51 protein-coding genes, 1 pseudogene and 1 riboswitch (1 of these 53 only partly in view) are annotated in these 56,685 nt (G+C 64.0%); of the genes and pseudogenes, 36 read left to right on the top strand and 16 right to left on the bottom strand.

Annotation, left to right across the window (positions count from 1 at the left end):
• The 9 genes from BTH42_RS26735 to BTH42_RS26695 all read left to right on the top strand — a co-directional run.
• A protein-coding gene (locus BTH42_RS26735; RefSeq protein WP_256702299.1) for an alpha/beta fold hydrolase crosses the window boundary here: on the top strand, positions 1-96 show its 3' end. Its footprint begins 861 nt before the window's first position; the window shows 96 of its 957 coding nt (coding positions 862-957); its start codon lies beyond the left edge, outside the window; its stop codon occupies positions 94-96.
• On the top strand, positions 93-1,607 hold the full coding sequence (locus tag BTH42_RS26730) for an amino acid adenylation domain-containing protein (protein ID WP_075304178.1): 1,515 nt from the start codon (positions 93-95) through the stop codon (positions 1,605-1,607). Before BTH42_RS26735 ends, BTH42_RS26730 begins: the two co-directional genes overlap by 4 nt.
• 15 nt (positions 1,608-1,622) lie before the next feature.
• Positions 1,623-1,868: an acyl carrier protein gene (locus tag BTH42_RS26725; protein WP_075304177.1), complete on the top strand. Its 246-nt coding sequence runs from the start codon at positions 1,623-1,625 to the stop codon at positions 1,866-1,868.
• Positions 1,869-1,946: 78 nt separating this feature from the next.
• Positions 1,947-2,873 carry a chlorinating enzyme gene (locus tag BTH42_RS26720; RefSeq protein WP_075304176.1) on the top strand — a complete coding sequence of 309 codons (927 nt, stop codon included), beginning with the start codon at positions 1,947-1,949 and terminating at the stop codon, positions 2,871-2,873.
• 18 nt (positions 2,874-2,891) lie between these two features.
• A complete protein-coding gene (locus BTH42_RS26715) occupies positions 2,892-3,212 on the top strand; it encodes an acyl carrier protein (RefSeq protein ID WP_256702298.1) in 321 nt (106 codons plus the stop codon).
• A complete protein-coding gene (locus tag BTH42_RS26710; RefSeq protein ID WP_256702297.1) occupies positions 3,155-4,081 on the top strand; it encodes a hypothetical protein in 927 nt (308 codons plus the stop codon). Before BTH42_RS26715 ends, BTH42_RS26710 begins: the two co-directional genes overlap by 58 nt.
• Complete coding sequence (locus BTH42_RS26705) at positions 4,063-5,130, top strand: succinylglutamate desuccinylase/aspartoacylase family protein (RefSeq protein ID WP_256702296.1); 1,068 nt, start codon at positions 4,063-4,065, stop codon at positions 5,128-5,130. Before BTH42_RS26710 ends, BTH42_RS26705 begins: the two co-directional genes overlap by 19 nt.
• 23 nt (positions 5,131-5,153) lie before the next feature.
• Positions 5,154-5,975 (top strand): hypothetical protein, encoded by an 822-nt coding sequence (locus tag BTH42_RS26700; protein ID WP_075304173.1) that lies wholly within the window; start codon positions 5,154-5,156, stop codon positions 5,973-5,975.
• Between the two features lie 131 nt (positions 5,976-6,106).
• Positions 6,107-7,309 carry a PLP-dependent aminotransferase family protein gene (locus tag BTH42_RS26695; protein WP_075304172.1) on the top strand — a complete coding sequence of 401 codons (1,203 nt, stop codon included), beginning with the start codon at positions 6,107-6,109 and terminating at the stop codon, positions 7,307-7,309.
• Between the two features lie 71 nt (positions 7,310-7,380).
• On the opposite strand, the gene BTH42_RS26690 is transcribed toward BTH42_RS26695, so the two are convergent.
• Both BTH42_RS26690 and BTH42_RS26685 read right to left on the bottom strand, forming a co-directional pair.
• Positions 7,381-8,625, bottom strand: a complete 1,245-nt coding sequence (locus BTH42_RS26690) for a cation:proton antiporter (protein WP_075304171.1) — start codon at positions 8,623-8,625, stop codon at positions 7,381-7,383.
• A 211-nt stretch (positions 8,626-8,836) separates the two neighbouring features.
• Positions 8,837-9,742 (bottom strand): LysR family transcriptional regulator, encoded by a 906-nt coding sequence (locus tag BTH42_RS26685; protein WP_075304170.1) that lies wholly within the window; start codon positions 9,740-9,742, stop codon positions 8,837-8,839.
• Positions 9,743-9,899: 157 nt separating this feature from the next.
• Between BTH42_RS26685 and BTH42_RS26680 the strand changes: the two genes are divergently transcribed.
• Both BTH42_RS26680 and BTH42_RS26675 read left to right on the top strand, forming a co-directional pair.
• Positions 9,900-10,499 carry a LysE family translocator gene (locus tag BTH42_RS26680; RefSeq protein ID WP_075304169.1) on the top strand — a complete coding sequence of 200 codons (600 nt, stop codon included), beginning with the start codon at positions 9,900-9,902 and terminating at the stop codon, positions 10,497-10,499.
• Positions 10,500-11,073: 574 nt separating this feature from the next.
• Positions 11,074-11,766, top strand: a complete 693-nt coding sequence (locus BTH42_RS26675) for an autoinducer binding domain-containing protein (RefSeq protein ID WP_075304168.1) — start codon at positions 11,074-11,076, stop codon at positions 11,764-11,766.
• A gap of 223 nt (positions 11,767-11,989) precedes the next feature.
• On the opposite strand, the gene BTH42_RS26670 is transcribed toward BTH42_RS26675, so the two are convergent.
• Positions 11,990-12,823 (bottom strand): oxidoreductase, encoded by an 834-nt coding sequence (locus BTH42_RS26670; protein WP_075304167.1) that lies wholly within the window; start codon positions 12,821-12,823, stop codon positions 11,990-11,992.
• Between the two features lie 154 nt (positions 12,824-12,977).
• Here BTH42_RS26670 and BTH42_RS26665 point away from each other — a divergent pair, with 154 nt between their 5' ends.
• Positions 12,978-13,889 (top strand): AraC family transcriptional regulator, encoded by a 912-nt coding sequence (locus BTH42_RS26665; RefSeq protein ID WP_178392244.1) that lies wholly within the window; start codon positions 12,978-12,980, stop codon positions 13,887-13,889.
• Positions 13,890-13,930: 41 nt separating this feature from the next.
• Here the strand turns inward: BTH42_RS26665 and BTH42_RS26660 are convergent, their stop codons facing one another.
• Both BTH42_RS26660 and BTH42_RS26655 read right to left on the bottom strand, forming a co-directional pair.
• A complete protein-coding gene (locus BTH42_RS26660; protein WP_083654936.1) occupies positions 13,931-15,235 on the bottom strand; it encodes a diaminopropionate ammonia-lyase in 1,305 nt (434 codons plus the stop codon).
• A 142-nt stretch (positions 15,236-15,377) separates the two neighbouring features.
• Positions 15,378-16,538, bottom strand: a complete 1,161-nt coding sequence (locus BTH42_RS26655; protein WP_075304165.1) for a M20 aminoacylase family protein — start codon at positions 16,536-16,538, stop codon at positions 15,378-15,380.
• A gap of 151 nt (positions 16,539-16,689) precedes the next feature.
• On the opposite strand from BTH42_RS26655, the gene BTH42_RS26650 reads away from it, so the two are divergent.
• Positions 16,690-17,175, top strand: a complete 486-nt coding sequence (locus tag BTH42_RS26650; RefSeq protein WP_075304164.1) for an Lrp/AsnC family transcriptional regulator — start codon at positions 16,690-16,692, stop codon at positions 17,173-17,175.
• 278 nt (positions 17,176-17,453) lie between these two features.
• The gene (locus BTH42_RS26645; RefSeq protein WP_075304163.1) at positions 17,454-18,590 is read left to right on the top strand and encodes a branched-chain amino acid ABC transporter substrate-binding protein; all 1,137 of its coding nucleotides are present in this window, start codon (positions 17,454-17,456) and stop codon (positions 18,588-18,590) included.
• 162 nt (positions 18,591-18,752) lie between these two features.
• Here the strand turns inward: BTH42_RS26645 and BTH42_RS26640 are convergent, their stop codons facing one another.
• On the bottom strand, positions 18,753-19,796 hold the full coding sequence (locus BTH42_RS26640; protein ID WP_075304162.1) for a methyltransferase: 1,044 nt from the start codon (positions 19,794-19,796) through the stop codon (positions 18,753-18,755).
• Between the two features lie 205 nt (positions 19,797-20,001).
• Between BTH42_RS26640 and BTH42_RS26635 the strand changes: the two genes are divergently transcribed.
• Positions 20,002-22,476 (top strand): filamentous hemagglutinin N-terminal domain-containing protein, encoded by a 2,475-nt coding sequence (locus tag BTH42_RS26635; RefSeq protein ID WP_372237289.1) that lies wholly within the window; start codon positions 20,002-20,004, stop codon positions 22,474-22,476.
• Between the two features lie 128 nt (positions 22,477-22,604).
• Here the strand turns inward: BTH42_RS26635 and BTH42_RS26630 are convergent, their stop codons facing one another.
• The gene (locus BTH42_RS26630) at positions 22,605-23,549 is read right to left on the bottom strand and encodes a LysR family transcriptional regulator (protein WP_075304161.1); all 945 of its coding nucleotides are present in this window, start codon (positions 23,547-23,549) and stop codon (positions 22,605-22,607) included.
• Between the two features lie 74 nt (positions 23,550-23,623).
• On the opposite strand from BTH42_RS26630, the gene BTH42_RS26625 reads away from it, so the two are divergent.
• The 6 genes and pseudogenes from BTH42_RS26625 to BTH42_RS36485 form a co-directional block, all read left to right on the top strand.
• Positions 23,624-24,034 carry a cupin domain-containing protein gene (locus tag BTH42_RS26625; protein WP_075304160.1) on the top strand — a complete coding sequence of 137 codons (411 nt, stop codon included), beginning with the start codon at positions 23,624-23,626 and terminating at the stop codon, positions 24,032-24,034.
• 51 nt (positions 24,035-24,085) lie between these two features.
• Positions 24,086-24,784 (top strand): carboxymuconolactone decarboxylase family protein, encoded by a 699-nt coding sequence (locus BTH42_RS26620; RefSeq protein WP_075304159.1) that lies wholly within the window; start codon positions 24,086-24,088, stop codon positions 24,782-24,784.
• Positions 24,785-24,866: 82 nt separating this feature from the next.
• Entirely contained in the window at positions 24,867-25,094 is a 228-nt protein-coding gene (locus BTH42_RS26615) for a tautomerase family protein (RefSeq protein ID WP_075304222.1), read from the top strand.
• 11 nt (positions 25,095-25,105) lie between these two features.
• Complete coding sequence (locus BTH42_RS26610; RefSeq protein WP_143752217.1) at positions 25,106-26,302, top strand: MFS transporter; 1,197 nt, start codon at positions 25,106-25,108, stop codon at positions 26,300-26,302.
• Positions 26,303-26,378: 76 nt separating this feature from the next.
• Positions 26,379-27,209 carry an MgtC/SapB family protein gene (locus BTH42_RS26605; protein WP_256702291.1) on the top strand — a complete coding sequence of 277 codons (831 nt, stop codon included), beginning with the start codon at positions 26,379-26,381 and terminating at the stop codon, positions 27,207-27,209.
• A 161-nt stretch (positions 27,210-27,370) separates the two neighbouring features.
• Positions 27,371-27,568: pseudogene (locus BTH42_RS36485) on the top strand (hypothetical protein); the annotation flags it as partial.
• Between the two features lie 126 nt (positions 27,569-27,694).
• Here the strand turns inward: BTH42_RS36485 and BTH42_RS26595 are convergent.
• On the bottom strand, positions 27,695-28,630 hold the full coding sequence (locus tag BTH42_RS26595; RefSeq protein WP_075304158.1) for a LysR family transcriptional regulator: 936 nt from the start codon (positions 28,628-28,630) through the stop codon (positions 27,695-27,697).
• Positions 28,631-28,817: 187 nt separating this feature from the next.
• Here BTH42_RS26595 and BTH42_RS26590 point away from each other — a divergent pair, with 187 nt between their 5' ends.
• On the top strand, positions 28,818-30,035 hold the full coding sequence (locus tag BTH42_RS26590) for an FAD-dependent monooxygenase (protein WP_075304157.1): 1,218 nt from the start codon (positions 28,818-28,820) through the stop codon (positions 30,033-30,035).
• Between the two features lie 91 nt (positions 30,036-30,126).
• On the opposite strand, the gene BTH42_RS26585 is transcribed toward BTH42_RS26590, so the two are convergent.
• From BTH42_RS26585 to BTH42_RS26570, 3 genes are all read right to left on the bottom strand, one after another.
• On the bottom strand, positions 30,127-31,440 hold the full coding sequence (locus BTH42_RS26585) for an MFS transporter (protein ID WP_083654930.1): 1,314 nt from the start codon (positions 31,438-31,440) through the stop codon (positions 30,127-30,129).
• 139 nt (positions 31,441-31,579) lie between these two features.
• Positions 31,580-33,013 (bottom strand): carboxylesterase family protein, encoded by a 1,434-nt coding sequence (locus tag BTH42_RS26575; RefSeq protein WP_075304154.1) that lies wholly within the window; start codon positions 33,011-33,013, stop codon positions 31,580-31,582.
• 74 nt (positions 33,014-33,087) lie between these two features.
• A complete protein-coding gene (locus BTH42_RS26570) occupies positions 33,088-34,191 on the bottom strand; it encodes a porin (protein WP_075304153.1) in 1,104 nt (367 codons plus the stop codon).
• A gap of 187 nt (positions 34,192-34,378) precedes the next feature.
• On the opposite strand from BTH42_RS26570, the gene BTH42_RS26565 reads away from it, so the two are divergent.
• The 3 genes from BTH42_RS26565 to BTH42_RS26555 all read left to right on the top strand — a co-directional run bounded on the left by BTH42_RS26565 (position 34,379) and on the right by BTH42_RS26555 (position 36,850).
• Positions 34,379-35,320 (top strand): LysR family transcriptional regulator, encoded by a 942-nt coding sequence (locus BTH42_RS26565; protein WP_075304152.1) that lies wholly within the window; start codon positions 34,379-34,381, stop codon positions 35,318-35,320.
• A gap of 111 nt (positions 35,321-35,431) precedes the next feature.
• Positions 35,432-36,058, top strand: coding sequence for a uracil-DNA glycosylase family protein (locus BTH42_RS26560; protein ID WP_075304219.1), 627 nt, complete (start codon positions 35,432-35,434; stop codon positions 36,056-36,058).
• A 57-nt stretch (positions 36,059-36,115) separates the two neighbouring features.
• Positions 36,116-36,284: riboswitch (FMN riboswitch) on the top strand.
• Between the two features lie 71 nt (positions 36,285-36,355).
• Positions 36,356-36,850, top strand: coding sequence for a 6,7-dimethyl-8-ribityllumazine synthase (locus tag BTH42_RS26555; protein ID WP_075304218.1), 495 nt, complete (start codon positions 36,356-36,358; stop codon positions 36,848-36,850).
• 46 nt (positions 36,851-36,896) lie between these two features.
• Here the strand turns inward: BTH42_RS26555 and BTH42_RS26550 are convergent, their stop codons facing one another.
• From BTH42_RS26550 to BTH42_RS26540, 3 genes are read right to left on the bottom strand one after another with little or no spacing between them, the layout of a single operon-like run.
• The gene (locus BTH42_RS26550; RefSeq protein WP_075304151.1) at positions 36,897-37,742 is read right to left on the bottom strand and encodes a dioxygenase; all 846 of its coding nucleotides are present in this window, start codon (positions 37,740-37,742) and stop codon (positions 36,897-36,899) included.
• 30 nt (positions 37,743-37,772) lie between these two features.
• Entirely contained in the window at positions 37,773-38,831 is a 1,059-nt protein-coding gene (locus BTH42_RS26545) for a maleylacetate reductase (protein ID WP_075304150.1), read from the bottom strand.
• Between the two features lie 49 nt (positions 38,832-38,880).
• Entirely contained in the window at positions 38,881-40,491 is a 1,611-nt protein-coding gene (locus BTH42_RS26540; RefSeq protein ID WP_075304149.1) for a bifunctional 3-(3-hydroxy-phenyl)propionate/3-hydroxycinnamic acid hydroxylase, read from the bottom strand.
• Between the two features lie 286 nt (positions 40,492-40,777).
• Between BTH42_RS26540 and BTH42_RS26535 the strand changes: the two genes are divergently transcribed.
• Positions 40,778-41,422: a TetR/AcrR family transcriptional regulator gene (locus BTH42_RS26535; protein WP_075304148.1), complete on the top strand. Its 645-nt coding sequence runs from the start codon at positions 40,778-40,780 to the stop codon at positions 41,420-41,422.
• 70 nt (positions 41,423-41,492) lie between these two features.
• Here BTH42_RS26535 and BTH42_RS26530 read toward each other — a convergent pair whose 3' ends face one another.
• Positions 41,493-43,730: a TonB-dependent siderophore receptor gene (locus BTH42_RS26530; RefSeq protein ID WP_256702290.1), complete on the bottom strand. Its 2,238-nt coding sequence runs from the start codon at positions 43,728-43,730 to the stop codon at positions 41,493-41,495.
• Positions 43,731-43,894: 164 nt separating this feature from the next.
• Between BTH42_RS26530 and BTH42_RS35020 the strand changes: the two genes are divergently transcribed.
• From BTH42_RS35020 to BTH42_RS26500, 7 genes are all read left to right on the top strand, one after another.
• Positions 43,895-44,179 (top strand): hypothetical protein, encoded by a 285-nt coding sequence (locus BTH42_RS35020; RefSeq protein WP_143752216.1) that lies wholly within the window; start codon positions 43,895-43,897, stop codon positions 44,177-44,179.
• Positions 44,180-44,293: 114 nt separating this feature from the next.
• The gene (locus tag BTH42_RS26525; RefSeq protein WP_075304147.1) at positions 44,294-45,667 is read left to right on the top strand and encodes a lysine N(6)-hydroxylase/L-ornithine N(5)-oxygenase family protein; all 1,374 of its coding nucleotides are present in this window, start codon (positions 44,294-44,296) and stop codon (positions 45,665-45,667) included.
• A complete protein-coding gene (locus BTH42_RS26520; RefSeq protein ID WP_075304146.1) occupies positions 45,664-46,977 on the top strand; it encodes an MFS transporter in 1,314 nt (437 codons plus the stop codon). Before BTH42_RS26525 ends, BTH42_RS26520 begins: the two co-directional genes overlap by 4 nt.
• Positions 46,967-47,605 (top strand): GNAT family N-acetyltransferase, encoded by a 639-nt coding sequence (locus BTH42_RS26515; RefSeq protein ID WP_083654928.1) that lies wholly within the window; start codon positions 46,967-46,969, stop codon positions 47,603-47,605. The genes BTH42_RS26520 and BTH42_RS26515 overlap by 11 nt, the downstream gene beginning before the upstream one ends.
• Positions 47,602-49,497, top strand: coding sequence for an IucA/IucC family siderophore biosynthesis protein (locus BTH42_RS26510; protein ID WP_372237288.1), 1,896 nt, complete (start codon positions 47,602-47,604; stop codon positions 49,495-49,497). Before BTH42_RS26515 ends, BTH42_RS26510 begins: the two co-directional genes overlap by 4 nt.
• Before the next feature lie 2 nt (positions 49,498-49,499).
• Complete coding sequence (locus BTH42_RS26505) at positions 49,500-50,309, top strand: siderophore ferric iron reductase (protein WP_075304145.1); 810 nt, start codon at positions 49,500-49,502, stop codon at positions 50,307-50,309.
• 47 nt (positions 50,310-50,356) lie between these two features.
• Positions 50,357-51,628, top strand: a complete 1,272-nt coding sequence (locus BTH42_RS26500) for an aromatic ring-hydroxylating dioxygenase subunit alpha (RefSeq protein ID WP_083654927.1) — start codon at positions 50,357-50,359, stop codon at positions 51,626-51,628.
• A gap of 37 nt (positions 51,629-51,665) precedes the next feature.
• Here the strand turns inward: BTH42_RS26500 and BTH42_RS26495 are convergent, their stop codons facing one another.
• Positions 51,666-52,373, bottom strand: a complete 708-nt coding sequence (locus tag BTH42_RS26495) for a GntR family transcriptional regulator (RefSeq protein WP_075304144.1) — start codon at positions 52,371-52,373, stop codon at positions 51,666-51,668.
• 203 nt (positions 52,374-52,576) lie between these two features.
• Here BTH42_RS26495 and BTH42_RS26490 point away from each other — a divergent pair, with 203 nt between their 5' ends.
• The 3 genes from BTH42_RS26490 to BTH42_RS26480 all read left to right on the top strand — a co-directional run bounded on the left by BTH42_RS26490 (position 52,577) and on the right by BTH42_RS26480 (position 56,581).
• Positions 52,577-53,851, top strand: coding sequence for a glucarate dehydratase family protein (locus tag BTH42_RS26490; protein ID WP_075304143.1), 1,275 nt, complete (start codon positions 52,577-52,579; stop codon positions 53,849-53,851).
• Between the two features lie 37 nt (positions 53,852-53,888).
• A complete protein-coding gene (locus BTH42_RS26485) occupies positions 53,889-55,226 on the top strand; it encodes an MFS transporter (RefSeq protein WP_075304142.1) in 1,338 nt (445 codons plus the stop codon).
• Between the two features lie 65 nt (positions 55,227-55,291).
• Complete coding sequence (locus tag BTH42_RS26480; protein ID WP_075304141.1) at positions 55,292-56,581, top strand: MFS transporter; 1,290 nt, start codon at positions 55,292-55,294, stop codon at positions 56,579-56,581.
• The last annotated feature ends 104 nt before the right edge of the window (positions 56,582-56,685 follow it).

Raw genomic sequence — 56,685 nt, 5'->3', positions numbered from 1 at the left:
GACCACTATGAGCTGTGTCGCGCTCCGCCGGCCATGACGGACACGCTGCTGCAATTCTTCGGAACGCAAGCCAACCGATCGGAACCTGTCCAATGAACCTCTCGACCATCGACGGCCGTTTCGCCGAGCGGGTGCGCCGTACGCCGGAGCGCATCGCACTGGCAGGAACGCAGCACGCGGCGCCCCTCACCTACCGCGAACTCGACCGGTGCGCGAACCGCCTTGCCGCGGTGCTTGCGCGGCAAGGCGTCACGCAGGGCGCATCCGTGCTGCTGATGCTGCCGCGCTGCGCGAACGCCGTGATCGCGATGCTGGCGATCGTCAAGCTCGGTGCGGTCTTCGTCCCGCTCGATCCGAACTATCCGGAGACAGTCAAGCACGCATACGCACGCGACAGCGCGGCGCGGCACGCGATCGCCGCCGCCGGCGACGACACGCTGCGCGATCTGGAACTGTCGGTCCTGCATATCGCCGATCTCCCGGCCGACGGACCGGGCGACGGACCGGGCGATGAGCCGCCGCCTGTCGCTTCGCACGGCGGCGACGCACCGGCCTACGTGATGTTTACGTCCGGAAGCACCGGCAAGCCGAAAGGGGTCGTCGTTCCGCATCGCGGCGTCGTGCGGCTCGTAGACCGACCGAACTACATCGCGATCCAGCCGGACGACACGTTCCTGCTGCTGTCCCCAATCACCTTCGATGCGTCGACGTTCGAGATCTGGGGCGCACTGCTCAATGGCGCGCGTCTCGTGGTGTACGACAGCGCGATCTTCGATCCGAACCTCGTTTCACTGCTGATTCGCGACGAGCGCGTCAGCGTGATGTGGCTGACCGCTGCGCTGTTTCATCTGGTCGTACGCCGCTATCCGACCATGCTGACCGGCCTGCGTGTCCTGCTCGCGGGCGGCGACGTCCTGCAGGCGGACGCGGTCAACGCCGTTCTCGATGCCTTCCCCGGCATCACCGTCGTCAACGGATACGGCCCGACCGAAAACACGACGTTCACCTGTTGCCACGTGATGACCCGCGACAACCGGCCCGACGGCACCGTCCCGATCGGCAGGCCCGTGACCGGCACGTCGGTGCTCGTCGCCCGCGGCGATGGCGATCTCGCGGCCGTTCCCGACGGGCAGGAAGGAGAACTCTACGCCGGCGGCGACGGCGTCGCACTCGGCTATCTGAACCGACCCGACGCGACACGCGCGTCTTTCGTACCGGATCCGTTGGGGGCCGGCCTGCTCTACCGCACCGGCGACATCGTCCGGCGCCGTACGGACGGCACGCTCGAATTCATCGGTCGGCGAGACCGGCTTACGAAGATCCGAGGCTACCGCGTCAGCCTCGACGAGGTGCAGCAACTCGTCTCGCGCTTGCCGTGTGTCGAGGAATGCGTCGTCCAGGTCCGCGAAGACCGGAACGGCGAAAAGTCGCTGGTCGCCACGGTCCAGACCAACGAGCAGCGCGACAACATGTCGGCGTTCATACGCAGTGAACTGCGCAAGCTGGTGCCCGGCTTCATGATTCCCGACGCCATCGCCGTGTGTGCCGAACTTCCGGTCAACGCGAACGGCAAGGTCGATCGGTTCCGACTCGCAAGTCCCATCTGAAAATCTGGAGAACATATGACTGAAAAGATTGCCATCCCCGACATGATCGCCTTGACCTGCCGGGACACGCTTGGCTTCGCCGACCTGCGCGGCGACGAGGATTTCTTCAACCGTGGCGCCAGCTCGTTGACGATCGTCGAACTGCAGATCCAGATCGAAACCCGGCTGCAGGTACGGGTGCCGACCAGCAAGCTGATGGCCGCGCCCACGGTTGACGGCTGGGCCGGCATCTACGAAGCAGCGGCCGCCGAACTCGCGTAAGCGCGTCCGTCACTTCCCGAACACCGCTTTGTCCATTCGAAGCGGACGCATTTCATCGATTCGACCAGGAGCACTTCCATGCAAAACTTTCGACTGACGCCCGAGCAGATCGCCACCTTTCGCGCGCAAGGCTACATCGGCCCATTCACCCTCTATTCGCCGGAGGAAGCGCGGGAGCGTTACAAAACCATTCGTGCCCAGCTGTTCGATCGCGAACACGCGGTCTACGACCTGCCGGCAACGAGCCCGATCGCCAATTACGATCGCCACCTCGACGTCAATCTACTCAGTGAACATATCGGCCGGCAGGAAATCGTCCAGCGACTCAACTCGATTCTCGGCCCCGACGTAATCTGCTGGCGCTCGGAGATGTTCCCGAAATATCCCGGCGACGAAGGGACCGACTGGCACCAGGCCGACACGTTCGCGCATGCGTCGGGGCAGCCGCAAATCGTGTGGCCGGGCGACCAGCGGTTCGGTGGCGCGATCACGGTATGGACGGCCCTGACCGACGCGAACGAGGAAAACGGCTGCCTGCGGTTCGTGCCGGGCACGCACGAAGAGATGTTTTATGACGAATCGAAGAAGATGCAATTCGATCCGTCCAACATCAACGTTCTCGAGAAGGACGGCATCAAGCGCGGCTTCTTCGGCTACGACTATCGCAGCCTGCAGAAGGATCCTGACTGGAAGCCCGACGAGAGCAAGGCCGTGTCAATCGTGATGAAGCCTGGCCAGTTCGTGATCTTCTGGTCGACGCTGATGCACTCGTCGTTCCCGAACTCCACGGTCGACCAGACCCGGCTCGGATACGCAAGCCGCTACGTGCCGGCCGCGGTCAAGGTGTACCCGGGGACCGATACCGTCGACGAATACGGCAGCAAGATCTCGCTCGACAAGTTCGGCGTCGTGCTCGTATCCGGCGAGGATCGATTCGGGCACAACCGCAGGGTCGAGCGCAACGCACGCGGCGTCAGCTTCGCGCAGCAACCGTCCTACGCCTGACCACCCCCATCCGCGACCATGAAACCGGCGAACGGCGCGGCGCGCCGTTCGTCATTCGACCGGTTCAAGCCCATGATCCAACCTATCGAGATCCCTCATGTCCGGCGCGTCGACCAGGTCGTTGCGTCCGTTGTGGCGAGCGTCCTTGGCCGCGACGCCGTGACGCCTGACGACGATTTCTTCATGATCGGCGGCTCGTCGATTTCCGCCGCGCTGGTGAGCACCCAGCTCGAACAGCAGCTCGGCCACGACGTGCCGGTGCGCCTGCTGTTCGAATACCCGTGTCTTCGCGTCTTCAGCGAAAAACTGCTCGAATCCGTGAGCGTCGCCGCACGGTAGTCCCGGGATCGCCATCCGGAACCGTCTTCTCTTCGGAGGAATTCGCTTTGAACAAGCACTATCGCGCCGAAATCTACGATTTCGAAAAGCAGGTCGAGCGCGCCGATCTCTCGCTAGCCGACGCCGCTTTGCTCATTCGCGATCGCAAGGCCGCAGCCGTCCTTGTCGATCTGGTCGACCCGAACGAGCTCGACCGATGGTGGGACGATCCCGCCTTCCCGCCCGTCACGCAGCACCAGAGCTTCGCCGGCGCCGGCAAGTCGGGGTTGGCGATCGGACCGACACAGCGTCTGGTCAAGGGGCAGTTGATCCCAGGCCTGATCGACTACTTCTCGTATGCAGGCCGCACCAACGCGGCGCTGCGCGATACGGAATTCGTCAAACTGTGCGTCCGCGAGCTGGGCGCGGGGGCGGTTCAGGTCGGTGACTGGGGCGAACTCCCGCTCGTGTCCAAACGGGAATACCAGCCGGTGACCAACGGGCTCTACAGCGTGCCGCCGCATTGCGATGCGATCCACTTCGGCCGCGAACCGCTGAACTGGCCAATCCAGGACGGTTACGACGAAGGCTACGACCAGATCTCGCTCTTCCTGTCCGTGCAGGACGCGGAAAACAGCGCCGGCCTCGTCATGTGGGACTACCGGCCCGAGACGCGCACCGAACTCGACGAACTGATGAGCGAATTCGCGCAAACCCGGCGCATCGACCGGCTGGATCACGTGCGCAGCGTCACCATCAACGGACGACCCGGACAGCTCAACATACTCAACACGCGCGTCATGCACGCGGTCGAGCAATGCACGACCGTGCGCCGAACGCTCGGATCGTTCCTCGTCTGGCACGACAGTCAATGGCGGATGTTTCACTGATGGCGACCATCGCGCCAACCGCAGGCGTCGATGCCGCGCGCAGCCGGCTCGACGCCGAGATCGCGACGTTCGAACGGTTCGCGGCGTCGAGCAGGATCGGTCGCGCGCGCGTCGAGCGTGTCGAGCGTTTCGGCTTCGTGATCCATCCGCCGCACGCGAGCGCAACGCAAGGGGAGCGGTTCGACCTGCTGTTCATCGCGCTGACGCACGGCAACGAATATGCGGGACTGCCCGTGCTCAATGCGCTTTGCCGCTACGTGGACGCCGGCGTGCTGGCGCCGCCGTCGTCGATCGGCTTCCTGCTCGGCAACGTCGACGCAGCGCGGCAAGGCACGCGTTTTGTCGAACGGGACCTGAACCGCACGTTCGGCCGCGCCGGACGCGACACGGCTGACGATCGGCGCGCTCGCGAGATGGAGCCGATGATGATGCGCGCCCGCTTCTGCGTCGATCTTCATCAGACGATCGAGCCGTCGGAAGCGCCGTTCTTTGTCTTCAACTACGAGCCGGCGAGCCTTCAACTGGCGCACGCGATCGCACCGGACACGCCGGTTGTGACGCATTGGGGCAGACCGTTTTCCGCCGCGTCCGCGGGCGGCTGCACATCGGACGAATTCATCCAGCGGGCCGACGGCGTCGCGCTGAGCATCGAGCTCGGCCAGAAGGGCTTCGGCCTCTATCAGATCGCCGCCGGCGTACGTGTTTGCCTCGATGCGATCACCACTGTCAGCGAATTCGTGCACGGCGCTTCGCTGCCGCCGGTCGATGCGTGCACGAATCCGATCTATACGTGGGCGCACATCGTTCCCTATCCGGACGGCGCGGTCAGGCTCGATGCAGGCTTGCGCAATTTCCAGCCGATACGCGCGGGCGAGCGCCTCGGCACGCGAGACGGCGCGCCGCTCGTCGCCGGCACGAGCGGCCTGTTGCTGTTTCCGAAGTACCGGCGATCCGAATCCGAGCCGAAGCCCGCGGAGCTTTACCGTGTATTGAGGCAACCGGCATTGTCCGAATTGGGCAAAGGCGACTGCCTTATCCCGCAATCCTAATCATCCGCACATGTGGAGGGATCATGCAGACTACCTACTCAGCTCAACTCATGCGTTTCGGTACGCCTCCGCGCGCCGAGAGCATGACCGTCGTCTCGGCGGTTCACGCACTCGATGCGGATGAGGCCGACGCGATCGTCATGAACATCGTGCCCGACGGCGAGCGCGACGCCTGGTGGGACGACGAAGGCTTCTCGAGCTCGCCGTTTACGAAGAACGCGCACCACGCGGGTATCGTCGCCACCTCGGTCACGCTCGGCCAGCTCCAGCGCGAACAGGGGGACAACCTCGTTTCGAAGGCGGCCGAGTACTTCGGAATCGCGTGTCGCGTGAACGACGGTCTGCGCACGACCCGATTCGTGCGCCTGTTTTCCGATGCGCTGGACGCGAAGCCGCTGACGATCGGGCACGACTACGAAGTCGAGTTCCTGCTCGCGACGCGACGCGTGTACGAACCATTCGAAGCACCGTTCAACTTCGCGCCGCACTGCGATGACGTGAGCTACGGGCGCGACGTCGCGAACTGGCCGCTGAAGCGATCGTTTGCGCGGCAGCTCGGGGGCTTCCTGACCATTCAGGGCGCCGACAACGACGCAGGCATGGTGATGTGGAACAACCGACCGGAGTCCCGCGCCGCACTGGACCGGATGAACGGCGAATATCGTGAAACGGGTGCCATCGCAGCGCTTGAAAAGGCCGCGAAGATCGTGCTGAAGCCACAACCCGGTCAATTGACGCTGTTCCAGAGCAAGAACCTGCATGCGATCGAACGGTGTACGTCGACGCGACGCACGATGGGCCTGTTCCTCGTCCACCAGGAAGACGGCTGGCGCATGTTCGATTGATCGACGGCAATCGTGCTGCGCGCGCGATTCGCCGCGACGCGTTTCCCCTGCGCTGGCTGGTTCGACGAACCTGCCGGCCTTTTTAACTTCCGGCGGCCGAACTCGCCGACGTTTTCGAAAACAGGCACCCCATGAACGACATCGTGCTGGCCATGCGCGCGCGCGGCATCAAGTCCTCCGCAGTGCGTGAGCTGCTGGAGTTCAGCAAGAATCCGGACGTGATCTCGCTGGCCGGCGGCATCCCCGCTTCCGATCTGTTCGACATGGACGGCATCGACGACACACTCGGCGCCATCATGGGCAACGAGCACCGCGACCTCTTCCAGTACGGTCTCACCGAAGGCGAACCCGGCTTGCGGCAACGGATCAGCGAGTGGGCCGCCGCGCTCGGCCTACCGGCTTCGCCGGAATCGATGCTGATCACATCCGGGTCGCAGCAAGGTCTCGATCTTGTTGCACGCGTGCTGTTCGACCAGGGCGATCGCGTACTCGTCGAACGGCCGACCTATGTCGCCGCACTCCAGGTATTCCAGTTCATCGGCGCGCAGATCGACGGCATCCGCGGCGGCCCGGACGGGCTCGATCTCGAGCAGCTCGAGCGCGAACTGAAGCGCGGCGGCGTCAAGGCGATCTATCTGACGCCGAATTTCGCGAATCCGACCGGCTACACCATGCCGCTGCCGCAGCGTGTCCGGCTCGTCGAACTCGCGCAGCGTCATGGTTGCGCGATCATCGAGGACGATCCCTACGGCCAGTTGCGCTTCAGCGGCGAGGCAATTCCGAGCCTGCTGTCGATCGCATCGCAGCAACCGGGCGGCAATCACAACGTGTGCTACCTGTCCACTTTCTCGAAGGTCTTCTCGCCGGGCGTGCGGGTCGGCTGGATCGTGCCACCCCCTGCGCTTCGTCCGCCGATGGCCGTCGCCAAGCAGGCTTTCGACCTGCACACGTCGACGCTTACGCAGGACATCGTCGCGCGATATCTCGCGTCGGGCCGCATGGCGTCCCGCATCGACGTGCTGCGAGCCGCCTATCGCACGCGACGCGATGCGCTGACGGCGGCATTGCGCGACTCATTCGGCGACGAGCTGTCGTTCAACGAACCTGAAGGCGGGATGTTCCTGTGGTGCCGCTTCGCGCGGCAGATCCCGGCGGAACAGGTGCTCGAAGCGGCCATCCGCGAAAAGGTCGTGTTCGTGCCCGGCAAGGCCTTCTATGCATCCGATCCGGAGTGCGACACGTTGCGCGTGTCCTACTCGATGCTAGGAGAACAGAGCGCCGAGGAGGCGGCTCGCCGTCTGAAGCGTGCGTGGGACGCCGTCGCACGCGGTTGACGCAAGTGATGCAATCGACGTTGCCGTGACACGGCGTACATCGGGGATGCGCCACCGTGCGCGCGGGCCCGTCACTTACTGACGACGGGCATCGCCGGCACCGGGCGCGAATGCGCGCGCAGCGTGAGCCGAACGAGCGGCGCGGTCAGCGCCGTCGTCACCAACGCGAAGATGACGAGGATCGTATAGACGCGGGTCGGAAGAATCTGCATCTGCAGGCCGATCGACAGCACGATCAGTTCCATCAATCCGCGCGTATTCATCAACGAGCCGACCAGCATCGCGTCGCGCGGCGCAAGCCCCGTCACGCGCGCACCGACGTAGCTGCCGCCGAACTTGCCCGCGAACCCGCCGGCGAGAAACACGCCGAACCACAGCCATGAAGACGCGTCGCCGATCATCCCGATCGACGCGTGCAACCCCGCGTACGCGAAGAACACCGGCATCAACACGAGCTTCACGAAACCCTCCACGTTCTCGCGCCACTCCACCTCCAACCCCGGCACGCGACGCAGGAACAGCGCTGCCGACAGCGCGCCGAACGCGCTATGGAAACCGATCAGCGACGTCGCGACCGCCGATGCGAGCACGAAGCAGAACAGCACCGCCAGTCTGTCGCGCGTCGCGTGCGCCGTTTGCGTCAGCCGCACGAGCAGCGGGCGGACAACCAGACGCGCCAGCACCGCGCTAAGCGCCAGATACACGATCAGGCTGCCGAGCATGCGCGCGAAGGCCCAGCCCGGCCCGCTCGACAGCGACGCGATAGTCGCCAGCAACATCCAGCCGAGCGCGTCCGTCAGCATCGCGGCAGACAGGGCATTTCGCGCGCCGGTCATCGCGCCGAGTCTCAGATCGTCGACAATCCGAGCCATGACGGGTACGGCCGACACCGCGAGCGCGACGCCGCAGAAGAGCATATACGGCAGCCACGGCGCATCGCTCGCGAGCGTATCCTTCGACACGATCGCGATGACCATGCCGATCGCGGCCGGCACGCACAAGCCACCGATCGCGACCGCGACAGGGACGCGCCACCGGCCGTCGCGCATCGTGACGCCGAACTCCATGTGCAGCCCGAGCTGAAACATCAACAGCACCAGGCCGATCTCGCCGACCTGCGCCATCCCCGACGGTGCGCTCGCGCCGAACAGTACGTCGTAGAAATCCGGCGCGACTGCGCCGAACAGCGACGGGCCGAGCAGGAGTCCGGCCGTAATTTCGCCGACGACCGCGCACTGGCCAAGCCGCTCGGCAAGACGGCCGCAGACGTTGCAGAACGCGATCACGAGCACGAGTTGCAGCAGCCAGATAGTCATGGAATGCCTTGGGAAAAATCGAGCGGCGCAAATGGGAAGCAGCAGAAAGCCGAACTGAGGTCGAACGCGGTCGCGACGCATACGGCACGCACGCGTCGCGATGCCGTCGAGCGGATCTCGGCATCGATCCTATAGCGCGGTCACGCGCAACGATACTGGAAGGACCTACAGGAGAACGGCGCCCGGAGCGGACCGCATCGGAAGCACGCGATCAGGCCGCGCGATCGGTCGTACCGGACAACATGCCGGCGCCGACTGACGGCGCGTCGCGAAAACCGTTGCGAATGAAATTCGCCATTTCGTCGACAAGCGGCGTCGTTCCGGATGGAGGCAGATGCAAGGTCACGGCGAAATCCGGCAACGTGGGCAACCCCTGCATCGATCGCAGCATCTGCAGATCGGCGGGAACCGTCGACGCGAGCCATGCGGTCACCGCCATGTCCATCCGGACGGTCGCTTTTGTCGCCTCGATGTCGCCGTTCTCGAACACCGTTCGCCACGCGATCTCGTGCTGCGTCAACGCGTCGAACAATGCCGGGCGGAACACGCACGCGTTGCTGACAATCGACACCGCCAGCGGCCGCTTCAGATAAGCGGTGCCGCCGACCGCGCCGACCCACGCGAGCGGCTCGACGCGCAGGCACTCCCCGCCGGGCTCGCTCGCCAGCTGCTCGATCACCGCGATGTCAACTCGTCCATCGAGCAGCGCGGCCGACAGGTCGACCGACGCAAGGTTGACAAGCACGATCTCGACGTGCGGGTAGCGCTGGGTAAACGCCTTGAAAATGCCGGCGAGATAGGCGCCGACCAGATCGGACGGCGCGCCGACGCGCAGGACGCCGGCAAACATCGGCCTGCTCATGTCGGTCCAGATGCGGTCGTTGAGCCGCACCAGTTGCTCGGCCCGTTCGAGCAAGCGTTCTCCCGCGGCAGTGAGTTTCAGGCGCCCCTGCGAGCGGTCGAACAGCCGCTGGCCAAAGCATTCCTCGAGCCGTTTGATCTGCTGGCTGATCGCGCCCTGGGTCAAATGCAGCGCCTGCGCCGCGGCCGTCATGGTCGAACGACGCGAAACGGTGACGAATGTGCGCAACAGGCTCGTATCGAGATTACGGGGCATGGGGAGAATTGGGTATTAGCAACGCTAATAGGGCCATTATAAACATTCCATACCCTAGCCTGCGAAAGACTTTTAGAGTTTGTCCAGTAGCCGATCCAATTCGTGCCCAGACGGATTCCCAAGCCGCCCCACGCTTTTCATACGAGGTTGTCCAGCCATGTCCGAGACCCTGTTGTCCCTGATCGTGTTCGTCATCGTCGCCACCATCACGCCGGGTGGCGCGACCACGCTGGCGACGGCGTCGGGTACGCAGTTCGGGTTCCGGCGCAGCGTGCCGTTGCTCGGCGGGATCGCGCTCGGCCTCGCGTCGCTCGCCGCCATCACGGCGGCCGGGCTGGCCGGGCTGCTGCACGCGGTGCCGGCGCTGCAACTGATCATGAAAGTGCTGGGCTCTGCCTACCTGCTGTGGCTCGCGTGGAAAATCGCGTCGAGCGGCGCGCCGAAGAGTCATGCGAATGCATCGCAAACGCCGACCAGCTTCATCGGCGGCGCGCTGCTGCTGTGGCTCAATCCGAAAGGATGGACGATGGCGCTCGGCGCGGCCGCGTCGTTCGCGGCGCTGACGCCCGACCCGGTGCACCTCGCTGTGATACTGGGCAGCGCATTCGGCATCGCGGCGATCTTTTCCCTCGTGCTCTGGTGCACGGCCGGCGTGCTGCTCGGCCGCACGCTGCGGACCGACCAGCATTGGCGCATTGCAAACGCGGCGCTGGGGTTCCTGCTCGCGCTGTCGATCGTTCCGATATGGATCGACTAGGCGCGCAGTGATGGCGTATCGCATGAAACCGGTGGCGTGCGTGCGTCAGACCAGAGGCACCTAGCCGACAAGCAGACCTCGCGGCTCGTCCTACGCCCCCGTCGACAACGCGCGACGGCACAACGATCGAGCGCACCGGTGGAGACTCGGCCCTTGGCGAAGCGGACGCCGAGGTCGCCGTCGTACGCGGGCAACGGGACCGCGACTGCATCACGCACCTGCGGGAAATTCGCGCCTGGCGCCGGCGAAGGCATTCGCAACGCACTCGGGCGCCACGCCACGATCAACGAGCCTTTCAAAAACAATAAACACAACGGCATCCGGCCGGAACCGAGTACATCACGTCGCCGGAAACAATCGACGTACTTCACGCCTTTTCCCGTGATTGATTCAGCCGTTCGATATCGACACGCCGCGCCCTCCGAAATCAACGTTTTGCGCGCGGGCTAGAGCCTCTCTGATTCATGCGCGGCGAACATGTCGCCAACGCACGCGAGCTGGTCGTCATCGATCGCGTGCGTTTGACACTACACGCTATTTGGAGACTGCTGTGGATCCATGGAGAGAAGACGTCATGACGACGTTGTCGCGCGCGCAAAGCTTTGATGAGATATTCGACATCGTTGCGGCCCAGGCCCGCGCGCTTGATTTTGACATGTGCGCGTATGGCGCACGCGATCCGTTGCCGGTGACCCGGCCCACGTTCATTACGCGCAACACCTATCCCGAGTCCTGGCGACAGCGCTACCTGAACGGAAATTATTTCGTACGCGACCCGGTCGTCCGTTACGCGTTGATCTATACATCGCCGCTCGTATGGCCGGTCGATGCATGCGTGGACGAACCGTTCTGGCAGGAAGCGAAGGCGCACGGCCTCGCGCACGGCTGGTCCCAGCCCATCCGCGACAAGCACGGACGAATCGCGATGTGGAGCGTGTCGCGCAGTGCGGACAGCATTTCCGAGCTAGAGCTCGCCGCAACGGAAAGCAGACTGATCTATCTGGCGCACGCGGCTCACGCGGTGAATTCGCGCCTGGTCGACGCACCCGCGGCTACGGCCTCGACGCACACCGGACCGTTCACCACGCGTGAGAAGGAAGTACTGAAATGGGCCGCTGACGGCAAAACCGCGCTGGAAATTGCTTCCATTCTTTCCATATCGGAGCGGACCATTACCTTCCACATGCAAAACATCATGGAGAAGCTCAACTCGGTGAACAAGACGCAAGCCATCGTCAAGGCAGTGCTGCTCGGCATCATCTACTAACGACTCGCGGCGAGCGTCGGCCTGTCGTAGCGGCGCCGTACGCGTATGCGGCGCGTCCTGCCGCATACCGCGCCGGCGTCATGCCGGCGCTCGCCGTGTCGAATTCAGTCGGTCATCAACATCCATTACGCACATGATCGAGCAATGCCTGGAGCGGGTGATGCACCTGCTGTCGCGTCGATCCCGATGCAATGAACTGCACGCGACAGTGAATGGCGGTTCCTCAGCCGTCCGTAGAAACAGTGATCTCCTCCCACGTACTGATTTCCTCGTTCAATACCGATAACTTGTTTCGAACGAGCCCGAGTGCATCACTACCGAGCAAAAGATGCGCGGGCGGAGATTCCGCCGCAATGGCGGCCAGCATTGCGCGCGCCGCTTTCCTCGGATCGCCCAATTGCTTGCCGCTTTTTTCCTCGCGCGCCTGGCGGATCGGATTAAAAATACCGTCGTAATCCGGAATCGAGCGCGGGGTGCGCGCCATCGACCGACCTGCCCAGTCAGTGCGAAATGAGCCCGGCGCCACGGCCGTCACCGCAATACCGAACGGCTTGACCTCTTTGCCAAGCGCCTCGGAGATCCCCTCCAACGCAAACTTGCTGCCGCAGTAGTAAGCGATGCCAGGCATCGTGATATAGCCGCCCATCGATGTGATATTCAGAATGTGGCCGCGGCGGCGCTCACGCATGAATGGCAGAACGGCCTTCATCATCGCGACCGCACCAAATACATTCACATCGAACTGCCGGCGCATATCCGACAGCGGTGATTCCTCCATGATGCCCTCGTGGCCGTAGCCCGCATTGTTGACGAGTACATCGAGCGGTCCGGCGTCAGCCTCGATTTTCGCCACCACGCCGTCGATCGCGTCGAAGTCGGTTACGTCGAGCACGACTGCGGAAGCGGCAGTCGCGGACAGGGCCTCGAATTCACGCTTTGCCTGGGCACTTCTCACGGTACCGACGACCTTGTGCCCCACCGCCAGCGCTTCCTGTGCGAGCGCGCGACCGAAGCCGCTGCTGACGCCGGTGATGAGCAACGTTTTGCTGGATGCCATTGAAGCTTCTCCCGAATGTCGATTGGAGAGTGCATACTAATCTGACGAACGCGGTAACTTAAGACGGATTTCGCTATTTTTCTTGCACAAAACTATGATCACTCTACTCGGGTCGAGCCCGCCTCCGACTCTATCCTCGCGAAACCAGAAACGCATGGTTGCCCTGCTACGCGCGTTAGCGCCCGACGAGGGCTACAACCTGACGGCACTGCCCAGCGTCCGCATCTTGCGGTCGAACAGAGCGCTATCGCGTACGCCCGTTCTGTACGACCCCGGTATCGTGATCGTCTGCCAGGGCCGCAAGCGAGGTTATTTCGGCGACGAGCTGTACCTGTACGACGAGTTTCACTACCTGGCTGTGTCCGTGCCTGTGCCGTTCAGCATGGAAACCGACGCAACCGAGGAACGCCCACTGCTCGCGCTGTATCTGCACCTCGATTTCGCCCTGGCCGCCGAACTTGCGGAGCGGATCGATCGCGAAGGTACGGCGGAGCGCGCACCAACACCTCGTAGCATGATGTCGACGCCGATGGATGACGCGATGCAAGCGTCCGTGCTGCGCTTCCTCGAGGCGATGCATCGACCGCTCGAAGCTGCTGTATTGGGCGCCGGACTACTGCGTGAACTGTATTTCCGGGTACTCACCGGCGCCCAGGGAAGCTCGTTGCGCGAGGCTTTGGCGATGCGAGGACAGTTCGGCCAGATAGGCCGCTCACTGCGCCTGATTCATGCGAGCTATGCGCAGCCCCTCAATGTCAGGCAACTGGCCGACGAAGCGGGCATGAGCATTCCGAGCTTCCACAGCCACTTCAAGGCAATTACGCAGGTGTCGCCAATGCAATACGTGAAGTCGACACGTCTTCATCAGGCTCGCCTGTTAATGGTGCGCAAGGATCTGACCGCGGAGGCCGCCGGACATGCGGTGGGTTACGCGAGCCCGTCTCAGTTCAGCCGGGAGTTCCGGCGTCTGTTCGGCTTGACGCCGGCCGCGGAGGCTAAGCGTATGCGCGAGAGCTTCGCGATCCCGGAAGTATTTGCTGATGCGGTTTATGTGTCGTCGCACTGAATTTAGTGCGGTTCGATTTGGTCGTAGATGAATGTGCCGTGTCACTGCGGACCCGTCGATCGATGGGTTTCCGTATTCGACCCGCAGCGGTCAGTCAGCCAGTCTTCCTGCACCATGTGCAGTCGACCATCGTCCAGCCATTCGCTCTGGCGTTCTACTACCGCTTCGGCGCTTTGGCCGACGAGCTCTCGATATGTCTCGGGCGCGGTAGCGCCCTCGGTGTTGATCAGCAGCACAGACGCGTTCTTGTCCAACCCTGCCCGCGCCCGCAAGTTCCGATCGGCCAGCAGCGCGGTGATCCCGGCGAGACCTGCTACTCCCGACTCTCCGGCGACGATCGGCATATCGCCTTCGCTCCCGCAGGCCAGCGTACGCATGGCTGCCACCGCGTCGTCGTCCGTGATGGTCATGAATTCATCGACGGTGGGTTGCAGGAACCGCCAGGCGAGCGGCGATGTCTCGCCGCAAGCGAGCCCGGCCATCACCGAGTCGATTGCCCCGGTCGCACGTGACGGGCGGCCGGCGATAGCGCTCTGCAGCAGGCAGTCTGCCTGCTGAGGTTCCACAACGATAAAGCGCGGTCGATGCGAACCGTGAAACTCCCAGAAAAAACTGATCAGGCCGGCCGCGAGGCCACCCACACCACCTTGCAGAACAACATGAGTGAACGCGGGCTTGTCGGCTTTGGAATCTGTCTGTTCGATTATTTCGGCTGCGATTACGCCGTATCCCTGCATGACATCGCGTGGGATATCTTCGTATCCTTCGTACGACGTATCCGACACCACGTGCCAGCCGTTCGCCTTCGCAAGCCGCGCGGCTTCTTCCACCGATTCATCATAGTTGCCTTTGATCCGGACGATTTCTGCGCCATAAGCGGCAATCGCCTGTTCCCGCTCCACGCTGACATTCGCGTGCAACACAATCACGCAATGGCACCCAATTGCCTGGGCGGCCGCGGCCAGCCCTTTTCCGTGATTGCCGTCCGTCGCGCTGACGACCGTGAAATGCGTCAACATCTCACGGTATTTGCCTTCGAACATTGCGACGGGATCCAGCTTCTGATCGGGCCACGCGCGCAGAATCAGACGGACGAGCGCGATGGGCGCGCCGAGCGCCTTGAAGCTGCCCAGTTCCGACCGCACCGACTCGTCCTTGATACTCAGTGAGCCCACACCCAGCTTTTTTGCCAGGCCAGGCAACTCATAGAGGGGGGTCGCGTTGGACGCGATCTTGTCCCAGCCGAGAAGCCATGCACGACTTTCCTGCGCTTTCTCGATGCTCAGGATCTCTTTTAACTCCGACGGATACGGGCTTCGCTCCGCATTCTGGTTGTGAATCAACACGATCTCAATCTCCAAATGAGGCTAAAAATGTTCAGGGCCGCTCAGGCAATATCGAGGAGGACGAGCCGGTCCAGATGTAGAGGCACGCCAGAAGATGCCCGACGCAATTTCATTTCACACCGGTCAGCTTCAACAGGGGGTGTCACCGTGGCAATTGAAGCCTCGCAACCTCTGCGAAATAGCGGGCGCCAGATTCAAGAATGTCGTCGTTGAAATCGTAGGATGCGTTGTGCAGCGGAATGCCTCCGCGCTCGGGTTTGTCGCCGTTGCCAATGAACATGAAATTGCCGGGGACGTGCATCAGAAAAGCGCCGAAGTCTTCGGAAGTCATCATTGGCGCGACATCCGCGGTGACGAGCGTCTCCCCCGCGATATTGCGCGCCGCCTGCAGCGCGACGTCCACATAGTCTTCCGAGTTCACGGTCGGAACAAATTCGTGTGTGTACTCGAAATAGCACTCCGCTCCATGGGCGCGGCAGATGCCCTCGCTGACTTCACGCATGCGAGTTGCCAGCAGCGCCTGCACCGCCGGAGAGTAGCTTCGCGTATCACCCTTGATGGTCACGTTCGAAGGGATGACGTTGCGGATGCCGTCCGTAATGAATTCGGTGCACGAGATAACTGCCTGCTCACCCGGATCGAGATTGCGCGAGACGATCGTCTGCAAGGCAAGCACAATCTGCGCTGCGATGACGATCGGATCGACACCCATGTGAGGGCGTGCCGCATGGGTGCCACGTGCTTTGACGTGAATGACGAAATTGTCTTCGCTGCCCATGATTCCGCCCGCGCGCGTCGCGAAGCTACCGGCGGGCATTCCGGGCATGTTGTGCGCGCCGAAAATGGCGTCAATCGGAAAACGCTCGAACAGTCCATCGGCCATCATGGCCTTGGCACCCCGGCCATGCTCTTCCGCCGGTTGAAATATGAATCGCACCGTGCCGTTGAAATCCTTTTTTTCAGCGAGCAAGCGGGCAGCGCCCAGCACCATCGACATATGGCCGTCGTGACCGCATGCATGCATCTTTCCGTTGTTGACGGATGCGTGCGGCCGACCGGGCGCATTTTCGGCAATGTTCAGCGCGTCCATGTCGGCGCGAATGCCAATCGCGCGCTGGCCATCGCCAACGGTCAGGTTCGCCACGACGCCGGTTCCGCCGATGCCCCGGTGGACTTCGAGCCCGAGGGTGCGCAGGATCTGCGCAACGTAGTCGGACGTATGGATTTCCTCGAAACCCGTTTCGGGTCTTTGGTGCAGGTATTGCCGCCATCCCTTGAGTTGGCTCTGAAGTGTAGCTTCCATCTTTTGTCTTCCTCGATCTCGTTGTGGGGCGCCGCTCTAGCGCGAAAACGCATTCAACCCGTACCTGTAGATCGTATTGCGCAAGCGGTGAAAATGGTCGCAAAATAGGAGCCTATATCGCAAAAAAATTGCGTCTCGGAAGGAATTTTCTATGGCATCGGATCTGGACCTGTTCGACCGCAAGCTGCTGGCTGAAATACAGCGCGACGCACAAATGCCGCAAAACGAACTGGGTGCGCGCGTTAATCTATCCACGGCGGCTGTCAACCGGCGGTTGCGGCGGCTCTCCGAAGACGGGGTTATCGATCGCTATGTCGCCGTGGTTGCGCCGGAGAAGGTCGACCATCCCATCACTGTGGTTGTGCTTGTCGAAGTGGAAAGCGAAAAGATCGACATGCTCGATGCGATGAAGCGAACGTTTTCGCAGTGTCCTCATATTCAGCAGTGCTACTACGTCACCGGCGAATCCGACTTCGTACTGATACTTTCAGTCCGCGACATGGAGCAGTACAACCAGCTGACGCGGCAACTTTTCTTTTCGAACAACAACGTGAAGCGTTTCAAGACGCTGGTGGCGATGAGTCGCGTCAAGGTTGGTCTTGAGGTTCCTGTCCTCCTGCCGGGCGAGGAGCAATAGCGCCGGTTGCCGGTACGGTACGGTGCGGTAAGCTACGCTCCGCGCGATGCACCGCATTCACAAAGCCAAACCGCGCTTCGCTCAAGGCCGTGGATGACCGTGGTGAATATTTTCTCGTTACTGCCCGGCATATCGATAAGTAATTGCGTATCAGCCGTCACTCGGAATTTTGTCGATATCGGTACGTGAATACGATGGTAAGGCGCGTCGGGTGTTGTTGCCAGGTGGGTTCGGCCAGCACGCTACGGCGTCCTTTCACTCCATCCGGGTTCACCATCATGCGACTCTCACAACTTTCGATTGCCGTGGTTGGCTGCGGCTTCGTTCTGGGTTCGACCGCGGCGTACAGCGATGTCACCGTCAAGATCGGGCAGGCGTCTCCGCTTACCGGGGAAATCGCCCACATTGGAAAAGACAGCGAAAACGGCGTTCGGCTCGCCATTGAAGATCTCAACGCGCGCAAGCTGAAGATCGGCGGTCAGCAGGTGACATTTGTCCTCGATACCCAGGACGATGCAGCTGATCCGAAGACGGCCGTCACCGTGGCGCAGAAGCTCGTTGACGATCATGTCGTCGGCGTGGTTGGCCACCAGAACTCGGGGACGTCGATTCCCGCTTCGAAGGTTTATGCCGATGCCGGCATCCCGATGATTACCGAGTCCGCCACCAATCCGACCTTGACGGCTCAAGGCTTCAAGACTGTGTTCCGCATGGTTGCCAACGACGAGCGTCAGGGAACGGTCATCGGCACCTACATGGTCAAGGATTTGAAGGCGCGCAAGGTGGCTATCGTCGATGACCGCACCGCATATGGTCAGGGGCTCGCAGACGAAGTGAACAAGGCCGTCAAGGCAGCGGGAGGCGAGGTAGTCGATCGCGAATATGGGACTGACAAAACGACCAACTGGATGGCGCTGCTCACCTCGATCAAAAGCCACGCTCCGGACGGGATCGTCTTTGCGAGCGTGGACACTTCCGCGGCTGCCTTTACACAGCAGGCCCGCAAGCTCGGCATCAAGGCTGTGATTATTGCCGGGGATGCGGCCTGCACGCCGCAGTACATCAAGCTTGCCGGCTCGGCGATGAACGGGAACGTCTACTGCACTCTCGCCGGCGTTCCGGCTGCGAGCATGCCGCAAGGATCCGTCTTCTTCAAACGCTTCCAGGGTCGCTTTGGCACCCCGGTACAACTGTATGCCCCCTATGCGTACGACGCGGTAATGGCCATGGCGAATGCAATGCAGGCGGCGGGATCCACCGATCCGAAGGTCTATATTTCAAAGCTGCGCGGCGACTCGTTCGACGGTGTGACCGGGCACATCCAGTTCGATGACAAAGGCGATATTCGCAATGGCGCCATTACGGTTCGCCAGTATCAGAACGGGGAATGGTTCGATAAAACGGTTGTCCGTTGAGTTTGAAACAGTCGACCAGGCCGCATGATCCGCGAACTGCCCTGCCCCCAAGGGTCGTGCGGAGGCACATACGCTTCGCAACGGGTGGGCACGCACACGGGTGCGATCGGTGCGGGGTCATGCGGCGGGAGTCGAATCGCGCGGAACACGCACTCCGCGCTTCTACCTGATTCCGATCACCATCGAATCCGGGCCATTGAGCGGCTCGACGCGCACCTGCGTGAAGCCGGCCTCGGTCATCCATTCACAACACTGAGCGCCGGTGTAGTCGAATCCGCCGGGTGTTTCAATCAGCATGTTCAGACTCATCAGTAGGCCGAACGCATTCTGTCTGCGCTCGTCGTCGATAACCGCGTCGTAGACGATCAGGCACCCGCCCGGTGGCAGCGCCGCATGGCACTTCGCGAGGAGTTTGCGCTTCTGCTCAAGGTCCCAGTCGTGGAGGATATGCCCCATCACGAGCACATCCGCCGCCGGGCATGGCTCCTCGAAGAAGTCGCCCGGGTAGAAATTCAGCCGATCCTGCAGTCCATACGACCTCACGTACTCGTCGAACACCGGACCCACCATCGGCAGATCGAAGCCGCCACCCGTCAGGTGCGGATGGGCGAGCGCTATCTGCACAGGCAATCCGCCTTGTGCGGTGCCGATGTCGATGAACGTACGGTAGTTTTGCCACGGAAACTTTTGCGCCATCGCTCGCGCCGCGCCCAGACTAACGCCGCTCATCGCCTTGAGGAAGCCGCGTAGCGTCTGTTCGTCGCGATAGATCGCGTCGAACGGATTTCCACCGTCTTTCGCTTCATTCTGCGGCTGCCCGGTGCGAAGGGCCTCGGTCAGCGAACCCCAGAACGGATACAACCGCGTGGCGGCCATTTCCAGCAATCCGCCGACATAGCTGGGCTTCGACTTGTCCAGAAACAGCGCTGCATCCGGTGTATTCGCGTATATTCCGCCCTCGCGTTCGAGCACGTTCAACGCGACCAGAGCATCGAAAAAATCGACGGCCGCCCGTGGATGAAGTCCGAGGGCGCCGGCCATTTGCGCGGCATCGAGGGGTCCGCGCGCGAGGCGCGTAAACACTTCGAGCTCGACCGCGGACAGCAGCGTCCTCGACGCCCAAAAGCCCATCCCCAACTGGAGCAGCCGCTCGGGGGTCGGTTCGCCTTGCTGAGTGTCGACAGCCGCAAACGCCTGCGGCTGCATGCGTGGTGTGTCTGGCATCATTGCTCTCCAAACGGACCGGCGACGAAGCAACGGAATGCATCGTAGGGTAGGTTTTCAGATGGTTTTCAAACGTGCGCTAACGCACAGTGCGCCGTGGATCTCTTTTCCTGCCGGATGCCGCCGAGGGGCGCAAAACGCGTAGATTTAGGCGCATCGCGATCACGTCCGCCCCTATTCTTCATACATGGGTCGCAATGCTCGCGCCGTTTCGTCGAACATGCCACCGTTTTGCGCTTACACGGGGGGACGTATGAGCCCTGCTGCCAAATTGGCGCGTCGACCGCGCGCCTCTGGAACCTGCCGGTCGTCACGACGCCTCTCGCCGGTTGTCGCACTGGCGCTAACGGAGCTGTTCTTTGGGCAACCGGCCTTCGCAGCGGGACCACTGCCGCAAGGCGGTCACTTCGTGGGCGGTTCGGGCAGCATTGCTCAGAACGGCACGAACCTGAACGTCACGCAAACGGGCTCGCGGGGCATCATCGAATGGGATAGTTTCTCGATCGGACAGCACGCCACGGTTTCAATCAACAACGGCACGGGCGCGACGCTCAACCGTGTAACAGGTAACGACTTCTCCGCAATCCTCGGCACGCTGAGCGGCACCGGCGGTATTTACCTCGTCAATCCGCACGGGGTGCTAATCGGGCGAAACGGCGTGGTCGCGACGGGCGGGCGCTTCGTCGCTTCGACGCTCGACATCCCCAACGACAGATTTCTGAATCCTCCGGCAATCGGCGGCTCGGTTTTCACGGGCAGCTCCACGGCGAATGTGCTCAATCTCGGCAAGCTCATGTCGTCGGGCGGGGATGTCTTCCTCATATCGGCTAACAAGGTCACGAACGCAGGGACTATCGAGGCGCCGAACGGCAACGCCGAACTTGCTGCAGGGCGTCAGATCCGTCTGTTCGATGGTGCAGACCGACAGGTTTTCGTGGAGGTCGGAAGCGGTGGCACGGTTAAAAACAAGGGCTCGATGGAGGCGGCGATCATCAGTCTGCAGGCGGCCGACGGCAACATTTTCGCGCTCGCCGGTCATTCGGCAGCGCTGCGCGCCACCGGCACCGCGACGCGCGCCGGCCACGTGTGGCTCGTCGCGAATACCGACACGGACACGGCTGTTCTCAACACCGGTAGCATCGATGCTCGCGGGGCACAGATCAGCGCACGCAATGCGGATGGCAGCGACGGCGCGGTCGATATGTCCGGCAAGGTGGTCGAGGTCGGCGGCGCGAACGTTCGGGCGAAGGCCTGGAACATCACGACAGGCGACTTCATCGCCGATGCGCCAACGACCCGCACGCTCAGCATGAGCCTGAGCCACGGCGCCTCGATCACCGTGACCGCGAACGGTGCCGATGGCAACTTCGGGGCGACCGGCAAGGGAGACATCGCGATCGATGCGAACTTGCGCTGGCAAGGCGCCGGGTCGCTGAAGCTCGAAGCGGCTCACTCGCTGACCATTGCGTCGAACGCGACCATTGCCAATCACGGCACCGGCTCGCTCATTCTCAATGCCGACTGGTATGGATACGACAACGGCGGCAGCGTGACCAACCGGGGCACGATCGACTGGTCGCGAAGCAGGGGCATCGTCACGACACTCTATGACATGAACGGCAGCTACACGCCCGGCACGTTGCGCAGCAATCCTTCCTGGAAAGCCGCACCGTTTAGCGGGCTCGTCACGCAGATCACGGCCTATGAGCTAATCAACAATCTGGCGGACCTTGGCGCGGTCAACAACAACCTCGCGGGCAACTATGCGCTCGGCAACCGGGCAATCGATTTCCAGGAGCCGGTGAGTTTCAACGGCATCGGCACTGCTGCCACCCCGTTCACCGGTCAGTTCGACGGGATGGGCAATGGCGGTGTCACGGGACTGACTATCTCCGGCAACGCCGATACCGGACTTTTCGGCGTTATCGGCAAGAACGGCGTGGTGCGTAATTTTCTTTTCACGGATAGCTCGGCGACCTCGTCCGGAGGACCCGTCGGCTTGCTGGCCGGCACCAACTATGGGCTCATCGTGCGGGCCAGCATCTTCGGCAGTGCCCAATCCACGGGCGGCACGAGCAGCGTTGCCGGCGGGATCGTCGGCGAAAACCGCGGCCGCGTGGAACAGTCATTCGCCGGCGTGAGCGTAAGCGGGGCGGGCACGGTCGGTGGTCTTGCCGGTAAAAACGATGGTTGCATCGACCAGTCAGTCGCGTTGGGGACGGTGGCGGGCGGTGCACAAGCCACGCTCGGTGGACTCGTCGGCGTGAACAATGGCGCGATCGACCAATCGTACTCGGAGGACATAGTAAGAGGCGGCGTGATCGGTGGCGCCGTGGTCGGCGGCCTTGTTGGCCGTAATGCGGGCGTTATCCGCGAGTCCTATTCCGATTCGACGCTCATGCCGGGCCCAGGCGCAACGACAGGCGGTATCGCGGGCACGAATAGCGGACGCATCGCTCCCGACGTGTTCTGGAATAGCCAGTCGTCCGGGGCAACCGCGGGGGTCGGCTCCGGAACACCGGTGGCGAGCTCGAGCGGGCTCACGGATGCGCAGCTACTCGAGCCGGCGAGCTTCGGCCCGACGTGGGATTTCAGTGCGACCGGAACGTGGGTCATTGCGTTTGGCGGCGGCCCGACGCTCCGTTGGCTAAGCGGGCCCTGATAGCCGGGACGCTACAGAGCGAGCGATCACGGCAGCATTTGCCGATATGGCTTATGTCTCGTCGCACTGAATTTCGCGCGGTTCGATTTGAGCGTGGATCGGCCTATGCTGTCATCGCGGTTTTCCGGTCACTGCGCCCGCCGCTTATAACCGCTCTTCAACGCATCCACCACAAGCTCGACCGCACGGGATGATTTACGGCGACCAGGGTAATAGACATGATGCCCGACGAACGTGGGAGACCAGTCCTCCAGCACGTAACGCAGGCGCCCGGCCCGGACATGCGCCTCGACCAGGTCCTTGGGCACATACGCGAGCCCAAACCCTCCCAGCGCCGCGTCCAGCATCTGGTAGACGTTATTGAACGTAAGCTGCCCCTCGACCCGCACCTGCAGTTCTCGTCGCCCCTTCCGTAATTCCCAGGGAAGCAGTGAATCTCGCGTCGGCAGTCTCAGATTGATGCAGTTGTGCAGCATCAGATCCTGCGGCGTCTTCGCCGGTGCCGCCCCTTGCAGATATTCTGGAGAGCCAACGATTGCCATCGTCATGTCAGGCGCGATTCGCACGGCAACCATGTCTTTGGCCACCTGGTCGCCGAGCCGCACGCCGATGTCGTACCGATCCGCGACGATGTCCGCTAACCCATAGTCATTGACCAATTCGATCTTCAGGTCGGGATACTGGCGCAGCAACGGTTGCAGACGCGGCCACACATACGCGTTTGCCGCGTAGTCGGTCGTCGTGATGCGGACAGTTCCGCCCGGGCGACTTGTCATCGCGCGCAACGCATCGACCTCGGCCTCGATTTCCTGGAAACGGGGGGCAATCGCCGCCAGCAGCCGCTCGCCTGCCTCGGTCAACGCGACGCTGCGGGTAGTGCGCGTCAGCAGCAGCAGGCCCATCCGCTTTTCTAGTCCGGCAACCGTACGGCTCAAGGCCGACTGCGAAACGCCCAGTTGCGCGGCCGCTCGCGTGAAATTGCGCTCACGCGCGACGTTCATGAAGCCGACCAGATCGTTGAAATCTTCTTTCAATTCATGCTCCACAGCATAAGGGCATGCCGATATTGCCATCTAGTCGCATCAATTGCCAGGCGTTAAATTAACTGGCAATCCCCTCCCCCTGGCGACACTGACAAGGAACAGTCATGGAATTGAAACGCGCGGGCTCGCAGCCCTCGAAGAAAGGCCCTGAAGAATGGTTTACGGGCACCGTGCGGCTCGACCCGCTGAACGCCCCACCTCCGCCGGCACGCGTTTCGTGTGCGAGCGTCACGTTTGAGCCGGGCGCGCGGACTAACTGGCACACCCACCCGCTCGGCCAAACCTTGATCGTGACAGCCGGCTGCGGCTGGACTCAGTGCGAAGGCGAGCCGCGCGTCGAAATTCGCGCCGGCGACGTCATCTGGTGCCCGCCTGGCCACAAGCATTGGCACGGCGCAACGTCGACGACCGCGATGACACATATCGCCATTCAGGAAGCGCTCGACGGCAAGAACGTCGAATGGCTGGAGAAGGTCACGGACGAGCAGTACCTCGGCGGCGGCGCGCAGAAGTAACTGCGGTTCACGAAGCCGCGGGCCTGCCTCTCAATGAAAAGGACTGAAAACATGCAAGATTCGACGACAGGAGTCGACCCCACTCTCGCTTCACCTGCCTTCGCGCGCTATACGAATCAGACCGTGCTCGGTGATCTCTGGAAGAGGCCGCAACTGAAAGCGCGAGACCGGAGCGTCGTCACGCTGTCGGTACTCGTCGCCCGCAATCAGGCCATCGAGATGCCGTTTCATTTCGGTTTGGCGCTAGATAACGGGGTCAAGCCGGCAGAAATTTCGGAAATGATCGCGCATCTGGCTTTCTATTCGGGCTGGGGGAACGCCACCGCCGCGTCGGCGGTTGTCGCGCGCGTCTTCGCTGAACGCGGCATCGGTTCGGATCAGGCGTCAGCCGCCGAGGTTGCGCTTCTGCCGTTGAATGAAGCGGCTGAGCAGCAGCGCGCGCAGACGGTCGAGGAGAACTTCGGCGAGGTGGCCCCCGGCGTGGTTCAGTACACGACGGACGTTCTGTTTCGCGATCTCTGGTTGCGACCAGGACTTGCGCCTCGCGACCGCAGTCTGGTGACGGTCAGCGCGCTCGTTGCAAACGGCCAGGTCGCGCAAATTCCGTATCACCTCAATCGCGCGATGGACAACGGACTGACCCGGGACGAGGCGTCCGAAGCACTGACGCAGCTTGCTTTCTACGCGGGCTGGCCAAACGTCTTTTCGGCGATGCCCGTATTCAAGGACGTATTTGCAAAGCGGGTTTGACCGCCAGCGCAAATTGAAACGGCAAGTGCGCGTAGCAGCCACTAGCCTGCCCGGTCTGTTTCAACTACAGGAGAACGACGCCATGCCCCATGTCATCGTTAAAGCATGGCCCGGAAAGACGGAGAAGCAGAAGCAACGTCTGGCCGAGGCGATCACCCGCGATGTGATGGAGATCCTTGGCTACGGCGAGGAATCCGTCTCAGTCGGTTTTGAGGAAATCCCATCCGACCGGTGGAAAGAGGAAGTCTATCGACCGGACATCGAGGAGCGCTCTCACACGATTTACAAGAAACCCGGATACAGGATGTAAAGGCACGCTTCATGTACAAGTCACCTATGGCAGCAGTCGCCGCGCAGTCCGTTGTTGCGACACTGATGCCGATAATGATCGCCGTGCTAGCCGGTTTTATCATCATTGGCGTGGCGCTTCCGGTACTGCCTTTGCATGTCAGCAACGATCTCGGTTTCAGTCCATTCGTGGTCGGTCTGGTTGCAGGAGCGCAGTTCGCCGCTTCGTTGTTTTCACGCGTTTGGGCAGGGTCCTTTTCCGACAGGCGGGGCGCGAAACGTGCGGTGCTCGCCGGTCTCGTTGCGGCTGTCGTGGCGGGTCTGCTGTATTTGCTTTCGCTCGCATTCCTCACAGTTCCCACGCTGTCCGTTGCGATCCTGCTGGTCGGTCGCGCGGTGCTCGGCGGGGCCGAGAGCTTCATTATCACCGGGGCAGTCGCCTGGGGGCTCGCGCTGGTAGACCGACAACATGCCGGGAAAGTGATTGCGTGGATCGGAACCGCGATGTTCGCCGCGATGGCGCTCGGCGGACCCATCGGCTCGATCCTGTACACATCGTTTGGATTTTCAGCGATCGCACTCGTCACAGTTCTCCTGCCCCTGGTGGTGCTGTCTTATCTGATGCGGATGCCGGCAATTGCGTCCCATACGCATGGAGAGCACGCCTCTTTCAACACGATCATGCGGGCCGTTTGGCTACCGGGTCTCGGCGCAGCGCTCGCCAGTGTTGGCTACTGCGCGATTCTGGCGTTCAGCTCGCTTCTCTTCACCGATATGCACTGGCAGCCGGTATGGATGGCCTTTACCGCATTCGGTGTCGCACTGATCGCAGCGCGTGCGATTGTCGGGCACCTTCCTGACCGTTTCGGCGGGGCACGGGTCGCGGCAATATTCGTCATCGTTCAGGCAGCGGGCCTGCTGCTTATCTGGCTGGCCAACACTTCGTTGCTTGCATCCGCGGGGGCCGCGCTTGCCGGCTTCGGCTATTCGCTTGTGTATCCGGGGTTGGGCGTCGAGGCAGTCAGCAACATAACGCCACAGAACCGGGGAATGGCGATGGGCATTTACACGGCCTTTCTCGATGTTGCGATGGCTGTCGGCAGCCCCGCGTTGGGATGGGTTGGCGGACACGCCGGTCTGCGCGCGGTGTTTCTGGTCAGTGCCGTCGTTGCCGCATGCACGGCAGGCGTGGCGTTCCGGTTGCTTCGGAAGGGTCGCGTCGCTGTGTGAGTCGGCGACGTGGCTGCGGTCTGCGCAGCCGTAAAGCCAGGTCCCAGGAACAGCGCCCGGGCACGTGCGGGGCATCGTGTGCTCCGGCATCTCCTTTTCATCGCCAACGCATCTCCTTATTCAACTGCATTCGCCGATACGCAAAAACAAAGCGGTCTTAAAGAAAAATATCTACCATCGAGGCTGGTTCGCAGAGCAGATGGAGCAGAACGACATGCACCTCGAAATCGTCCTTGATTTGCTGGCAGCCGTGGCGCTCGGTGCCATGATCGGCGTGGAGCGGCAATGGCGGCAGCGTTTCACGGGTATTGCCACCCATGCACTCGTCGCGCTGGGCGCGGCCACCTTCACGACACTGCCGTTCCTGCTTGGCGCCGAGGAACAGGTCGTGCGGATGGCGGCGCCGGTTGTGTCCGGTATCGGCTTCCTTGGCGCGGGCGTCATCATTCGTGACGGTCTCAGCGTACGCGGACTAAGCACTGCGGCGACAATCTGGGGCACGGGGGCAGTGGGTGTGATCACCGGTAGCGGCTTCCTCGCCACAGCTCTTATCGCAACCGTGCTGATCATCCTATGTAACCTCACGCTGCCGCCGCTAGCGCGGCTCATCTATCGTCACGCTCCGCCTGAACAGAGCAACGAGCGCTACTACATCATCGAAGTGGTCGCTCAGGCGCAACAGGAAGCGCTCATTCGCGCCACGCTATTGCAACGTCTGGACGCCAACGGCCTCTCACTCCAGAGCCTGGAGAGCCACGCGTTGAAGAGCAGCGTGCAGGTCGAAGTGAATGCCGTGGTGTTTTCGCCCCAGCAACACGATCAGCAACTCGAAGTACTAGTCGGCGAACTCGCGCTTGCGCCCTATGTGTCGGCGGTGAGCTGGTCGGTCAGCGACGGGCCGCAATGACGGTGCGATCGATACGCAACGCCGCCCCACCCCTCAGGTCCACCGCTTGCTCCACACCCACGCGCCGCCCATTCAATAGCCAACAACAAGCTGATACGCGTCGACGCGCGAACACATCTATTGGCATAGGAAGGACAACGTAACTCATATTCGCTCACTGAATGAGCCGCGGCGTCTATTGGGACAAGGACACGACCACCCGCACCGTCAGCGCCGGAACCGGCCCGCAACTGCCGGCGTCGAACGGCCTCACGACCGCGCAGATGAGCGACGCGGCCAGCTTCGTCGGCTGGGACTTCGGCCCCGGCGGCGTCTGGGCGATGCCGGCCGGCGCGACGCACCCGGTTCTGAGCTGGCAGCAGTCGCACCAGACGCAGCGGCAGCGCAAACGGCAACACAACTGGCGACACAGCACAGCCGGAAGCGCGATCGGCAGGACAACCGGAAGCTGCACCGGAAGCTCGACCGGAACCCGGCGGCCCGCCCTACTCAGCCTTCGACCGGCGCGCCGGCTTGTGCGGGTCCGCGAACAGCTCGGCCACAACCCCGCGCAACCAGCGATTGCCCTCATCCTGCTGGACCCGCTCGTGCCACAGCAGATGAATCGGCGCGCCCGGCAACGACACCGGCAGACCGCACATGCTCAACGAAAACGGCTCGGCCAGCTGCAACGCGAGCCGCTCCGGCACGGTCGCGATCAGATCGGTGCGTTGCAGGATATAGCCGACGCTCATGAAATGCGGCACGGTCAGCCGCACCTGCCGCCGCACGCCGCGCCGCTTCAGCGACTCCTCGACCTGACCGTGGCCAGTGCCGCCCGACACCACCACCAGATGCTCGGCCTCGCGCCAGCGCGCGAGCGTGAGCGGCGCCTGTTCGAGCGGATGGCCGCGCCGGAACAGGCACACGTAGCGCTGATCGAACAGGCGGCGCTGGTAGAAGCCGCCCTTCAGTTGCGGCAGCAAACCGATCGCGAGATCGACGCGGCCGTCCGCCATCTGCTCGCCGAGGTTCACGCCGGTATTGCGCACCGTGTTCAACACGACGCCCGGCGCTTCGCGCGCCAGCCGTTCGAGCAGCGCCGGCAGAAACACCACTTCGCCGATATCGGTCATGCCGAGCGTGATCGTGCGAGTCGCGCGCAGCGGATCGAAACCGGTCACCGGATTGAGCGCGGCGCGCAGCGTCGCGAGCGCCTGCGCGACCGGGTCCGCGAGACGCAGCGCGAACGGTGTCGGCACCACGCCGCCCGGCCCGCGCACGAACAGCGGATCGCCGAGCCGGCGCCGCAGCTTCGCGAGCGCATTACTGACGCCGGGCTGGCTCATGTTCATCTGCTCGGCCACGCTCGCCACGCGCCGCTCCTGCATCAGGCGATGAAACAGCAACAGCAGGTTAAGGTCGATCTCGCTCAGTTCCATGATTCAGGCCTTCCGTCGATCGTTGAAAATCGATCATTCAAATTAGTGATGAAGCAGATTCCATCCATTTTATTGTGGAATGAGACCTGGCCACCGAGAATAGCTCCACGTCACGGCGCACACATTCGACGCCCCGGCGGCACGCGCCAGCCCCTCGCTTATAAATCTGAATCGCGGAGACACAGTCATGAAACACCCTGACCTGAAAATCGCCATCGTCGGCGCCGGTATCGGCGGCCTGACGCTCGCGCTCGCCTTGCGCGAGCATGGGATCGACGCACAACTCTACGAACAGACCGACGAACTGCGCGAAGTCGGCGCGGCCGTCGCGCTGTCGGCCAACGCAACGCGCTTCTACGACCGGATGGGCCTGCGCGCGCAATTCGAGAAGGTGGTCGCCGAAGTGCCCGGCCTCGTCTATCGCGACGGCCGCAGCGGCGAGGTGATCGGTCATCATCGCGGCACGCCCGACTATCGCGGGCAATTCGGCGGCTCGTACTGGGGCATTCATCGCGCCGATCTGCAGGCCATTCTGTCGAGCGCGGTCGGCCTCGAACATATCAAGCTCAGCCATCGGCTCGTCGACCTGACCCAGCATGCCGACCACGTCGAACTGACGTTCCAGAACGGCGAGCGCGTGAGCGCGGATCTGGTGATCGGCGCCGACGGCGCGCGCTCGCTGACGCGCCGCTGGATGCTCGGCTACGACGACGTGCTGTATTCGGGTTGCTCGGGCTTTCGCGGCGTAGTGCCGGCCGAGCGCATGGATCTGTTGCCCGATCCCGAAACCATTCAGTTCTGGGTCGGCCCGGGCGGTCACCTGCTGCACTACCCGATCGGCGACAAGGGCGATCAGAACTTCCTGCTGGTGGAGCGGCATCCGTCGCCGTGGCCGTCGCGCGACTGGGTGATGCCGGCTACCGAAGGCGAGCAGTTGCGTCTGTTCAAGGACTGGCATCCGGCCGTCGTGCAGATGATCAGCGCGGTACCGATCAGCCAGCGCTGGGGTCTGTTCCACCGTCCGCCGCTCGGCCGCTGGAGCAAGGGCCGCGTGACGCTGATCGGCGATGCCGCGCATGCGCTGGTGCCGCACCACGGGCAGGGCGCGAACCAGTCGATCGAAGACGCGGTGGTGTTGGCCGATCAACTCGTGAAGGCGGGTCCGGGCAACTGGCGCGAAGCGCAGGAATCCTACGAACGTCTGCGGCGCGGGCGCACCCGCAAGGTTCAGTACGCGTCGATTTCGACCGCCGACGTGCTGCATCTGCCGGACGGTCCCGCCGCGACCGAGCGCAATGCGCGGCTCGGCTCACGCGAGAAGGTGCTGCATCACCTCGACTGGATTCACGATTTCGACGCGTTGTCGGAAGAGCCGAACGAGCGTCAGGGCGGTACGTGGCTTTGAGGCTTCGGCTTTGAGGCTTTGACTTTAAGACCTCCGTTTTGATAGCAGTTTCGATTGCCGCGTCGCTTACGGGCACGCGGCAATCTCGCGTTTACACGGCCGGCGCGGCCGACGCGGCGATCGATCGTTGCCGCCGCGCATGCAGATACGACAGCGCGAGCAGCACGATGGTCAGCGCGATCGGCACGCAACTGAGCAGCACGATCCGCTGCGACGCGAATCCCAACGACAGCAACGCACCGGCAGTCGCCGGCCCGACAATCGCACCGACGCGCCCCGCCGCCGCCGCGCCGCCCACCGCCGTCGTACGCAGCGCGGCCGGATAGGACAGCACCGCGAGCGTCGCCTGCCCGACGCAACTGCTGGTCGTGCCCGCGCCGACGCCGGCGATCAGCAGCAGCACCGCGCCCTGCCCGAGCGGCAACAGCCCCAGACACACGATGCAGCCGATCGCCAGTGCGGCAAGCGCGATCAACGACCGCTGCACGCCGTAGCGTCCCACCAGCGCCAGCAGCACCAGATTGCCGGCAATGCCGCCGAGCGCGCTGGCGGCCGAGCCGAGCGCGGCGGTCGCCGGCGCGAAGCCGTACGACACCAGCAAGGTCGGCACCCAGAACATGAATTGATAAGTGACCAGAAAGGCGACGAACGCGATTGCCCAGATCAGCACCGTCGTCAGTGCGAACGGCCGTTGAAACAGCGCACTGAGCCGGGGCCGCGAACTGTTCTCCTGCGCGGCCGCATTGCTGGTATTGGCGGCATTGCCGGTATTGCCGGGAGATACGCCGCCCGCTTCACCCGGGTCCGTGCCGCGCAACGCGAGTCGCACGAACGGCAGCAACACAAGCGGCAACACCCCGCCGACGACAAACACCGACTGCCAGCCATAGCGCGCGATCAGCAACGCCGCCAGCAGGCCGCCGAGCGCGGCGCCCGCCGACAGACCGGTGGTGGCCGCGACCGTGGCCGCCGCGCGGAAACGCTCGCCGGCCTGATCGGCGGTGCAGGAAATCGCGGCCGGCACCACGCAGCCCAGGCAGATCGCGGTGATCCCGCGCATCGCCGCGATGGCGCCGATCGAGCCGGCGAACGCGGTCGCGAGCGACAGCGCGCCGAACGCGAACATCGCCGCCGACATCACGTTGCGCCGTCCCCAGCGCTCGACCAGCGCGCCGCTGAGCAGATAGCCGAGTACCGCGCCGATGCTGGTCGCGACGAACGCGGGCGTCAGCGCGGCCGGCGCGATGTGCCATTGCAGCGCGAGCGTCGGCGCGACGTACGCAATCGACGCGGTGTCGAAACCGTCGACCGCCATGATGGCGAAGCAGACGGCGCAGATGATCCACGTCTTCGTGTCGGTTTGCGGCGACGCGTGGGGGGATTGCGCGAGAGAAACGGGCTTCATGGTTGCGTTGGACGTGGGCCGGAAAATTGAAGAAAACGATGAACGGACGTGGCAGCGGACGCGGCGCGCCCGCTGCCACTCCGCCGGTCAGCCGCGATCGTAAGCGAGATCGCGAGCGGGATCATCTGCGCGAATCGGATTAGCGATCGAACGGCATCACGAACGGCGTCGCATCGCTGAACGCGGGCCAGCCGTCGATACCGGGATCGCCATCGCGCGCGAAGTTGACGATCGCGGTACTGAAGCGCGTCGCCAGTGGCTGCAATTCGTCGGCGTCGAAATGCGCGAGCATCGGCGCGTCGAACCAGTCGGCCAGATTGTCGAAGAAGAACGGCAGATCGAGACAATGCGGCGCGTACAGATGCGGCTGCCGCGTCTGCATATCGAAGCGGTACGCGAACGCGCGCCCCGCTTTGCCGTACTCGCTCGCGAGACTCAGCGCGGGCAGCCCGAACGCTTCGGCCGACGTCGCATCGATCCACTGCGTGTACGGCGTTGCACGCGCGCGGCGCGACGCCGCTTCCAGATAGCGAGCGGGTGCCGCGTCGCCATGGAGCCGCCGGTACAACGCGAACACCTGGTCGGGCGCGCGCTCGAGCGCGTCGGCCTGCTGCCAGTGGAACGAAGTGTTCTCGTCGCGTGTGAAGCCGACCAGCACCTCGCGGCAATGCGCGTGCGCCGCGGACGTCTCCGGTTCGTCCATCCAGTCGTGCAGCAGCGCGCCGTCCGCGTATGGACGAAACAGCGGCGTGATCGAGCCGTGCGCGGCGAACTCGCGCGTCACCGCGAGCACCGCGCCGAGCACCGCGGTCGACGGCGCCTGCGCGAGCGCAGCCAGATCCGCCGCGCCGAGCCGGTTCATCACCTGCTGGGTCGCCTCGCCGATCTCCGCGCGCGTCGCGCTGATGCGGCCCGGGCAGCTCATCAGGATCGCGCGTTGAAACAGCCCGCGGCTTTCGTCGCACAGCGTCAGCATGCGGGTCAGCGCGGCGCCCGCCGACTGGCCCGACAGCGTCACGCGCGCCGGGTCGCCGCCGAACCCGCCGATATTCGCGGCGATCCAGCGCAGCGCGGCCAGCACGTCGCGCACCGCGTTGTTGGCCGGCGCGCCCGCCGCGCACAGATTGCCCCAGATGCCGAGCCGGTAGTTGACGGTGACGACCACCACCTGGCCGTTGCGCGCGAGCGTGCCGCCGTCGTACCAGCGGGTGCCGCCGCCGGAGCTGAAGCCGCCGCCGTGCACGAACACCAGCACCGGCAGGTTGTGCGCGCCGCGCGGCGCGAACACGTTCACGGTGAACGCGTGCTCCGATTGCGGATAGGCATCGATGGCCGGGCCCATGATCGACGCGAGGCGGCTTTGCGGTTGCACGAACACGGCCGGCACGCGCGCGCAGTCGAGCGTGTCGTTCCACGGCTGCACCGGGCCCACTTCGGCGAACGGACCGAGTTCGCCGCCGGCCGCGCCGTACGGCACGCCGAGCCAGCTATCGACTCCGTCCGTGGATATACCGCTGACCTTGCCGGCTTGCGTGGCGACGACCGGAGCGGCGGCTTGCGATGAAAGTTGCATTGCGAGGGTTCCTGAAGCGTAGAAAGCGTAGAGATGAGGTTGGGATAGCGAGGCGAATCGGTTTGACGGATCGCTCAGAAAACGGTCTGCAACCCTAACGACGTGATCACTTGCGAGCCCGAACCCGACGCGCCGGGCGTGCCGCCGATCTGCGCTTTCGCGCCCGGTCCGCTCGCGCGTTGCGCGACCACGACCACATACACCGTGGTGCGCGGCGAGAAGTTGTACTTCAGCGACGCCGCCAGACTTTGCGCGCGCTTGTCGAGCAGCACCTGGTTGCCGTCCATGAAGGTGTAGGTCAGCGTGGTGCCGAGCGCCGGCGTGATGTCGTAGCCGACGGTCGCGTCGTACGCGGCGATCTGGCCGCCGGTCGCGGTGTTGCGCGACCACGTCGCGAGCAATGCGAACCGCCACGGCGCGGGACGCACGTTGGCGCCGACGCCGATGTTGCGAATCCCGCCGTCGCCGTTGTTGATCTGCGGGTACTTGGCCAGCGTGTACGCGGCGCCGACGCCGAGCAGCGCGTTCGAATAGTTCACGCCGAAGCTGTTCGACGACGACGCGCCGAATCGCCCCGCCTGACCGCCGAAGCCGTACATCGCGCCGAACGTCAGACCGCTGAAATTGGCCGACGCGAACTTCACGGTGTTGTTGAGCGCCTCGCCGTTCACGCGGTCGAAGTCGGTCGCGCCGCCCGTGCCGTACGGCACGCCGAAGCCCGCGAACGGCCCCTGGTGGCTGCCGACGATGCCCGCGAAGTACGAGCCGGCATAGCCGTTTATTGCGAGGTCGAACATGAAGTCGCGATGCGAGCCGGCGGTCAGCGTGCCCCAGCCGTTCGACAGCCCGACATACGACTCGCGCGAGAACATCGAACCGGTGCCGCCGAGATTCGCGCCGTTCGCGACGCTGAACATCGTCGAGAGCAGGAATACCGACTTCACGCCGCCGCCGAGGTCTTCGCTGCCGCGCAGGTAGAAGAAGTTCGGCCGCAGCACGCCGGCCGGACTCATATAGGTCGACGAGCTGCCGCCGACGTCGCTCAGATAGTTGACGCCGGCGCCGACCAGTCCGCCGAGCTGCACGCCGCTGCTTTGCACATGCGCCGCTGGAATCCCCAATGCGCTCGCCACGGCAATCGCGGTCGCGTAGCGGCGGTAAGTTTTGTGTTTTTTCATCGCGAGTCTGTTCGAAGAAGTGGCTCCGGGTGGCCAGGAGCGTGGCCGTATAATCCGGCGGACACGCGGGGCCCTCCCTCCTGACGGCCCCGCGCGGCTTCGACAGAAGTCTGCGGCGACTCGGCGCGCCAATAAAACGAATTAACCGGCACACGAGATGAAGAAAGTTCATCCCGGGAAAGACCCAATGGAAGAGACCAGAAAACGCGTGGGCCGCCTGAAGATGCGGCATCTTTCGGTGATCCACGAAATTGCCCGCACCGGCAGCCTGCAAAAGGCCAGCGAACAGTTGGCGTTGACGCAGTCGGCGGTATCGAAGGCGCTGACGGAAGCCGAGGCGTTGATGGGCACGCAGCTGTTCGAGCGCACGCCGTACGGTTCGCGCGCGACCCTGCAGGGCGAAGTGCTGATCCGCTACAGCGCGAAAGTGATGGCCGATCTCGAACGCGCGGAAGACGAATGCGATGCGCTGTTGCGCGGCCAGGCGGGCAAGCTGACGGTCGGCGTGTTCGCGCCGGTGGGCTGGTGGGATGCGCTCGCGCGCTGCGTCAGCGAGTTCGGCAAGATCGCGCCGCGCGTGGAGTTGACGCTGCGCCAGGCGTCGATGGAGCAGTTGCTGTCGCAACTCGATGCCGGCGACGTCGACCTGGTGATCGGCCGCTGGGCCGAGCGCGACCGGCCCGGCGTGCTGAATATCGAGCCGATTTTCCACGACGGCGGTCCCGCGTTCGTGTGCCGCGCGCATCATCCGCTGGCCAGCAAGACGCCGACGCTCGAAGAACTCGCCGCCTATCCGTGGTTTTTGCCGGAAGGCCCGAGCGTGCTGCTGACGAACCTGCGCAACGCGCTCGATGCCGCGCGCGTGCCGCTGCCGCATCGGGTGATTTATTCGCACGTCTACACGATCAATCTGGCGATCTGCGCGCATAGCGACACGCTCGCGCTGCTGCCCGGTTTCGCGATGGATGAAGTCGGCGCGATGTACGGGCTGCGCCGCGTGAATTTCCAGTTGCCGCTCGACGCGATGGCGCTGTCGGCGATCTGGCGGGCAGGAATGGCGGAGCCGGAATTGACGCAGAAATTTACCGCGCTGCTGAAGAGTTATTGCCAGGGTGGTAATCCGGCATGAGCGCATGACAGCGTGCGGGCCGCGCCGAGCGACGTGTTGCGCGACGGCTTCGCGCTCTGGTCGCGCAGTCACCGGCGTATCATCACCGACTATCTGTTGATGCACGGCGATATGGCTGTCACGAACAAACGCTCCAATTCCCCCGCCTCACTCGACCTGCTGCTGCGCGAGATCCGCGCGTGCACGCTGTGCGCGCCGCTGCTGCCGCATGCGCCTCGTCCGGTGCTGGTCGCATCGGCGCACGCGCGGATTCTGATCGTCGGCCAGGCGCCGGGCGCGAAAGTGCACGCGTCCGGCGTGCCGTGGAGCGACGCGAGCGGCGCGCGGCTGCGCACATGGCTCGGCGTCGACGACGCGACGTTTTACGACCCATCGAAATTCGCGATCGTGCCGGTCGGCTTCTGTTTTCCGGGGCGCGGCGCGAGCGGAGATTTGCCGCCGCGGCCCGAATGCGCGAGCCGCTGGCATCGCGAGCTGCTCGCGCATATGAAGTCGGTGCGGCTCACGCTGCTGATCGGCCAGTACGCGCAATGCTTCGGACTAGGCGATGCATTCGGCCCGACGATGACCGACACCCTCGTGCGCTGGGCCGAATTCGGCGCGCAGGTGATGCCGTTGCCGCATCCGTCGCCGCGCAATATCGCGTGGTTCAAACGCAATCCGTGGTTCGAAGGCGAGATGCTGCCGACACTGCGCGAGCGGGTCGCCGCCGCGTTGACAAGTGACCACGACGACTGAACGGCTACCCGGCAATTCGCGCGAATTCGTGGTAACGTACGGCCCGTTCGTCAACGAACACGTTCTCGGGGCGGGGTGAAATTCCCCACCGGCGGTAATCGTCTTTGCACAAGACGTAGCCCGCGAGCGCTCTGTTTGGGCAGCCACAACGGCAGTTAAACAGAGGTCAGCAGACCCGGTTGGATTCCGGGGCCGACGGTCATAGTCCGGATGAAAGAGAACAGGACGGCCAGCATCCTCGCTTCGGCGGGGACGCTGCCGTTCTACGCCCTGTTCACACAAAACAGGCTGAAGTCCATGAACAAACCTCTCTTTTCCAACGCACCGGCAGCTTCGGTTTCCTCCAACGAGCGTCCGCGTCTCGCGTTCATTCAGGCATGCTGGCATCGCGACATCGTCGATCAATGCAAGAGCTCGTTCCTCGAAGCGATCAAGGAATACGGCTATAGCGCCGACGATATCGATCTGTTCGAAGTGCCCGGCGCTTTCGAAATTCCGCTGCACGCAAAGCGTCTCGCGCAAAGCGGCCGTTATGCGGGCATCGTCGCGGCGGGTCTGGTGGTCGACGGCGGGATTTACCGGCACGAGTTCGTCGCGCAGGCGGTCATCAACGGGCTGATGCAGGTGCAGCTTGAAACCGGCACGCCAGTTTTCTCGGCGGTGCTGACGCCGCATCATTTCCACGGTGAAGAACACGTGAAGTACTTCCGCGAGCACTTCCTCGTGAAGGGCGCGGAAGCGGCGTGTGCTTGCGCGGACACGGTGAGCAAGCTGGCGGCGTTGGCGGCTTAAGCGCAGAAAAAACGCTGCAAAAACGCAGCGCCTCGTCACGCGCCAGTTACTCCTTAACCGGCGTCAGCACGAAATCGAACGGCGAGCGCCACACGGTGCCGCCGCTCTCCACACGTTCGAACGGCGCGACCAACGTCTCCTTCACGCCGAACACCGCATCGGAGCCGAGGTACGTATCGTCGCCGACGAACGTATGGGTGACGATCTTCTCGAAGCCCGGCGCGCTGACGATGAAGTGCATATGCGCGGGCCGGTACGGATGCCGGCCCAGCGCGGCGAGCATCTTGCCGACCGGGCCATCGTCCGGAATCGGATACGACACCGGCTTGATGCCGACGAAGCGGTACTGCCCATCCGCACCGGTCGTGAACACGCCGCGGTTATTCCATTTCGGCTGAATGCCGGGTTGCTGCACGTCGTAGAAACCATCCGGGTTATCGGACCAGACATCGAGCCGCGCGCCGGCAACCGGCTTGCCCTGAAGATCGACCACGCGCCCTTCGAACATGCAGCTCTCGCCTTTGCCGTCGAGTGTGATGCGCTCGCCCATCTGCCGTTGCGGTGCATCGGCGACGTGAAACGGACCGAGCACCGTGTTCTCGGTCGCGCCCGCCGGACGACGGTGATTGATCGCATCGACCAGCATCGACGCGCCGAGCGTGTCGCTCAGCAGAATGAACTCCTGGCGCTCGTTGCCGCACAGCTGCCCGGTTTGCGTCAGAAATTCGATCGCGAATTCCCACTCCTGCTGGGTCAATTGCACGTCCTTGATAAACGCGTGCAGGTGTTTGACGAGCGAAGCCATCACGGTCTTCACGCGTGGATCGATGTCCGCGCTCATGCGCGCGTTCACTGCTTCGGTCGAACCCGTTTCGGTAAAGAACTGGGACATACGATTGATTCCTTTGAATGAGATGAACCGTTACTCGGGCCGCGCGCCTTCCCATGCGCGCTGCAACAGTTCGCGCACCGCCGCGCGTTCGACCGGACGTGGATTCCAGTACGGATTTTTCACCGCGAGATCGGCCGCTGCATCGAGTTGGGACTGCTTCATGCCGAGATCTTTCAGCGCACGCGGCGCGCTGAGCGAGCCGGCGAAATCGTACAGCCCGGCGCCGATCGTGTCGCCGAACAGATCGGCCAGCGGCTGCAGTTGCTCGCGCGCGACCGGCGCGTTGTAAGCGGCCGAATGCGGCAGCACGATCGCGTGCGTCTCCGCGTGAGGCAGCTCGAAGCTGCCGCCGAGCGTATGACAGAGCTTGTGATGCAGGGACATGCCGACAGTGCCGAGCACCGAGCCGCACAGCCACGATCCGTACAGCGCGTCGGCGCGCGCGGCGAGATCGTCCGGACGCGCGACGATCGTGCGGAGTGCGTCGCGCAGCGCCCGCACGCCTTCGACCGCCATCAGCGACGTCACCGGATTGCGGTCGCGGGCGTAGACGCCCTCCACCGCATGCGCGATCGCGTTCAAGCCGCTCGTCACGCTGATCGCGACCGGCAGGCCGAGCGTCAGCAGCGGGTCGTAGATCACGACTTCGGGCAGTATCTTCCGGTCGCGCATCGTCGTCTTGATGCCGTCCTCGGTCTGGCCGAGGATCGGCGTCACTTCCGAGCCCGCATAGGTGGTCGCGACCACGATCTGCGGCGCGTCGTTGCGCCATGCGATCGCCTTGCCGAGCCCGATCGTCGAGCCGCCGCCGAGCGCGACCACGCAGTCGGCGCGCGCCGCGTCGAACGCGGCGAGCGCCTTGAGCGTGACGGCGACCGGCGTGTGCATCGCGGCTTCGCTGAATACTCCCGCTGCCAGCGGGCCGAGTCGCGCGGCCAGTTGTTGCGCGTCGGCCTGTTGCGCCGGCGTCGACAGCACCAGCGCGCGGCGCGCGCCGAGCCGCTCGATTTCGGCCGCGACCGCTTCGCTGCTGCCGGGCCCGAACAGCACGCGGCCCGGGTTGATGTCGTAGGTAAAGCGTTCAGTCATGAAGTGGCTCCGTATTCACGCAACTTCGTAGGCAATTTCGCAGGCAACTTCACGCGACTTCCGGCACGCGCAGATGCAGCTTCGCGACGACCTCGTCGAAGCGCCGGCACAACAGTTCGACACTGCTCGCGGTGGCCGCGACGTAGAAGTCGGGACGCAGCAATACATAGGTTGCATCGATATCGGCGAGCCAGCGCTGGTAGGTGGCTTCGATATCCACTGCATCGCACTGCGTGCCGGGCGTGCCGATCGTCGCGGTCCGGCCTCCGAGCAACGCCAGTTGCGCGACCCGCTCGCTGCCCAACGCCTGTGCCGGATCGGCATCCAGACCGAGCACGAACCAGCCGTGACCCACCGCCTGGTCGAAACGATCGCGCGTACCGTTCGCGTCGACCACGCCCTGCACCGACAACTCGCCCGCATGCGCGGATTCGGCGGACCACGCGCCCGGCCCCAGGTGACACAGATCGGTCGGCACCGGCCGGTTCTCGCGGGCCGCGAGGTCGGCCTTCATCTTCACGTCGCGCTCGGCCGCTTCCTGTTCGTTCGCAATGCAGATGATCTTGCCGAGCTCCTGGCTGAACTCGATGTAGTGCTTCGCATGGTCGAGGCGCTCGCTCGTATAGCTGTCGAGCACCGCGTCCGACAGCGTGCCTTCGAGGATCGCATTCAGGCGCCAGCCGAGCGCGAACGCGTCGCGCAGGCCCGCGCACATCCCCTCGCCCGCGAACGGCGGCATCAGATGCGCGGCATCGCCGGCAATCGCGCAACGGCCGCGATTCCACGTCTTCGCCCAGCGCGCCTGAAAGCGGTAGACCGCGCTGCGCTCGAGTTCGGCGTTCGCCGGCGTCATGCCCCACGGTTCGAGCAACTGCCACGCGCGCTCGGGCGTCTGCATCTGCTCGACCGATTCGCCCGGCAACACCATGAACTCCCAGCGACGCCGCCCCGGGCCGCCGGGCACGATCGTGGTCGGACGCTTCGGATCGCACAGCTGCCACTGCGCGGGCTGCTCCGCGTATTCGTGCTGCGGGATCACGTCGAGAATCAGCCAGTCGAAAAAGTAGCCCCTGTCCTCGTTGTCGATGCCGAGCGCGTCGCGCACGAAGCTGTTCGCGCCGTCGGCCCCGACCAGGTACTTCGCGCGCAGCGTGCGGGTCGCGCCGCTCGCGCTGTCTTCCTGCGGATTGCGGCGTAGCGACACCGTCACGCCGTCGGCATCCTGAACCAGTGCGGTGCCTTCCCAACCGCGCCACTGCGTGATCTCCGGCATCGCGTCGACAATGCGGGTCAGGCGCGCTTCGAGGTCCGGCTGGTTGAACCAGTAACGCACCCGCCAGCCCGACGCGGACTGACTCTGCCAGTCGACGATCTGCAGGTTCTCGCCGCGCGCGTCTTTCCAGTAGTACAGCTCATCGTGGTACGAAATGGCCGGATCGTTTTCCGAATCGATCCCGAGCGTCGCGAGGATGCGCGCGATTTCGTGGTCGTAGGTCACCGCGCGCGGCCGGCCATAGGCCTGCGACCAGCGCTCGACCAGCGTCACGCGCTTGCCGCGCTGACCGAGCAGGATCGCGAGCAGCGTGCCGACGGGCCCGCCGCCGATGATGGCGACGTCGGTATCGAACGAGGCGTTCGCGGAACAAACAGCGGCATTCATGCAGTGTCTCCCTGATTCGTTGTCCTGATCGGCGTGCGAGCGGCAAGCACGCGGATGACGGCGTCGAGGGTCGCCGACCGCTTTGTCGGCCGCCGAACCTCGCGTGAAACAGAATGTAGATCAAAACTGAATGTTCGTCACATATGGTAAACACTCAACTCCGTTTCTCAGTCATTGGCATCGGGGGGCGGAACAGGAAAGGCGTAGCACAAAGCCTCGCGGCGGATTTTTCAGCGCGCGATTCGTACTAGAATGTTCGTCAATACTGAATTCGGGAAGAACTTCGATGAATACCCCGTCCAGACAGGGCGATCAGGAAGGACGCGTCGCGCGTCGGCAGCGGCGCAATCGCGAGGCGCTGATCAAGGCCGCGGGCACGATCATGAGCGAGAAAGGCATCGACGCCGCGACGATGCTGGAGATCGCCGAACTCGCCGATGTAGGTGCGGGGACGGTGTACAACTACTTCAAGTCGAAGGACGAACTCGCGATCGCGGTCCTCGAAGAAATGATGCACGAGCTGGCGCTGCGGATAGAACAGGCGACCGCCGGCCTCGCCGATCCCGCCGCCGTCTATGCGTTCGGAATCCGAACCGTTCTCGATGCGGCGACCACCGACATCCGCTGGAAAGAAATGCTGTATCGCTCGGAAGTGATCGCCGACGCGCTGTTCCGGCGCATGGGGCCGTTTGCGATTCGCGACCTGCGCAACGCGATGGACGCGGGACTATTTCCGGTGGCGGATCCTGAACTCGTGTGGCATCTGAGCGCGCATGCGATCGTCGGCGCGAGTCTCGCGATCACCACGGACCGGCTGCCAGCCAGCGTGAATGACGAGATCGTCACGCGGCTGCTGTGCATGACCGGCATTGGCGCCGACGCGGCCGCGGAACTGGCGGGACGCCCGAGGCCGGCGTCCGTGGTCGGATAAACCTCGGCGCGAAGCGGACCGCTGCGGGTGCCGCTTCGCTCGACGGGCCGGCTGAGCGGCCCCGCTCCGATCAGAAATCGATCTTCGCGTTCACACTGACCATGCGCGGATCGCCCGGCGCAATGTAGCTCGCGTACTGGAACATCCAGTAGCGGCGGTTCGTGATGTTGTCGATCGCCGCGCGCAGCGTCACATCGTGGCCGCCCACACGGGTCAGATAGTTCGCGCCGACGTTCACGATCATGTAGCCGCCCGTTTCCAGGTCGCCCGCCGGACGCACCTTGGTGCTGCCGGTGAATTTCGCGGCCGCGCCGACCTGCAGGCCAGGCACTTGCGGCACGTCGTAGGTCACCCGGCCGGCGGCGACGAACTGCGGCGCACCCGCGACGCGATTGCCGTTATACGCCTGCCCCTTCGCGTACCACGAGTCGAGCAGCAACATCGAACCGGCCAACTGCCAGTTGCGGCCGAGCCGCACGCTGCCGGCGGTTTCGAGACCCTGATAGATCGAGTTGCCGTCCTGCACGTAGACGTTCTGTTCGTTCGCGTAAGCCGCCCCGCGTTCGATGCGGAACAGCGCGGCCGTCGCGCTCCAGCGCTCCTGTTCGCTCTTGATGCCGATCTCGTACTGACGCGAGCGCAGCGGACGCAGCAACGCGCCGCCGTTCGCATAGATCTGGTCGACAATCGAGCCCTGCTCCAGCGCTTCCACATAGCTCGCGTACAGCGTCGTATGCGGTTCGAGCTTGTACATCAGCGCGGCGGTCGGCGTCAGCACGCCGTTCTGGCTGTACTGCGATATGCGCCCGCCGCTCAGGTTGTAGCTCTCCTGATCGTAGTTCGAGTAGCGCAGACCCGCGAGCACCGACCAGCGCTCGGTCAGCTGGATCGTATCGCTGGCGAACAGCGACTTCTGCGTGATCTGGCTATCGCGGTACTTGTCCAGACCCGCGCCCGAGTAGTAGCGCCACGGGTTCGGCTGGTACAGGTTGCCGTCGCCCAATGTGAAGTAGTGCGAAACGGCGCTGTAGTCGTTGGTCTGACGCTGATACGACGCGCCGAACACGAGGTCGTGTTTGAAGATGCCGGTCTTCGCCTTGCCTTCGAACATGCCCTGCCAGTAGATGTCCTGGTGACCTTCGTCGCCGTTCCAGCGGCTGTCCGAGTAGTCGCCCGCCTGGTTCAGCAGCGTCAGCGTGCTCTCGTTACGGTCGCGCGACGACTTGCTGTAGCTCACCGACGTATTGAACGACCAGTTCGGCGTGATCTGATATTTGACGCCGCCGGTGTACAGCTGCAGGTTGGTGTTCAGATGCTGGTCGGTGCCGCCGAGCAGATTGCTGCCGCCGCTGATCGGCGACGGCAATCCGGTCCCGACGTATTGCGGCGAGATATAGATCGCCGGCGTCTGGCCGCTCGAACGGCTTTGCTGGTAGATCGCGTTGAAGTAGACCTGCAGGTCGCGCGTGAGCTGACCGTCGAGCGCGACCGCCAGCGAATTGCGATTGATGTCGCCCGCGTTGTAGGTCTTGCCCGCTTCGTGCGTGTAGTTGATGCGCGCGCCGAACATTCCGTCCGGACCGAAGCGCCGGCTCAGGTCGACGTGCTGGCTGAACACGCTGTCCATCCGGTAGCCGACCGACACGCTCGTCACCGGCTTGTCGCCCGGTGTCTTCGTCACGTAGTTGACCATCCCGCCCGGCTGCGCGAAGCCGTACATGAAGCCGCCGAGGCCCTTCAGCAATTCGACCCGTTCGAGGTTTTCATACGGCATTGTTATGCCGTACGAAATAAACGGATTGCCGTCGATGCGGAAACCGTTCTGCCAGTCGATCGGCAGACCGCGAATCGAAATATAGGTGGCCCACGCGCTATATGCGTTGCTGTTGTCGGTCACCGACGCGTCGCCCATGAACACGTCGCCGAGCTTGTTGGCCTGACGGTCGGCGAGCTCCTCGCCGGTCACGACCGTGGTCGAAAACGGCGTGTCGAGCTGCGAGCGCGACCCCAGCGCGCCGGCGGACACCGGCGTGCGCAGGTTCAACGGCGAATCGCTTTGCGCGGTTGCGCTGACATTGACGGCCGGCAGCGCCTGCTCGGTGCCGCCTACCGCCCCGCTTGCCGCCCCGCCCGTCGCACCACTCGCCGCCGCGCCCGTTGCGGTGGCTCCCGGCGCCGCGGTTTCCCCGCCGGCGGCGCTCTGTGCGAAAGCAGCCTGCGCCGCGCCGGCAAAAGCCAGCCACACCGCAATCTGCACCGGACGATGAAGCGACAGTCCTTTTGTACGTGTGTTCTTTTGATTCTTCATGTCAGCCAGCGAACGAGCGCCTCCGTCGATTATGCAAATGAGATTGATTCTTATTCCTTGAGCCGGCGATCTTAGCAAAGGCGTTTGTGATTTGAAAGCATTTCGGATAAGTCCTATGGCAATTTGGCCACAGCGCCCCAGCCTGCGCGGCTGGGCGGCCCACTATGCGCATGGCATTTGGCCCTACTATTCGAAGGGTTTTAGCGCCAAAGAAATCTCAAAAAAAGACGCTGCGGGAGGCCCGCGTCACGCGCTCGAAGCAAGCCCTCTGCCATCCGGGCGCCGTTCCGATCCACACGGACTTTCGCCGCGATCCGGCCGATCGCGGCGTGATGCTGAACGCATCGGGCAATTACTTCGGAATCCTGCCGAACTGGAATTTCGCTCTTGCGATCGGCCGACAAACTTCCTATGATTCGCCAACACGAATGAGATCGATTCTCATTTGAAGCCTGTCTCAAGCCGCAGGTGTCATGCGGCGCAGCCGTCCGGCATCCCCCCGCTTTAAGTCGATCGATGAGGCATCTCAACATGGTCTTATCCGGCCAAACAGGAATCCAACCATGAGTACACCTAATGTTCATGCAGGAAAGCAGACGCGTGCCGAAGCGCAGCCCGAGGTCCTCGACTTCGTCGCGATCGGGCTGGGGCCGTTCAACCTGAGCCTCGCGTGTCTGGCCGATCCGATCCGCGATCTGCACGGCCTCTTTCTGGAGCGCAACGAGGACTTCGACTGGCACCCCGGCATGCTGATCGACGACACCACGCTGCAAAATCCGTTTCTCGCCGACCTCGTCAGCCTCGCCGACCCGCAGAGCAAGTTCAGCTTCCTCAACTACTGCAAGCAGGAAGGCAAGCTCTACGCGTATTACATCCGCGAGCGCTTCTATCTGAGCCGCGCCGAATACAACCGCTACTGCAAATGGGCGATCGCGCAGCTGTCCAGCATCGCGTTCGGTTCGAACGTCGAGCGGGTCGAATACGACGCCGAACGCGCGCACTACGTGGTGAGCGGACGCCATGTGAGCAGCGGCCAGCCGTTCGTGCATCGCGCGCGGCGGCTGGTGGTCGGCGTCGGTTCGGTGCCGCAACTGCCGGCGTGCTGCGACGAGGTGCGCGAGCACTGCATTCACAGCGCGCAGTACACCGCGCGCAAGCAGGACCTGCAGAAGAAGCGCTCGATCGCCGTGATCGGCAGCGGCCAGAGCGCCGCCGAAATCTTTCACGACCTGCTGAAGGAAAGCGACGAACACGACTACTCGCTCACGTGGATCACGCGTTCGCCGCGCTTCTTCCAGATGGAGAACACCAAGCTCACGCTTGAGATGATCTCGCCGGACTACATCGATTACTTCTACAACCTGCCGGACGGCGTGCGCGAAAGCATCATTGCGAAGCAGGACAGTCTGTACAAAGGCGTGAACGCGTCGCTGATCAACCAGATCTACGATCTGCTCGACGACCGCCGCAGCCGCGGTCATCAGAATGCAAGGCTGATCACCAACTCCGAGCTGACCGCCTGCCATTACGAGCGCATCGACGATCGCTATCACCTGCGCTTCGTGCAGCGCGACGAAGGCGTGCAGTACACACACGTGACCGGCGGCGCGATCTTCGCGACCGGTTATACGCAGAACGTGCCGGGCTTTATCGACGGCATCCGCGAGCGCATCCGCTGGGACGACAAGGGTCGCTACCGGCTATCGCGCAACTATGCGATCGACGTCGACGAGCGCGACGTGTTCGTGCAGAACGCCGGGCTCTACAGCCACGGCCTGACCAATCCCGACCTCGGCATGAGCTGCTATCGCAACTCGTGCATCCTGCGCGAAATCACCGGCGTCGAGCACTACAAGATCGAGCGGCGCATCGCGTTGCAGGACTTCTCGGTGCCGGACACCGACGGGTTCGTGAAGGTGCCGCTGGAGGCCGCATGACGTTGCGCAACATGATCATCCTGATGACGACGTTCGCCGTCATCAGCGATGCGATCCTGATTCCGTTCTATCCGCAGTTCTTCGCCGCGCGCTATGGCGTGACGAGCCCCGTGCATGCGGGCGCCTACGTCGCGTTCATTTCGATCGTCGTGATGCTGACGCTGCCCGTATGGGCGCGCGTCGCGAAGCGGCTCGACGCGATGCATCTGCTGGTCTACACGCAATTCGCGGCGGGCGTGCTGTCGCTCGCGAGCTACTGGGCGCCGACGGTGCCGCTGTTCTGGGTGCTGTCGCTGGCGATGTTCATGTGCAAGAGCAGCTATCTGCTGATGTATCCGTACATGATGCGCTTCGAGCCGAAGGAGTCGCACGCGCATACGATCGGACTCCTATCGGTGGTCGTGCATTTCGGCGCGATTGCCGGCGCGGTGGCGGGCGGCTTCGTAATGCAGGTGTGGAGCGCGCACAGCTGCATCTTCGCGATGGCAGCCGGCGACTTCGCGCAGATGTTCATCTGCCTGTGGCTGATCCGCGCGCATGCGATCCCGCGACGCTGCCGTTTTGCGGACGAAGCGGATGAAGCGGATGAAGCGAACGCCGGCGCGAGCACCGCGCGCCGCACGCTGCGCGACCGCCTGCCGATCCTGCGGCTCGCGCTGCTGATGCTCGCGTTCGACTTTTGCGTGTACCTGATCCGGCCGTTCATGTCGTCGTACTGGCAGAGCGTCAGCGGCTCGCCGAGCGAGCTGCTGTCGGGCGCGGTGTTCGCGATTCCGGGCATGGTCGCGCTGGTCGCGCTGCGCATCAACAAGCGCATCGCCGACGCGGGCCGCCGCCTGCCGGATCACATGCTCGGCAACCTGCTGTTGTGCACCGTGGGTCTGCTGTTGCAGGGCGTCGAAGCGCCGCTCGCGATCATCGCCGGGCGCCTGCTGTTCGGCTGGGCGTTCTTCCAGATCGTCGTGAAGCTCGACGTGACGATGTTCGCGCTCAGCAAACCCGCGTGGTACGCGGCGGACTTCAGCGTGATCAATTTCTTCCAGAACCTCGGCGTGCTGCTCGCGTCGTTCGCGGCTGGCGCGATCGTCGATGCAACCGGCTTGCGTACGCCGTTTTTCGCGGCCGCCGCGGGTCTGGTGGTGACCGCGTTGCTGAGCGTCTGGCTGCTCGAACGGGCGAGCGCCGGCCGCGAAACGAACGCCGCGCCAGCGCCCAAAACCCCACTCGCCGACGCGACGCTTGCCACCGACCTGACCACCGAACTCACCCCCGCACTAGCCGACACCGGAGCCACTGCCCATGCGAACTGACATCGTCGCCGACGAAATCGCGCTGCGCTACGCCGCGCCCCCGCACGCCGCCACACGCTCGTCCCGTACTGCAAACGTCGACGGCTTCGAGATCCGCGCGCTCGACGTCCCACGCGACGCGCCGACGCTGCACCGCTGGTTCATCGAAGAACGCGCCGCGTTCTGGAACATGCGCGACAAAAGCGTCGCCGAAGTCGCCGCGTTCTATCAGGCGATCGAGGACTCGGGGCATGCGCGCGCATGGATCGGCAGCCAGCACGGCGCGAGCGCGTTCCTGTTCGAAAGCTACGACCCGGCGCACGACGAAGTCGGCGAGCACTACACGCCTCTGCCCGGCGACCTCGGCATGCATCTGTTCGTCGGCCCTGCTTCGCAGCCGGTGTCCGGCTACACGCAGCAGGTGTTCCGCTCGCTGATGACGTTCCTGTTCGAGCAGCTGGACGCCGTGCGGATCGTCGTCGAACCGGACGCGCGCAACACCCGTATTCACGCACTCAATCGCGCGATGGGCTTCGTCCATGCGAAGAACGTCGCGTTTCGCGAGAAGACCGCGTCGCTCGCTTTCTGCACGCGCGCTGACTTCTACGCAGCCATTCGAACCACCACCGCAAAGGATCAACAGCAATGACTTCGACGACCCAACTGACGATGCAACAGGCCCAGCAACACGTACTGCTGAACCCGCCCGAAGCGGCCGCGCATCTGACGCCGGAAGTGTGGCGCAACGCGAACCGGATGCTGGTGCGCAAGGCGATCGCCGAATACGCGCACGAACTGATCGTCGAACCGCAAAAACTCGGCGACGCGCCGGGCGAACACTATGCGCGCTACGAAGTGAAGTCGGACGACGGCTCGCGCGCCTATACGTTCGAAGCCCGCCAGCTCGCGCTGCGCCACTGGAGCATCCGGCCGGAGTCGATCGTCTGCACGAAGGACGGCGTCGAACAGCCGCTCGACGCGCTCGCGTTCATTCTCGACGTGCGCGCACGCCTCGCGATCAAGGAAGAGATGCTGCCGATCTATCTCGACGAAATCAGCAGCACGCTGTACGGCGCCGCTTACAAGGCGGTCAAAGCGGGACCCGACACGCCCGATCTGCTGCACGCGGATTTCCAGGCGATCGAAACCGCGATGAGCGAAGGGCATCCGGGCTTCGTCGCGAACAACGGGCGGCTCGGCTTCGATGCCGGCGACTACCGCGCGTTCGCGCCGGAAGCCGGCTCGACGATCCAGGTGATCTGGCTGGCGGTTCATAAGGACCACGCAGCATTTCATTGCTCGGCCGATCTCGACTATGCGCGGCTGATGGACGAAGAACTCGGCGCATCGACCGTCGCGCGCTTTCGCGAGATCGTCGAGGCGCGCGGCTGCAGTTTCGACGACTACCACCTGATGCCCGCGCATCCGTGGCAGTGGTTCAACAAGCTCTCGATCGCATTCGCGTCTTATGTCGCGACCAACCGGATCATCTGCCTCGGCTACGGCGAGGACCGCTATCTCGCGCAACAGTCGATCCGCACGTTCTTCAACGTATCGGACCGCTCGAAGCGCTACGTGAAGACCTCGCTGTCGATCCTCAACATGGGCTTCATGCGCGGGCTGTCGCCGTACTACATGTCGGGCACGCCGGCGATCAACGACTACATTCTCGGCCTCGTCAGCAGCGATCAGTATCTGCGCGGCCAGGGCTTCACGATTTTGCGCGAGGTGGCGTCGCTCGGTTTCCGCAACGGCTATTACGAAGCGGCGGTGCCGGTCGATACGCCGTACAAGAAGATGTTCTCCGCGCTGTGGCGCGAAAACCCGCTCCAGCACGTCGGCGACGGCCAGCGTCTGATGACGATGGCGGCGCTGCTGCACACGGACCGCGACGGCCGCGCGCTGCTGCCCGCGCTGATCGAAGCGTCCGGGCTCGGCGTGCAGGCGTGGCTCGACCGCTATATGGAAGCGTATCTGGCGCCGCTCGTGCACTGCTTCTATACGTACGACCTGGTGTTCATGCCGCACGGCGAGAACCTGATCCTCGTGCTCGAAAACCACGTGCCGGTGCGCGCGATCATGAAGGACATCGCGGAAGAATCCGCGATCCTGAACAAGGACGCGAAGCTGCCGGAGAACGTGCAGCGCCTCGCGGTCGACGTGCCCGAGCGCGTGAAGCTGCTGGCAATTTTCATCGACGTATTCGACGGCTTCTTCCGCTACGTGAACCAGATTCTGGTCGAGCACGGCTGCTGCACCGAAGACGTGTTCTGGGACGCGGTCGCGCGCTGCGTGACGCGCTATCAGGATGCGCATCCGCAGCTTGCGCAGAAGTACGAGGAGTACGACATGTTCGCGCCGGAGTTCCTGCATTCGTGCCTGAACCGTCTGCAGCTCGGCAATAACCTGCAGATGGTCAACCTGTCGGATCCGGCGGGCAATCTGAAGATGGCCGGCAATCTGCGCAATCCGCTCGCCGGCCGCCGGGCAGCCGGCCGCGCCGCCGGCGAGCGCGTGCTCGCGGAAGCGGTCGAGGCCTGAGCATGACGGCGAGCCCTGCACTGGAGCAACTGCTGCGGCTCGCCGCCAGCGTCGTACCGGGACTGCGCGGCGTGGTCGCGCACGAGGCGAGCGGAGCGGCGCCGGGCGACACGGCTGAAGCCGCACGCGGCGTCGCGCATCTGCGCCCCGCCGCCGCCGAGCCCAACCGCGTCGCGCTCGAAGCGCTGCTCGCGCACTGGAGCGGCGCGTACCCGGAGGCCGGACGCGCGTACTGGTCGCTGCGCTGCTGGGGCATCCTGATCTGGCAGCCGATCTATCTGAGCGTGATCGGCGTGCATACCGCGCAGCGGGTGCTGTCGCTCGCGCGCGTCGAACAGCCGATCGAAAACGGCTGGACCCGCGAGGTGCGGGTGCCGTCGCACGAACCGGCGCATGCGCAACCCGACGCGCTGATCGAACTCGCCGCGCGCGAAATCGCCGGCTGTTGCGGGCAGATCTTCGATGAACTATCGCGCGTGATTCGCGTGAATCCGATCGCTGCCGCCGGGATGCAGGCCGACTGCGTACTCGCGGCCCTGCTCGCGGCGCGCGCGCGACACCCCGAGTGGGACCACGCGCAAGTCGACGCACTCGGCAAACGCTGGCTCGCGGCGCTCGCGCTCGACGGCCGCGGCGGCTTCTTCACCTATGCACGCAGCGACCGCACGAGCGCGCTCGCGCTCGATCGGCAGACCTGCTGCTACCACTATCGGCGACGCGACGGCGAACTGTGCAGCACCTGTCCGCGGCTGCAGCAGTGCGAGCGCATCGCCCGTTTGAATGCGGAGCACGACGGCGCGGCTGCCGCGTAAAAGCGACCGCCGGCACGCGCGGGTGCTCCAACCAAAGGAAAGGACCGATGAACGACATCAGCAACCTGCCCCATCTCGCCCTGACGGACGACGTCGGCGACGGGGGGCTCCAACTGCCGGCGAGCGCGTATTTCGACGACGCGCTGTTCGAGCTCGAAATGGCGCGCATCTTCGCGAATTCGGCGCTGTACGTGGGCAACGAGCAGTCGGTGCCGAATCCCGGCGACTGGCGCGCGCTGCCGCAGGACGAAGGCGGCCGCGTGCTGGTGCGCAACGCGGGCGGCGTGCAGTTGCTGTCGAACGTATGCCGGCACCGTCAGTCGTTGATGCTGGGCGGCGCGGCCGGCAATGTGAGCGGCAAGGTAAGCGGCGCCGCCGGCGGCGCGCCGGCCGGCAACCCGAGCGGCGCAGCGAACGCGAGCGCGCCGCCGCAAACCAGCGGCAATCTCGCGGCGACCGGCGGCAATATCGTGTGTCCGCTGCATCGCTGGACTTACGACGGCAAAGGCGAACTGATCGGCGCGCCCGAGTTCGAGCGCAAACCGTGCCGCAATCTCGAACGCTTCGCGCTCAAACATTGCCACGGACTCCTCTACGAAGGACCGCGCGAACCGGCCGACGATATGGCCCGCGTGTTCGCGCGCCCGGAGTTCGATTTGTCCGGCTATGTGCTCGACCACGTCGAAACGCACACCTGCCACTACAACTGGAAGACCTTTATCGAGGTCTATCTGGAGGACTATCACGTCGCGCCGTTTCACCCAGGGCTCGGCCAGTTCGTGAGCTGCGACGATCTCGATTGGGAATTCGCGGACACCTACAGCATGCAGCGCGTCGGCGTGAACAACGCGCTCGCGCAGCCGGGCTCGGACGTGTATCGCACGTGGCACGACCGGCTGCTCGAATATCGCGGCGGCGAAGCGCCGTCGTTCGGCGCGATCTGGCTTGCGTATTTCCCGACCCAGATGATCGAGCTTTATCCGCATACGCTGGTCGTATCGACGCTTTATCCGAAGGGGCCGCAGGAAACGCTGAACGTCGTCGAGTTTTACTACCCCGAGGACATCGCCGCGTTCGAGCGCGAGTTCGTCGATGCGCAACGCGCCGCGTATCTGGAAACCGTGATCGAAGACGACGAGATCGCCGAGCGGATGGATGCGGGCCGGCTGCGTTTGCATCGGCGCGGCACCAGCGACGCCGGCCCGTACCAGTCGCCGCTCGAAGACGGGATGCGCCATTTCCATGCGTGGTACCGGCGCGCGCTGGGCGGCGGCACGCCGGCGCTCAAGCGGCGGATGTTCGAGTTGCAGGCGGTTTAACCCGCTCGCTAACCCGCTCGCCTACCCGATCGCCGGCTCAGTCATCCGCGAGAAAATTCGGATGACTCGCGCGAATCTGATCGATCTGATTGAGCGTGCTCGACAGATGCTTGCGCAGCGCCGCCTGCGCACCGTCCACGTCACCGTTGCCGATCGCATCGACGATCTCGGTGTGATCGCGCACCACCGCCAGCGTCTTACCCTCGACCGGCAGATGCAGCCGCCGCAGCCGGTCGATGTGTCCGCTCAATCTGCGCACCAGGTCCCACAGTTGCGGCACCCCCGCCGCCTCGTACATCTGCCGGTGAAACGCCTGATCGAATAGCGAGAACTGTTCGTAGTTCTTCAGATCGAGCAGTTCCGCCTGTTTCTCGATGGTCGCGCGCAACTCGGCGAGCAGCGCGGCGTCGCGCTGCTGCGCGAGCGTGCGCACCACTTCCAGTTCGATCGAGCGGCGCAGAAACAGCGCCTGCAACGCCGAGGTCACATTGATCTGGCTGACCACCGTCGCGTGTTGCGGATAGATGTCGACCAGCCCTTCCTCGCCGAGCTTCATTAGCGCGTCGCGCACCGGCGTCTGGCTCAGACCGTAACGGCTCGCCAGCTCGGTGCGCGACAGCACCGTGCCCGGCGTCAATTCGAGCGACAGGATCATTTCGCGCAGGCGTTCGAAAACCTGCGGCGCGGCATGGCGGGAGCGGTCGATCCGGTGGACCACCGCGGCCCGGGAAACGTGATTTTTCATGGCTTGAGCTGAAGCGTTGACGCAGGCGCCCGGGCTCGCCGGGCGCTGAAACACTAGCACTATAGCGGACCCGAGGCCCGTCCAGCGGGCTTTTCAGCGAATTGGGGCGAAACGGCCGGGTAAGCGTTTACCCGACTGACACACTAATACATTAGTGCTTTACCATCCGTTCCATCTCGTTTTCTTCATTGCCGATTGCCACCATGACTCGCGACATCACCATCACACAGGTGCGAATTACGCCGATCGCCTTCCGCGACGGCCCGCTGCTGAACGCCGCCGGGATCCACGAACCCTGGGCGTTGCGCGCCATCGTCGAGCTGGAAACCAGCGACGGCCGCGTCGGCATCTCCGAAACCTACGGCGACGAGCCGATGCTGCGCGTACTCGAACAGGCCAAGGCGCTGGTACTCGGGCTGTCGCCGTTCGACCTGAACCAGATGGAAGAGCGCGTGCGCGCGACGATCAAGGCGAGCCCCGGCGCGGTCGAGTTCGAACTCGCGCCCGGCTCGCACGCGGCGAAGAACGCGCCGAAAGTGATCAGCACGCTCGAAGTCGCGATGCTCGACCTGCAAGGGCAGATCGTCGGCGCGCCGATCGTCGACCTGCTCGGCGGCAAGGTGCGCGACGCGGTGCCGTACAGCGCGTATCTGTTCTTCAAGTACGCGGAGCACGTCGAAAAACCGTATGCGCCCGACGCCTGGGGCGAAGGCATCAGCCCCGCGCAGATCGTCGCGCAGGCGCGCCGGATGATCGATCTGTACGGATTCCAGAGCATCAAGCTGAAGGGCGGCGTGTTCGAACCCGCGCATGAAATCGCCTGTATGCGTGCACTGCACGACGCGTTTCCCGGCACGCCGCTGCGGCTCGATCCGAACGCCAACTGGACGCTCGAAACCAGCATCGCCGCCGCGCCCGAACTCGACGAACTGCTCGAGTACTACGAAGACCCGTGCCCGGGTCTGGCGGGGATGGCCGAACTCGCGAAGCACACGCGTCTGCCGCTCGCGACCAACATGGTGATCACGACGATGGACGACTTCCGCCGCGGCGCCGAAATGGGCTCGGTCAAGGTGCTGCTGTCGGATCACCACTACTGGGGCGGTCTGCGCGCGACGCAAACGCTCGCGCGCATGTGCAAGCTGTGGGACCTCGGGATGTCGATGCACTCGAATTCGCACCTCGGCATCAGCCTGATGGCGATGACCCACGTCGCCGCGAGCATTCCGAACCTGACCTACGCGTGCGATACCCACTACCCGTGGCAGGAAGAAGAAGTGATCAAGGGCGGCCGCGTGCGCTTCGACAACGGCGCGGTGCGCGTGCCGACCACGCCGGGTCTGGGCGTCGAACTCGATCGCGAGCGGCTCGCGGAACTGCACGCGCAGTACCTGTCGTGCGGCGTGCGCAATCGCGACGACCTCAAGCAGATGAAGAAGTACGACCCGAGCTTCACCGGCAAGAACCCGCGCTTTTGAGCATCCGAACCGCGCTGCCCCAGAAGGAGACAAGTCCATGAACCGTTCCATCCCGGACGCGGCGCGGCCGGAGCGCGCCGCCCTGCTGGCGAGCGCGGTGAGCAAGATCAAGTGGCGGGTGCTGCCGCTGTTCGTCGTGATGTTCATCGTCAACTACATCGACCGGGTGAACATCGGCTTCGTGCGTCAGCATCTGAGCGCCGATCTCGGCATCGGCGCGGCTGCTTATGGCCTCGGTGCGGGGCTTTTCTTCATCAGCTACGCGGTCTTCGAAGTGCCGTCGAACATTCTGCTGCAACGCTTCGGCGCGAAGCTCTGGCTGACCCGCATCATGCTCACGTGGGGGCTCGCGGCGGCCGGCATGGCGTTCGTGCGCGGCGAGAACTCGTTCTACGCGATGCGCCTGCTGCTCGGCGCGGCCGAAGCCGGCTTCTTTCCGGGCGTGATCTATTACTTCACGCAATGGCTGCCCGGCAATGAACGCGGCAAGGCGATGGCGATCTTTCTGAGCGGTTCCGCGCTCGCGTCGGTGCTGTCCGGGCCGATCTCCGGCGGACTGATGATGATCGAAGGCGGCGGGCTGCGCGGCTGGCAATGGATGTTCGTGATCGAAGGGATGTTCTCGGTCGCGCTGGCCGGCTTCATCTGGCTGTGGCTCGACTCGAAGCCGCGCGACGCGCAGTGGCTGAGCCGGGCCGAGCAGGATGCGGTGATCGGCGAGATCGACGACGAACAGCGCCGGCGCGCCGCGTCGCACGGCGGCCACCCGTCGCTGTGGTCTCTGCTGCGCGACCCGCAGATCGTGATCTTCTGCGTGATCTACTTCGCGGTCTCGCTGACGATCTACGGCGCGACGTTCTGGCTGCCGAGCATCATCCGCAAGATGGGACATTTCAACGACCTGCAGGTCGGCTTCTTCAACTCGATCCCGTGGCTGATCTCGATCGCGGCGATGTATCTGTTCGCGATGCTGGCCGCGCGCTTCAAATATCAGCAGGCATGGGTCGCATGCGTGCTGCTGATCGCCGCGGCCGGCATGTATGCGGCCGGCCAGGGCGGCCCGGTGTTCTCGTTCATCGCGATCTGCTTTGCGGCGATCGGCTTCAAGGCTGCGTCGTCGCTGTTCTGGCCGATTCCGCAGGGCTATCTCGACGCGCGGATCGCCGCCGCAGTGCTCGCGCTGATCAATTCGATCGGCAATCTCGGCGGCTTCGTCGCGCCGGCGATGTTCGGCCTGCTCGAACAGAAGACCGGCTCGATCGAAGGCGGACTCACCGGCCTCGCGGCGATGTCGGTGCTCGCCGCCGGCGTCGTGTTCCTCGCGCGGATGAGCCCTCGCGAGAGCCTGCCGGCGCCCGCGCCGCGCGCCCGTTGAACACGGTTAAACCACGCATACCGAACCCTCCACACAACCTACTAAAGAAGACCTTCGGAGACGCAATGAAAATACTGGAAGCCAACGCGGCCACTGCCCGCACGGCGGTCGGACGATACCGCTGGACCATCTGCGCGATGATCTTCGCGGCGACCACGATCAACTACATGGACCGGCAGATGCTCGGTCTGCTCGCGCCGCTGCTGCAGAAGGACATCGGCTGGACCCAGGTGCAGTACGCGCAGACCGTGATGGTGTTTACGGTCGCGTACGCGGTGGGTCTGGCGATCTTCGGCCGGATCGCCGACCGCGTCAGCACCAAGCTCGTGTACGGCAGCGCGATGGCGATGTGGAGCCTCGCCGCGATGCTGCACGCGGTCGCGGCGACCGTGCCGGGCTTCGCCGCGGTGCGCGGCCTGCTCGGCTTCGGCGAGGCGGCCAACTTCCCGGTCGCGATCCGCACCACCGCCACGTGGTTCCCGAAGAAGGAACGCGCGCTGGCGACCGGCTTCTGGAACATGGGCGCGACGATCGGCGGGATCGTCGCACCGGCTTTCGTGCCGATCGCGGCGGTCACCTGGGGCTGGCGCGCGACCTTCATCGCGGGCGGCGCAACCGGTTTCATCTGGCTCGCGGTGTGGCTGCTGATCTATCGGCAGCCGGCGCAGCATCCGTCGGTATCGAAGGAAGAACTCGACTACATCAACGCCGATCGCGACGAAGTCGTCGAGCAGCGCGTCAGCTGGCTGTCGGTGCTGAAGTATCGCGAGACGTGGGCATTCGTCTTCGGCAAGCTGCTGACCGATCCGGTCTGGTGGTTCTATCTGTTCTGGCTGCCGAAGTGGCTGAACGAGTCGCGTCACATCGATATCGGCAACATGGGTCTGCCGCTGATCGCGATCTACACGATGGCATCGGTGGGCAGCGTCGCCGGCGGCTGGCTGTCGTCGCGTCTGATGGCGCGCACGAATCACCCGAACTTCGCGCGCAAGGTGACGATGGCCATCTGCGCGGTGTGCGTGGTGCCGATCGCGACGCTGTCGTATTTTCAGAGCCTCTGGTATGCAGTGTTCGCAGTCGGGCTGGCGGCCGCCGCGCACCAGGGCTGGTCGGCGAATCTGGTCACCACCGTGGGCGACGTGTTTCCGCGCCGTCTGGTCGGCACCGTGGTCGGGATCGGCGGGGTCGCGGGGATGGTCGGTTCGTTCTTCTTCTCCGGCGTGATCGGCGAGACCTTGCAGCGTACCGGCCAGTATTGGGCGCTGTTCACGGTCGGCGCTTCCGCTTACCTGGTCGCGCTCGGCATCATTCATCTGCTGATGCCGCGGATGACGCCGGTCAAGCTGCGCGACTGAAGTCTTGAGTAAGGTGGCGGGGGGGGGGGGGGGGCCCCCCCCCCCCCCCCCCCCCGGCGCGGGGGGCGGGGGGGGGGGCGGCGCCGGGGGGGGGGGGGGGGGGG

Origin of the sequence: Burkholderia sp. SRS-W-2-2016, from assembly GCF_001931485.1 — a bacterium.
Classification (GTDB): Bacteria; Pseudomonadota; Gammaproteobacteria; order Burkholderiales; family Burkholderiaceae; genus Paraburkholderia.
This window is presented reverse-complemented; position numbering and strand designations above follow the sequence as displayed.

Excerpts from the sequence above, each read along its gene's own strand:
- BTH42_RS26585 (WP_083654930.1), bottom strand. The coding sequence starts at position 31,440 with ATGAAGCCCGTTTCTCTCGCGCAATCCCCCCACGCGTCGCCGCAAACC.
- BTH42_RS26680 (WP_075304169.1), top strand. The coding sequence starts at position 9,900 with ATGTCCGAGACCCTGTTGTCCCTGATCGTGTTCGTCATCGTCGCCACC.
- BTH42_RS26695 (WP_075304172.1), top strand. The coding sequence starts at position 6,107 with ATGAACGACATCGTGCTGGCCATGCGCGCGCGCGGCATCAAGTCCTCC.
- BTH42_RS26490 (WP_075304143.1), top strand. The coding sequence starts at position 52,577 with ATGACTCGCGACATCACCATCACACAGGTGCGAATTACGCCGATCGCC.
- BTH42_RS26485 (WP_075304142.1), top strand. The coding sequence starts at position 53,889 with ATGAACCGTTCCATCCCGGACGCGGCGCGGCCGGAGCGCGCCGCCCTG.
- BTH42_RS26705 (WP_256702296.1), top strand. The coding sequence starts at position 4,063 with ATGGCGGATGTTTCACTGATGGCGACCATCGCGCCAACCGCAGGCGTC.
- BTH42_RS26520 (WP_075304146.1), top strand. The coding sequence starts at position 45,664 with ATGACGTTGCGCAACATGATCATCCTGATGACGACGTTCGCCGTCATC.
- BTH42_RS26535 (WP_075304148.1), top strand. The coding sequence starts at position 40,778 with ATGAATACCCCGTCCAGACAGGGCGATCAGGAAGGACGCGTCGCGCGT.
- BTH42_RS26670 (WP_075304167.1), bottom strand. The coding sequence starts at position 12,823 with ATGGCATCCAGCAAAACGTTGCTCATCACCGGCGTCAGCAGCGGCTTC.
- BTH42_RS26730 (WP_075304178.1), top strand. The coding sequence starts at position 93 with ATGAACCTCTCGACCATCGACGGCCGTTTCGCCGAGCGGGTGCGCCGT.
- BTH42_RS26690 (WP_075304171.1), bottom strand. The coding sequence starts at position 8,625 with ATGACTATCTGGCTGCTGCAACTCGTGCTCGTGATCGCGTTCTGCAAC.
- BTH42_RS26555 (WP_075304218.1), top strand. The coding sequence starts at position 36,356 with ATGAACAAACCTCTCTTTTCCAACGCACCGGCAGCTTCGGTTTCCTCC.
- BTH42_RS26575 (WP_075304154.1), bottom strand. The coding sequence starts at position 33,013 with ATGCAACTTTCATCGCAAGCCGCCGCTCCGGTCGTCGCCACGCAAGCC.
- BTH42_RS26645 (WP_075304163.1), top strand. The coding sequence starts at position 17,454 with ATGCGACTCTCACAACTTTCGATTGCCGTGGTTGGCTGCGGCTTCGTT.
- BTH42_RS26630 (WP_075304161.1), bottom strand. The coding sequence starts at position 23,549 with ATGGCAATATCGGCATGCCCTTATGCTGTGGAGCATGAATTGAAAGAA.
- BTH42_RS26525 (WP_075304147.1), top strand. The coding sequence starts at position 44,294 with ATGAGTACACCTAATGTTCATGCAGGAAAGCAGACGCGTGCCGAAGCG.
- BTH42_RS26715 (WP_256702298.1), top strand. The coding sequence starts at position 2,892 with ATGAAACCGGCGAACGGCGCGGCGCGCCGTTCGTCATTCGACCGGTTC.
- BTH42_RS26530 (WP_256702290.1), bottom strand. The coding sequence starts at position 43,730 with ATGAAGAATCAAAAGAACACACGTACAAAAGGACTGTCGCTTCATCGT.
- BTH42_RS26560 (WP_075304219.1), top strand. The coding sequence starts at position 35,432 with ATGGCTGTCACGAACAAACGCTCCAATTCCCCCGCCTCACTCGACCTG.
- BTH42_RS26700 (WP_075304173.1), top strand. The coding sequence starts at position 5,154 with ATGCAGACTACCTACTCAGCTCAACTCATGCGTTTCGGTACGCCTCCG.
- BTH42_RS26635 (WP_372237289.1), top strand. The coding sequence starts at position 20,002 with ATGGGTCGCAATGCTCGCGCCGTTTCGTCGAACATGCCACCGTTTTGC.
- BTH42_RS26550 (WP_075304151.1), bottom strand. The coding sequence starts at position 37,742 with ATGTCCCAGTTCTTTACCGAAACGGGTTCGACCGAAGCAGTGAACGCG.
- BTH42_RS26505 (WP_075304145.1), top strand. The coding sequence starts at position 49,500 with ATGACGGCGAGCCCTGCACTGGAGCAACTGCTGCGGCTCGCCGCCAGC.
- BTH42_RS26610 (WP_143752217.1), top strand. The coding sequence starts at position 25,106 with ATGTACAAGTCACCTATGGCAGCAGTCGCCGCGCAGTCCGTTGTTGCG.
- BTH42_RS26495 (WP_075304144.1), bottom strand. The coding sequence starts at position 52,373 with ATGAAAAATCACGTTTCCCGGGCCGCGGTGGTCCACCGGATCGACCGC.
- BTH42_RS26665 (WP_178392244.1), top strand. The coding sequence starts at position 12,978 with ATGGTTGCCCTGCTACGCGCGTTAGCGCCCGACGAGGGCTACAACCTG.
- BTH42_RS26565 (WP_075304152.1), top strand. The coding sequence starts at position 34,379 with ATGGAAGAGACCAGAAAACGCGTGGGCCGCCTGAAGATGCGGCATCTT.
- BTH42_RS26510 (WP_372237288.1), top strand. The coding sequence starts at position 47,602 with ATGACTTCGACGACCCAACTGACGATGCAACAGGCCCAGCAACACGTA.
- BTH42_RS26595 (WP_075304158.1), bottom strand. The coding sequence starts at position 28,630 with ATGGAACTGAGCGAGATCGACCTTAACCTGCTGTTGCTGTTTCATCGC.
- BTH42_RS26500 (WP_083654927.1), top strand. The coding sequence starts at position 50,357 with ATGAACGACATCAGCAACCTGCCCCATCTCGCCCTGACGGACGACGTC.
- BTH42_RS26615 (WP_075304222.1), top strand. The coding sequence starts at position 24,867 with ATGCCCCATGTCATCGTTAAAGCATGGCCCGGAAAGACGGAGAAGCAG.
- BTH42_RS26625 (WP_075304160.1), top strand. The coding sequence starts at position 23,624 with ATGGAATTGAAACGCGCGGGCTCGCAGCCCTCGAAGAAAGGCCCTGAA.
- BTH42_RS26720 (WP_075304176.1), top strand. The coding sequence starts at position 1,947 with ATGCAAAACTTTCGACTGACGCCCGAGCAGATCGCCACCTTTCGCGCG.
- BTH42_RS26480 (WP_075304141.1), top strand. The coding sequence starts at position 55,292 with ATGAAAATACTGGAAGCCAACGCGGCCACTGCCCGCACGGCGGTCGGA.
- BTH42_RS26620 (WP_075304159.1), top strand. The coding sequence starts at position 24,086 with ATGCAAGATTCGACGACAGGAGTCGACCCCACTCTCGCTTCACCTGCC.
- BTH42_RS26545 (WP_075304150.1), bottom strand. The coding sequence starts at position 38,831 with ATGACTGAACGCTTTACCTACGACATCAACCCGGGCCGCGTGCTGTTC.
- BTH42_RS26655 (WP_075304165.1), bottom strand. The coding sequence starts at position 16,538 with ATGGAAGCTACACTTCAGAGCCAACTCAAGGGATGGCGGCAATACCTG.
- BTH42_RS26640 (WP_075304162.1), bottom strand. The coding sequence starts at position 19,796 with ATGCAGCCGCAGGCGTTTGCGGCTGTCGACACTCAGCAAGGCGAACCG.
- BTH42_RS26650 (WP_075304164.1), top strand. The coding sequence starts at position 16,690 with ATGGCATCGGATCTGGACCTGTTCGACCGCAAGCTGCTGGCTGAAATA.
- BTH42_RS35020 (WP_143752216.1), top strand. The coding sequence starts at position 43,895 with ATGCGCATGGCATTTGGCCCTACTATTCGAAGGGTTTTAGCGCCAAAG.
- BTH42_RS26515 (WP_083654928.1), top strand. The coding sequence starts at position 46,967 with ATGCGAACTGACATCGTCGCCGACGAAATCGCGCTGCGCTACGCCGCG.
- BTH42_RS26570 (WP_075304153.1), bottom strand. The coding sequence starts at position 34,191 with ATGAAAAAACACAAAACTTACCGCCGCTACGCGACCGCGATTGCCGTG.
- BTH42_RS26685 (WP_075304170.1), bottom strand. The coding sequence starts at position 9,742 with ATGCCCCGTAATCTCGATACGAGCCTGTTGCGCACATTCGTCACCGTT.
- BTH42_RS26540 (WP_075304149.1), bottom strand. The coding sequence starts at position 40,491 with ATGAATGCCGCTGTTTGTTCCGCGAACGCCTCGTTCGATACCGACGTC.
- BTH42_RS26590 (WP_075304157.1), top strand. The coding sequence starts at position 28,818 with ATGAAACACCCTGACCTGAAAATCGCCATCGTCGGCGCCGGTATCGGC.
- BTH42_RS26725 (WP_075304177.1), top strand. The coding sequence starts at position 1,623 with ATGACTGAAAAGATTGCCATCCCCGACATGATCGCCTTGACCTGCCGG.
- BTH42_RS26675 (WP_075304168.1), top strand. The coding sequence starts at position 11,074 with ATGACGACGTTGTCGCGCGCGCAAAGCTTTGATGAGATATTCGACATC.